This window comes from Chitinophaga sp. HK235, assembly GCF_018255755.1.
Lineage (GTDB): Bacteria > Bacteroidota > Bacteroidia > Chitinophagales > Chitinophagaceae > Chitinophaga.
In genome coordinates, this window is the sequence record NZ_CP073766.1 from 4,577,844 (window position 1) to 4,635,514 (window position 57,671).

Annotated in this window: 46 protein-coding genes and 1 pseudogene (1 of these 47 only partly in view); 9 read left to right on the forward strand and 38 right to left on the reverse strand. The window is 46.9% G+C overall.

Annotation, left to right across the window (positions count from 1 at the left end; translation table 11 throughout):
* Nucleotides 1-105 precede the first annotated feature (105 nt).
* The 3 genes from KD145_RS16745 to KD145_RS16755 all read right to left on the reverse strand — a co-directional run bounded on the left by KD145_RS16745 (nucleotide 106) and on the right by KD145_RS16755 (nucleotide 3,409).
* Nucleotides 106-861 (reverse strand): hypothetical protein, encoded by a 756-nt coding sequence (locus KD145_RS16745; RefSeq protein ID WP_212000055.1) that lies wholly within the window; start codon nucleotides 859-861, stop codon nucleotides 106-108.
* Between the two features lie 149 nt (nucleotides 862-1,010).
* Nucleotides 1,011-2,321: a M20/M25/M40 family metallo-hydrolase gene (locus tag KD145_RS16750; RefSeq protein ID WP_249219402.1), complete on the reverse strand. Its 1,311-nt coding sequence runs from the start codon at nucleotides 2,319-2,321 to the stop codon at nucleotides 1,011-1,013.
* A gap of 191 nt (nucleotides 2,322-2,512) precedes the next feature.
* Nucleotides 2,513-3,409 carry a hypothetical protein gene (locus tag KD145_RS16755; protein ID WP_212000057.1) on the reverse strand — a complete coding sequence of 299 codons (897 nt, stop codon included), beginning with the start codon at nucleotides 3,407-3,409 and terminating at the stop codon, nucleotides 2,513-2,515.
* Between the two features lie 97 nt (nucleotides 3,410-3,506).
* On the opposite strand from KD145_RS16755, the gene ruvB reads away from it, so the two are divergent.
* On the forward strand, nucleotides 3,507-4,535 hold the full coding sequence (ruvB, locus tag KD145_RS16760) for a Holliday junction branch migration DNA helicase RuvB (RefSeq protein WP_212000058.1): 1,029 nt from the start codon (nucleotides 3,507-3,509) through the stop codon (nucleotides 4,533-4,535).
* A gap of 174 nt (nucleotides 4,536-4,709) precedes the next feature.
* Here the strand turns inward: ruvB and KD145_RS16765 are convergent, their stop codons facing one another.
* The 3 genes from KD145_RS16765 to KD145_RS16775 form a co-directional block, all read right to left on the reverse strand.
* Nucleotides 4,710-5,411, reverse strand: coding sequence for a response regulator transcription factor (locus KD145_RS16765; RefSeq protein ID WP_212000059.1), 702 nt, complete (start codon nucleotides 5,409-5,411; stop codon nucleotides 4,710-4,712).
* 124 nt (nucleotides 5,412-5,535) lie between these two features.
* Nucleotides 5,536-6,327, reverse strand: coding sequence for a DUF3108 domain-containing protein (locus KD145_RS16770; protein ID WP_212000062.1), 792 nt, complete (start codon nucleotides 6,325-6,327; stop codon nucleotides 5,536-5,538).
* A 9-nt stretch (nucleotides 6,328-6,336) separates the two neighbouring features.
* Entirely contained in the window at nucleotides 6,337-7,239 is a 903-nt protein-coding gene (locus KD145_RS16775; protein WP_374223482.1) for a hypothetical protein, read from the reverse strand.
* A 118-nt stretch (nucleotides 7,240-7,357) separates the two neighbouring features.
* Here KD145_RS16775 and ruvC point away from each other — a divergent pair, with 118 nt between their 5' ends.
* Entirely contained in the window at nucleotides 7,358-7,918 is a 561-nt protein-coding gene (gene ruvC, locus KD145_RS16780; RefSeq protein ID WP_212000064.1) for a crossover junction endodeoxyribonuclease RuvC, read from the forward strand.
* A gap of 177 nt (nucleotides 7,919-8,095) precedes the next feature.
* Nucleotides 8,096-8,794, forward strand: coding sequence for a response regulator transcription factor (locus KD145_RS16785; RefSeq protein WP_113616568.1), 699 nt, complete (start codon nucleotides 8,096-8,098; stop codon nucleotides 8,792-8,794).
* A gap of 1 nt (nucleotide 8,795) precedes the next feature.
* On the opposite strand, the gene KD145_RS16790 is transcribed toward KD145_RS16785, so the two are convergent.
* The 4 genes from KD145_RS16790 to rsmA form a co-directional block, all read right to left on the reverse strand.
* The gene (locus KD145_RS16790; protein WP_212000065.1) at nucleotides 8,796-9,185 is read right to left on the reverse strand and encodes an HIT family protein; all 390 of its coding nucleotides are present in this window, start codon (nucleotides 9,183-9,185) and stop codon (nucleotides 8,796-8,798) included.
* A 74-nt stretch (nucleotides 9,186-9,259) separates the two neighbouring features.
* Nucleotides 9,260-9,733: a transcription elongation factor GreA gene (gene greA, locus KD145_RS16795; protein WP_212000066.1), complete on the reverse strand. Its 474-nt coding sequence runs from the start codon at nucleotides 9,731-9,733 to the stop codon at nucleotides 9,260-9,262.
* Between the two features lie 183 nt (nucleotides 9,734-9,916).
* Nucleotides 9,917-10,846 (reverse strand): NAD(P)-dependent oxidoreductase, encoded by a 930-nt coding sequence (locus KD145_RS16800; RefSeq protein WP_212000067.1) that lies wholly within the window; start codon nucleotides 10,844-10,846, stop codon nucleotides 9,917-9,919.
* On the reverse strand, nucleotides 10,843-11,595 hold the full coding sequence (rsmA, locus tag KD145_RS16805; protein ID WP_212000070.1) for a 16S rRNA (adenine(1518)-N(6)/adenine(1519)-N(6))-dimethyltransferase RsmA: 753 nt from the start codon (nucleotides 11,593-11,595) through the stop codon (nucleotides 10,843-10,845). Before rsmA ends, KD145_RS16800 begins: the two co-directional genes overlap by 4 nt.
* Between rsmA and pdxA the strand changes: the two genes are divergently transcribed.
* Nucleotides 11,594-12,736 (forward strand): 4-hydroxythreonine-4-phosphate dehydrogenase PdxA, encoded by a 1,143-nt coding sequence (pdxA, locus tag KD145_RS16810; protein WP_249219403.1) that lies wholly within the window; start codon nucleotides 11,594-11,596, stop codon nucleotides 12,734-12,736. The genes rsmA and pdxA overlap by 2 nt on opposite strands.
* Nucleotides 12,737-12,741: 5 nt before the next feature.
* Here the strand turns inward: pdxA and KD145_RS16815 are convergent, their stop codons facing one another.
* From KD145_RS16815 to KD145_RS16875, 13 genes are all read right to left on the reverse strand, one after another.
* Nucleotides 12,742-13,044: a transcriptional regulator gene (locus KD145_RS16815; protein ID WP_212000078.1), complete on the reverse strand. Its 303-nt coding sequence runs from the start codon at nucleotides 13,042-13,044 to the stop codon at nucleotides 12,742-12,744.
* 127 nt (nucleotides 13,045-13,171) lie between these two features.
* Nucleotides 13,172-13,819 (reverse strand): hypothetical protein, encoded by a 648-nt coding sequence (locus tag KD145_RS16820; RefSeq protein ID WP_212000080.1) that lies wholly within the window; start codon nucleotides 13,817-13,819, stop codon nucleotides 13,172-13,174.
* A gap of 12 nt (nucleotides 13,820-13,831) precedes the next feature.
* Nucleotides 13,832-15,988 (reverse strand): TonB-dependent receptor, encoded by a 2,157-nt coding sequence (locus KD145_RS16825; protein ID WP_212000082.1) that lies wholly within the window; start codon nucleotides 15,986-15,988, stop codon nucleotides 13,832-13,834.
* Between the two features lie 103 nt (nucleotides 15,989-16,091).
* Nucleotides 16,092-17,789, reverse strand: a complete 1,698-nt coding sequence (locus KD145_RS16830; RefSeq protein WP_212000084.1) for a lipopolysaccharide assembly protein LapB — start codon at nucleotides 17,787-17,789, stop codon at nucleotides 16,092-16,094.
* 11 nt (nucleotides 17,790-17,800) lie between these two features.
* A complete protein-coding gene (locus KD145_RS16835) occupies nucleotides 17,801-18,802 on the reverse strand; it encodes a type IX secretion system membrane protein PorP/SprF (RefSeq protein ID WP_212000085.1) in 1,002 nt (333 codons plus the stop codon).
* Nucleotides 18,803-18,921: 119 nt separating this feature from the next.
* Entirely contained in the window at nucleotides 18,922-19,164 is a 243-nt protein-coding gene (locus KD145_RS16840) for a hypothetical protein (protein WP_212000086.1), read from the reverse strand.
* Nucleotides 19,165-19,533: 369 nt separating this feature from the next.
* Complete coding sequence (gene atpA / locus KD145_RS16845; RefSeq protein WP_212000088.1) at nucleotides 19,534-21,111, reverse strand: F0F1 ATP synthase subunit alpha; 1,578 nt, start codon at nucleotides 21,109-21,111, stop codon at nucleotides 19,534-19,536.
* A gap of 82 nt (nucleotides 21,112-21,193) precedes the next feature.
* Nucleotides 21,194-21,754 (reverse strand): ATP synthase F1 subunit delta, encoded by a 561-nt coding sequence (atpH, locus tag KD145_RS16850; protein ID WP_212000090.1) that lies wholly within the window; start codon nucleotides 21,752-21,754, stop codon nucleotides 21,194-21,196.
* A gap of 60 nt (nucleotides 21,755-21,814) precedes the next feature.
* On the reverse strand, nucleotides 21,815-22,309 hold the full coding sequence (atpF, locus tag KD145_RS16855; protein ID WP_212000092.1) for a F0F1 ATP synthase subunit B: 495 nt from the start codon (nucleotides 22,307-22,309) through the stop codon (nucleotides 21,815-21,817).
* 145 nt (nucleotides 22,310-22,454) lie between these two features.
* A complete protein-coding gene (gene atpE / locus KD145_RS16860) occupies nucleotides 22,455-22,712 on the reverse strand; it encodes an ATP synthase F0 subunit C (protein ID WP_113616543.1) in 258 nt (85 codons plus the stop codon).
* A 37-nt stretch (nucleotides 22,713-22,749) separates the two neighbouring features.
* Complete coding sequence (gene atpB / locus KD145_RS16865; RefSeq protein ID WP_249219405.1) at nucleotides 22,750-23,871, reverse strand: F0F1 ATP synthase subunit A; 1,122 nt, start codon at nucleotides 23,869-23,871, stop codon at nucleotides 22,750-22,752.
* A gap of 265 nt (nucleotides 23,872-24,136) precedes the next feature.
* A complete protein-coding gene (locus KD145_RS16870) occupies nucleotides 24,137-25,897 on the reverse strand; it encodes an ABC transporter ATP-binding protein (RefSeq protein ID WP_212000096.1) in 1,761 nt (586 codons plus the stop codon).
* A 156-nt stretch (nucleotides 25,898-26,053) separates the two neighbouring features.
* Nucleotides 26,054-28,258, reverse strand: coding sequence for a hypothetical protein (locus KD145_RS16875; protein ID WP_212000098.1), 2,205 nt, complete (start codon nucleotides 28,256-28,258; stop codon nucleotides 26,054-26,056).
* 266 nt (nucleotides 28,259-28,524) lie between these two features.
* Here KD145_RS16875 and KD145_RS16880 point away from each other — a divergent pair, with 266 nt between their 5' ends.
* Together KD145_RS16880 and KD145_RS16885 are read left to right on the forward strand one after the other, a co-directional pair.
* Complete coding sequence (locus KD145_RS16880; protein ID WP_212000100.1) at nucleotides 28,525-29,208, forward strand: response regulator transcription factor; 684 nt, start codon at nucleotides 28,525-28,527, stop codon at nucleotides 29,206-29,208.
* 182 nt (nucleotides 29,209-29,390) lie between these two features.
* Nucleotides 29,391-30,449 carry a cell wall metabolism sensor histidine kinase WalK gene (locus KD145_RS16885; RefSeq protein ID WP_170148833.1) on the forward strand — a complete coding sequence of 353 codons (1,059 nt, stop codon included), beginning with the start codon at nucleotides 29,391-29,393 and terminating at the stop codon, nucleotides 30,447-30,449.
* A gap of 2 nt (nucleotides 30,450-30,451) precedes the next feature.
* On the opposite strand, the gene KD145_RS16890 is transcribed toward KD145_RS16885, so the two are convergent.
* Nucleotides 30,452-31,774 (reverse strand): porin, encoded by a 1,323-nt coding sequence (locus KD145_RS16890; RefSeq protein WP_212000102.1) that lies wholly within the window; start codon nucleotides 31,772-31,774, stop codon nucleotides 30,452-30,454.
* Between the two features lie 136 nt (nucleotides 31,775-31,910).
* On the opposite strand from KD145_RS16890, the gene KD145_RS16895 reads away from it, so the two are divergent.
* Nucleotides 31,911-32,825 carry a helix-turn-helix transcriptional regulator gene (locus tag KD145_RS16895; protein ID WP_212000104.1) on the forward strand — a complete coding sequence of 305 codons (915 nt, stop codon included), beginning with the start codon at nucleotides 31,911-31,913 and terminating at the stop codon, nucleotides 32,823-32,825.
* Nucleotides 32,826-32,909: 84 nt separating this feature from the next.
* On the opposite strand, the gene KD145_RS16900 is transcribed toward KD145_RS16895, so the two are convergent.
* The 13 genes and pseudogenes from KD145_RS16900 to KD145_RS32595 form a co-directional block, all read right to left on the reverse strand.
* Nucleotides 32,910-34,382 (reverse strand): MBOAT family protein, encoded by a 1,473-nt coding sequence (locus KD145_RS16900; protein WP_212000106.1) that lies wholly within the window; start codon nucleotides 34,380-34,382, stop codon nucleotides 32,910-32,912.
* Nucleotides 34,369-35,640, reverse strand: a complete 1,272-nt coding sequence (locus tag KD145_RS16905; protein ID WP_212000108.1) for a GDSL-type esterase/lipase family protein — start codon at nucleotides 35,638-35,640, stop codon at nucleotides 34,369-34,371. Before KD145_RS16905 ends, KD145_RS16900 begins: the two co-directional genes overlap by 14 nt.
* Nucleotides 35,624-36,511 (reverse strand): GDSL-type esterase/lipase family protein, encoded by an 888-nt coding sequence (locus tag KD145_RS32585; RefSeq protein WP_374223535.1) that lies wholly within the window; start codon nucleotides 36,509-36,511, stop codon nucleotides 35,624-35,626. Before KD145_RS32585 ends, KD145_RS16905 begins: the two co-directional genes overlap by 17 nt.
* 538 nt (nucleotides 36,512-37,049) lie before the next feature.
* On the reverse strand, nucleotides 37,050-37,628 hold the full coding sequence (locus KD145_RS16915) for a glucosaminidase domain-containing protein (protein WP_212000112.1): 579 nt from the start codon (nucleotides 37,626-37,628) through the stop codon (nucleotides 37,050-37,052).
* A 269-nt stretch (nucleotides 37,629-37,897) separates the two neighbouring features.
* The gene (gene aspS, locus KD145_RS16920) at nucleotides 37,898-39,646 is read right to left on the reverse strand and encodes an aspartate--tRNA ligase (RefSeq protein ID WP_212000114.1); all 1,749 of its coding nucleotides are present in this window, start codon (nucleotides 39,644-39,646) and stop codon (nucleotides 37,898-37,900) included.
* 210 nt (nucleotides 39,647-39,856) lie between these two features.
* The gene (locus KD145_RS16925) at nucleotides 39,857-40,891 is read right to left on the reverse strand and encodes an FAD-binding oxidoreductase (RefSeq protein ID WP_212000115.1); all 1,035 of its coding nucleotides are present in this window, start codon (nucleotides 40,889-40,891) and stop codon (nucleotides 39,857-39,859) included.
* Nucleotides 40,892-40,984: 93 nt separating this feature from the next.
* Complete coding sequence (locus KD145_RS16930; protein WP_212000116.1) at nucleotides 40,985-47,038, reverse strand: alpha-2-macroglobulin; 6,054 nt, start codon at nucleotides 47,036-47,038, stop codon at nucleotides 40,985-40,987.
* A gap of 145 nt (nucleotides 47,039-47,183) precedes the next feature.
* Nucleotides 47,184-48,071 (reverse strand): succinate--CoA ligase subunit alpha, encoded by an 888-nt coding sequence (sucD, locus tag KD145_RS16935; protein ID WP_212000117.1) that lies wholly within the window; start codon nucleotides 48,069-48,071, stop codon nucleotides 47,184-47,186.
* Between the two features lie 123 nt (nucleotides 48,072-48,194).
* Entirely contained in the window at nucleotides 48,195-49,019 is an 825-nt protein-coding gene (locus KD145_RS16940; RefSeq protein WP_212000118.1) for an ABC transporter ATP-binding protein, read from the reverse strand.
* Nucleotides 49,020-49,021: 2 nt separating this feature from the next.
* Nucleotides 49,022-49,765 carry an ABC transporter permease gene (locus KD145_RS16945; protein ID WP_212000119.1) on the reverse strand — a complete coding sequence of 248 codons (744 nt, stop codon included), beginning with the start codon at nucleotides 49,763-49,765 and terminating at the stop codon, nucleotides 49,022-49,024.
* A gap of 62 nt (nucleotides 49,766-49,827) precedes the next feature.
* Complete coding sequence (locus tag KD145_RS16950) at nucleotides 49,828-50,859, reverse strand: hypothetical protein (protein WP_212000120.1); 1,032 nt, start codon at nucleotides 50,857-50,859, stop codon at nucleotides 49,828-49,830.
* A gap of 124 nt (nucleotides 50,860-50,983) precedes the next feature.
* Nucleotides 50,984-52,075: a phosphate acyltransferase gene (locus KD145_RS32590; protein WP_374223536.1), complete on the reverse strand. Its 1,092-nt coding sequence runs from the start codon at nucleotides 52,073-52,075 to the stop codon at nucleotides 50,984-50,986.
* Nucleotides 52,073-53,299, reverse strand: a pseudogene (locus KD145_RS32595) (malic enzyme-like NAD(P)-binding protein); the annotation flags it as partial. The pseudogene KD145_RS32595 and the gene KD145_RS32590, both read right to left, overlap by 3 nt.
* 145 nt (nucleotides 53,300-53,444) lie before the next feature.
* Between KD145_RS32595 and KD145_RS16960 the strand changes: the two are divergent.
* Nucleotides 53,445-53,885 (forward strand): DUF4293 domain-containing protein, encoded by a 441-nt coding sequence (locus KD145_RS16960; protein ID WP_212000123.1) that lies wholly within the window; start codon nucleotides 53,445-53,447, stop codon nucleotides 53,883-53,885.
* Nucleotides 53,886-53,974: 89 nt separating this feature from the next.
* On the opposite strand, the gene uvrA is transcribed toward KD145_RS16960, so the two are convergent.
* The gene (gene uvrA, locus KD145_RS16965) at nucleotides 53,975-56,791 is read right to left on the reverse strand and encodes an excinuclease ABC subunit UvrA (RefSeq protein ID WP_212000124.1); all 2,817 of its coding nucleotides are present in this window, start codon (nucleotides 56,789-56,791) and stop codon (nucleotides 53,975-53,977) included.
* 317 nt (nucleotides 56,792-57,108) lie between these two features.
* Between uvrA and KD145_RS16970 the strand changes: the two genes are divergently transcribed.
* A protein-coding gene (locus tag KD145_RS16970) for an RNA polymerase sigma factor (RefSeq protein WP_374223483.1) crosses the window boundary here: on the forward strand, nucleotides 57,109-57,671 show its 5' portion. 19 nt of this gene lie beyond the right edge of the window; the window shows 563 of its 582 coding nt (coding positions 1-563); its start codon is at nucleotides 57,109-57,111; the stop codon falls past the right edge of the window.

Consider the following 57,671-nt stretch of genomic DNA (forward strand, 5'->3'; position numbering starts at 1 on the left):
CAGCGAAGTTATTTTTTCCGCATCATCTTCGTAGCATCACTTATTCATCATGCAGTTTCCTGAAAGCATCCTGTCTTCACATCAATCATTAATCACGAAAATAAATTAGTCGTGCGTATGCTCTACGCTCATGCTGTTCTCGAATGAGTTCACCACTTTGTTATGCAGATTGTTGTTAAAATCTACGTTGATTTTAAGCTTTCCGCTGGTGAAGGAGCCAGTAAAGTCTCCAATCTGAAGTTTAGTAAGAATCAGGTCCATAGAGATTTTGATCTGACCTTTCCAGTCGATGTTTTTGTCGGTAACGACTACATCTTTTGCATCAGCCTTTAACTCGATGATGCCGGAGAGCAGGATTTCCATCGGGATCTTTTTATCGCCCCAGGTAAGGAATCCGATCAATCTTACTGCCGGATCCTTTTTATCACCTTCTACTCTGGCATACACTTTCACCTTTTGATAAGTGCCCAAAGGAATTCTGAGACCACCCAGCAAAGCTGGTGCCTGCTTCAGATCTATTTGCCTGTCTGTTTTTAATTTAAACTCCACTTCATCTTTACCACTTTTGGCGTCGAAGCGGATTTCACGCAGTCGGGCAGTCGCAGTATCCCAGGTGATGTCAAATCCTCCGGAAGACTTGGCCATGGCGGCATCTCCGGTGATAGCAGATAAACGGCCGGCGGCATCCGGTGTCAACGTGTAAGTTGGGTTAACCGCAGCGATTTCATAATTGATAGATGTTGAATCCTTCACTTCAGCCTTGGGCGACTGATCAGGACCCGCCATCTCTTTAGAGCATGACGCGAGCATCATTGTTGCAATGCTTACAGCACCGCAGAGTTTTACAATTCCGGTTTTCATATTGATATGGTTTTTAAATGACTACTTGGGGAATATAGTAGCATAAAAGTAATGAAGAAATCCGAAAAAAGTATAGATATACAATTATTTTAAAAAGAAAATCCGGTTGAGAATTATCTCAACCGGATGAATATATGATATGCTTTTTTTTATTTAGTAAGTGGAGCAATTCGTGTAGGCGTTGACGTTCCATTCACAATAGTTCCGGAACTTACAGCAATCGCCTGAATGATATCGGTGATGTTTTTTATATCCAGTGTAGACACTTCATCTTTCACGGTATGATAAAACTGGTCTTTATCAATTTGTGTGGTGGAGATGGTATGCGCTGGTACACCCAGTTTGGCCAGGTTGGCGTTATCGGAACGATAAAACAGATTCTGTTCCGGATAGGGATCCGGATAAAAATGGAATGCAGAGCCTTCCAGATTACGTTGCAGAATGGTACCGAAGTCTGATTTTTCGAAGCCGGTGATAAAGGCACTGTTCTTTCCAAATTTGGATTCCTTACCGATCATTTCTATGTTAAACATAGCAACTACTTTTTCAGGATCCATTTTTTTAGAGAAGTAACCGGAACCATAGCCGCCGATTTCTTCTGCAGTGAAAGCCACAAAGATCAGTGTACGGGCAGGATGTTTTTTCTTGAAATAATTGGCCAGCATAATAACAGCGGTAGTACCGGAAGCATCATCATCTGCACCGTTGGCGATGCTATCGCCGGCTACAGCTGGCAGTATGCCCAGGTGATCATAATGCCCGGAATAAATTACATATTCCTCAGGCTTGGTAGCACCTTTGATGATGCCTGCTACGTTATTGAATTCACGGGCTTTGATGCTGCGTACCTGTTCTACAGACCAGCTGGCCTGCGCTCCTACCGGTTCCTTTTCCAGTACCATTACCATATGTTTGGCAGTATGGTTAGTGTCTGCCGGCACATCTTTCAGGCTGTTATACAAACGGCCTGCGAAAGAAGCTTCCAGGCCGCCCAGGTAACCAGTCAGTGAAGGGTCGAGCCATACCAGCACATTTTTCTGCAGGGCCTTACGTTGGTCCAGCACGGCTCCCAGTTCTTCTGCGTTGGTTACATGTACTTCCATACAGGTGGCGGTATCCTTGCTCAGCTGCACATTCAGCGAACTACCAACTGCAATAACAGGCCAATTCTTCACGGCTCCGTTGATTGTCAGCGTAGTGCTGCTGGTACTGATACCATACTTGGTAAAATGTTGCAGGAAAGATGTTTCTCCAGGCAAAGGCTGCAGGCCGGCCTTTTTAAATTCTTCGCTGATAAACGCTGCAGCCCTGTCTGCTGCTGGAGTTCCGGACATACGTCCTTCCATGTTATCCGCGGCAAGGGTGTTAATAATGCGGGCTACTTCCTTTTGTTGTATCTGTTGACCATGAGCGGCAGTCATCATACAGCCGGCAGCCAGTGATAAAATCAGTTTTTTCATGAGCAGTTATAATCGTTTTTTCTGTTGTTCTACATTTTGACCGGTGGTTGCTTTTGCGGGGCTGATGTAGCATAGGCAGCCGTAAAGTTTGTAAGATTACATCAAATTTTTTCAGATTACAATGCTAACATTTTTCTGTCAGGAGATATTAACACCTTTGTAGGATACCAGATTTTTTAACACCTTATCTTTTATTTTTTCGGCGGAACCGGCCGGGACTCCTGTTTCCAGGGCCCTTTATACACCTGCGCATCGAACCGGACCATGTCTGTAACAGGCACCGGCGTGTCAGCAGGCAATAATTCGATCCGGGTGATATTGGTAGCATGCATACGATACTTAATACGATCCTCTCTTAACTGCAGTGTATCCAGGAGTTTATCCACAGTTCCCTTGTCGCGCAGCAGTGTGTACACACCCGATATCTTTAAGGATGTTGAATCCGTGGGTACACCTGGAATGAAGCTGGAAATAGTGACCATCTCCGGAGTTACTTTTTCCACCCTGCAGGAATCGTACCCCTGGCGCCATTGGTAGCCTACCTCCATTTTAGGTGGCATATGGCGGAACAATTTTTCCACGTCCATCGTCAGATGCATCGGTATACGCCATTGCAGATCAGCCACTACCTGGGGTGGCAGGTTCCATCGTTGTCGTGCATCTTCGAGGATGGCCGCAAGGCTCTGTGTGGCCTCAAGGCCCTGTGTGACTGCAGTGGAATCATTATTCCTGACAGTGAGTATAACAGGATGATACAATAATGCTATTTGTGCGGCCGTTTCCGTACTCCATGCATGCCAGGTAGTGGAGTCACTGCTGATGAAATGATATCTCATTTTGCCGCTCGTGACGCTGTCATTGATATACAACAAGGTGCAGGCAATGGTAGCATCGTGTTTACTGGTGTGCAGTACCGTCAGCTGATAGACCTTTTCGCACACATTTTGTGCCGGAAGAATAGATCTGGTAATACGATATAGCAGCCGGTCATTTTTCCGGAATTGAGCCTGCGAAGATACCGGCAGGCAACAGTTCAATAAAATGCCTATACAGGCAATGATAACCACAAGAGGGGTTCGTTGGCACATTGGGGGACAGTTTTTGAATGGTTGACAAGGGAAGAAGTTAACTTTATTAAGTTACGTAAATCCCGCTGAATTTAATTTGGTATTTTTGACAGGTATTATGTCTAATGAGCCTTTAAGACCAGAAGAAAACAGACTCAGTGCAGCTGAGAAAGAGTTTGAGAACAGCATTCGTCCCCGGGAGATCATTGATTTTTCGGGCCAGGATCAGATCATCGAAAATCTGAAGATATTCATCAAAGCCGCCAAAATGCGCGGGGAAGCACTGGACCACGTGTTGTTCCATGGCCCACCGGGACTGGGAAAGACTACCCTGTCGCGTATTGTGGCCAATGAACTGGGCGTGAATATCCGCGAAACCTCCGGGCCGGTGATTGAGAAACCAGGCGACCTGGCAGGCCTGCTGACCAACCTGGAAGAAAAAGACGTACTGTTTATCGATGAAATACACCGGTTAAGTACCGTCGTGGAAGAATACCTGTATTCTGCCATGGAAGACTACCGTATCGATATCATGATAGACTCCGGGCCCAGTGCCCGTTCCATTCAGATCAATCTGCAGCCGTTTACACTCATCGGCGCTACCACGCGTTCCGGGCTGCTGACGGCACCACTGCTTTCCCGCTTTGGTATCAAATCGAGGATGGAATACTACAATGCTACTACCTTACAGAAGATCATCTGGCGTGCTGCCGGCCTCCTGGGCAGTAAAATCACGTCGGATGCTGCCGGAGAAATTGCGCGGCGTTCCCGCGGCACTCCCCGTATTGCCAACGGCCTGCTGCGTCGCGTACGTGACTTCGCCATGGTAATCGGCAACGGCGTCATCGATCTGGAAATAGCCCAGCTTAGCCTTAAAGCACTCAACGTAGACGAATACGGCCTCGACGAAATGGATAACCGCATCCTGCAGGTGATCATCGAAAACTTTAAAGGCGGCCCTGTAGGCATCACTACCATTGCCACCGCAGTAGGAGAAGAAGCCGGTACCCTCGAAGAAGTATACGAACCGTTTCTAATACAGGAAGGTTTTATCAAACGTACACCCCGTGGCCGTGAAGTCACAGAAAAAGCCTACCTGCACCTGGGTAAAACACCATTCCGGGGAGGCAGTCAGCTACTCTTCTAACTGTGATGTATGTGATAAATACTGATGCTCCTGATGGAGTGAAGATAAAAGCAAAGAACCCATTGATTTTTACATCAATGGGTTCTTTGCTTTTATCAATAAGATGTATAATTCATTTTCGCTCATCTCTCCGCTCCATCAGAAACATCAGCGGTATCACATGCATCACAGTTGTTATTCCTTCACCACCAGACGGAAACCATTACCGTGTATATTCACAATCTCGATATTGGAATCCTCTTTCAGGTATTTACGGAGTTTGGCGATATAAACATCCATGCTGCGTCCGTTGAAGTAGGTATCGCTACCCCATATTTTTTTAAGGGCGAGCTCTCTGGGCAGCAGATCGTTTTTATGTTCACAGAGCATATGCAACAGCTCGTTCTCTTTGGGAGAGAGGGTATGTGTTTCGCCGTTGTGGGCCAGGGTACGCAGACGGGAGTTGAAAGAATAGAAGCCGATCTGGAATTCGTGCTGTTCCTCTTCCTTGCTGTTGAGCTCCTGGTTACGTTTCAGGATTGCCTTGATTTTGAGCAGCAACAGCTCACTATCAAAAGGTTTGGAGATATAATCATCAGCACCCAGTTTATAACCCTGGATAATGTCTTCCTTCATGGTTTTGGCGGAGAGGAAAAACAGGGGGATATCGGGGTCTACGTCCCGGATTTCTTCCGCCAGTTTAAAGCCGTCCATATTGGGCATCATAATATCCAGCAGGCAGATATCGAATTTTTCGCGGCGGAAAGCGGCCAGGGCCAGAATGCCATCACGACATAATTCCACATCATAGTCATTGAGTTCCAGGTAGTTTTTAAGTACCATGCCCAGGTTGGTATCATCTTCCGCCAGTAATATCTTCGGTTTACGTTCTTCCATAATCATAAAGGGTTGATTATAACAAATATAAAGTTTTTCTACGGCACGTAAGGTCGGCAAAATTTGAACCGTACTGAACAAAAGAATTGTTAAATCTACTCATTTTCAGCCCGGTAAACATATTTTACCGTTGTCTTAACAGAGAAGTGAAGGGATGCCGGAGATTACTGTAGTTGACCATGTCTACGATGATATTTCCCACAGAAATAGGGCTTTCCACCCGCAGTGGTACTTTATTGGCATCGTCGCTGACCCATACCGTCATTTTCTCTCCGCCTTCGAAGATGGTGCCTTTGATCAGGAGTGGCTTGAATTTGATGGCTCTGAACTTACCGAAGCGGGTATTTACTTCTTCCTTGCCCAGATAGCGGATGTATATGTTATACACCTGGTCATCGAGGAACATGGCGAAGGGTATTTTATCGCCTTCCTGGGCTTTACTGAAGTCGATATTGCGGGCGTAGTAGATGGCACTGATCACGTCCTGTACACAGGGTGGTACAGTAAAGGTACCGTTGGTACTGACAGCCTGGTGGGCAGCCTGATTGAATACTACGTTGTTATAAATTTTATATCCGCCTTCGTTGACATTACGCAGGAATTTCAGGGGCTGCATGGTGGCTGTATCGAGGAAGGTTTCATATTTATCACGCACCTTGAAGATCCAGTCGTAGGCACGAAAGGTGCGGCCATCACCGGTGATGTGGTAAACATCGCGGTTGGCGAAACGTTCGAGGTTGACAGTGAATACTGCCTCACCGGCACCAACGTACATTTTACCCAGGTTGTACATCACTTTGAAGGTGATACTTTCTCCGGCGTTAAAACTGTTATTGCGGATAGAACAGAAGTCATTTTGCGCGTGAGCGGGGGTTATACAGGCGATAGATAACAAGATGAGCAGAAGGTACCTCATTGCTGGAAGCTATTTGTCCTTAAAAATTTTTATACCTAAAAGCAGCACACTTCCCATCACTGCCGGCAAACACAGGTTGATCAACCAGATGCCACCCGTGGCTGCTATGATAACGGCTGTATTGGTACTGAGCAGTCCTAGGAAATAGATACTTACTTTTCCGCGGATGCCTAATTCTGCGATAGCGATGGTAGGCACCATGGCCATTACCAGATAAATAACGCTATTGAGAAAAAAGGCCTGCCACCACAAAAACTCCAGCCCCAGGGCGTCCAACAAAATCAAATACTGTGCCGAGAAGACTAGATATCGTACGGCTGAAAGTAGCAACAGGTAACGTAAATCAGCGGCGGAATAACGAACGATGATCTGAACAAAAACCTTTGCCTTTCGCAGAAACCGGACTTTTTCAAATACAGCCAGAATAATTTGTAACCGAAAATATAACAATATCGTCAGCACACAAATTACTACGAGGATACCAAACACGATTTTCTCCCAGAAGTTGGGAGGGAAATAGCCGTTTTCCTTTACCACACTGAAGTTGTTCAGATAATAAAGCATCCCTATTAACCCAAAAATAACAGTCACTATGAGCTGGCTGAAGCTACCCACGATGGTGGCAGCAATGGCTTTCAGTTTATTGCCATTTTTGAGATACAGAATGCGTCCACCGTACTCGCCTATACGATTAGGGGTATTGATAGACAGGGAAACACCGGACAGAATGGCACTGAAGGCTCTGCGGAAAGAAATGGGTTCCAGTGGTTTGACCAGTTTCTGCCACTTTTTCGCTTCCAGTCCCCAGTTAAAAAACATCAGTAGCAGTACCAGCGTTAATCCTATCCATCCCTTTTCCTGTATGGTTTTGCTCATTTGCGTCAACGACTGCTCCAGGTTTTCACGGTGCATCAGCTGATGATAGATCGAGTAAGCCAGCCAGGTAAAAAGCCCTGCTCCTAATAAGTAATTGAGAATTATTTTGGTACTTTTGTTCAGATATCAAGATTTTTGCAAAAATATACTGTGGTTGGCAAACAAGGCAAAAATAATTCTCGGCATTGACCCCGGTACCCTGGTGATGGGATATGGACTGATTAGAGTGGAAGGTAAAAAAGCCAGTCTGATAGATATGAACGTTCTGAAATTATCCCGGTTGAAAGACCACTATGAACGCTTACAACTGATTCACGCCCGCGTTAATGAACTAATCCAGGAATACAAACCGACCTGCTTTGCGATCGAAGCACCCTTTTTCGGGAAAAACGTACAGAGTATGCTCAAGCTGGGCAGAGCGCAGGGAGTGGCTATTGCCACCGCCATGCAGGCTGGCCTGACGGTAGCAGAATATTCGCCCAAAAAGGTAAAACAATCCGTTACCGGCAATGGTAATTCCGATAAGGAACAAGTATGGCTGATGCTGCAGCGTATTCTCAGTATCAAAGAACGGCCTGACTACCTGGATGCTACTGATGCCCTGGCCGTAGCGGTTTGTCACTTCTATCAGGAAAGCAGTCCGCTCGCAGCCGTGAGTAAATCCAAAGGATGGGAACAGTTTTTACAAAAACACCCTGAAAGGATTTCACGGTAACGAAAAGCTTATTTCATAAATTCGTAAAATGTAGTTACTTTGTTTGAAAATGTTCATCCTGAATAATGGCTAACCCGGTGATAACCGGAAAATTAGCATCACTATGAAAAATGACCATCATTTGTTAAGCATGAATAGTGCAACAAGCTTTTTTATATTAATCAGCATCAGGCAGATATGAAAGCAAGAATCCTATTGGTGGAAGATGATGAATATATTGGTGCAGTTACAAAGAAGCGGTTGGAAGAAGCGGGCTACGATGTTGTGCACAGTATAGACGGCCAGGCCGCGTGGGAACAGTTTCAGTTACGCACTTTCGATATTTGTTTGCTGGATGTGGTAATGCCTAAAAAAGACGGCCTCACACTGGCGCAACAGATCCGCACTGTCAATGACCATATTCCCATCCTGTTCCTGACTTCCAAAAATGAAAAGGAAGACCGGATCGCCGGACTACGCACCGGTGCAGATGACTATATCAGTAAACCATTCAGCATGCAGGAACTGATCCTGCGTATCGAAGTGTTCCTGAAAAGAACCAGAAGCCAGATTGCCAAAAGAAGTACCACCTTTGCCATCGGGAAACTGATGTTTGACTATGAAGATCTTCGCCTCTACAACGAGTCAGGAGAAATATCCATTTCCCTTACCCAGAAAGAAGCCGAATTACTCAGATACCTGTGCGAAAACCCTAATAAAACACTCAAAAGAGAAGATATTCTTTCGCATGTATGGGGTAAAGACGACTACTTCCTGGGCCGGAGCATGGACGTTTTTGTGACCAAACTCAGAAAACATTTTAAGTCTGATCCGCATGTTAAACTGGAAACACTCCACGGTGTAGGTTTCCGATTCAATATCCCTGTGAAGTCATAAACTACAGCTGCGCCACTATCTGTTCCTGGATCACTTTAAACTCCTCCTCTGACAGTTTCAGCTTGCCGCGCGAAAAATTCATGTCATCTACAGAATTGATCGGAATAAGGTGCATATGTGCATGAGGCACTTCAAGGCCTACCACGCTCACACCCACCCGGTTACAGGGCACCACCCGCTCTATTGCCTTCGCAATAGGTTTGGCAAATAACAACCACTCCCTCATCAAATCATCAGATACGTCAAAAAACTTGTCCGTTTCCACTTTGGGGATCACCAGCGTATGTCCCTTCATCAAAGGGAAAATATCCAGAAAAGCATAAAAGTGCTCATTCTCTGCAATCTTGTAGCTGGGTATCTCTCCCCGGATAATTTTTGTGAAGATCGTCATATGTAAAGGTTTAAATAAAAAAGGGGTAGCATCACTGCAACCCCTACAAATATCGTTAAAACCAGCATAAAAGATTATGCGGTGATACTGTCTATTTTAAACTTGATCACACCATTGGGTGCCTGTACACTTGCCACTTCACCTACCTGTTTGCCCAACAATCCTTTTCCGATAGGAGAAGTAACAGAAATCTTACCTGCCTTCAGGTCGGCCTCGGTTTCAGAAACCAGCTGGTAAGTAACCGTTTTCTTGTTGGCCATGTTTGTTATTGTCACTTTACATAATATAGATACTTTGGATGTATCGATCGCATCTGCACTCACAATACGGGAAGTGGCAATAGCCGATTCCAGCGTTGCTATTTTGGCTTCGTGTAAACCTTGCGCTTCTTTGGCGGCATCATATTCGGCATTTTCCTTCAAGTCCCCCTTCTCACGCGCCTCCGAAATGGCACGTGCTATTTCAGCACGACCCTTGGTTTTGAGGATATTAAGCTCACTCATCATTTGATCCAGGGTTTCTTTCGTAACGTAGTTTATGCCAGACATAACCTTCTTGTTTTTTTATGGTTATAAGAAAAAAAAATCAACGCCTCCATTTGCACAGAAGCGTTGTTTACTGGTTATTGCAAATATAATAAATTTTGGATAAAGAAAAACATAGCACCTTTCCGAATTAAAACAATTGAAAATCAATGATTTAATTCGGAATCGCAAATCCAGGGATGGGATTTACAGGATATTTAGTTTTTCCAGCACGATACGTGCCATCTTAATGCTTGCCTCATGGGAATAACCTGCTATATGCGGCGTTACCACTACATTTTTAGCCTTCAACAGCCAGGCCAGCTGTTCCTTCTCCTCCGGAGAATAACTGCCCAGCTTTTCATTTTCCAGTACGTCCAGGCAGGCCCCGCCAATAATGCCCTGCTCCAGGGCTGCAATCAGGTCAGGCGTATTCACCAGCTTACCCCTGGCCGTGTTCATAAACCAAACCGGTTTATCGAAAGACCGGAAAAAATCTGCATTGGCAATATGCCGGGTTTCTTCCGTCAACGGCAGATGCAAACTCACCACATCGGCGTTGTGAAAAATATCAGCCATGGTGGCTTCTTTCACATCAGTAGTACCAAAACCTTTCTGGTACTTGTCGTAAGCCAGGATATTCACATCAAAACCTTTCAGTTTACGGGCAAAGGCACTACCGGTATTACCGTAGCCGATAATACCTACTGTACGACCATTGAGCTCATAACCCCGGTTACCATCGCGTTCCCAGATACCTTCCCGCAGTTCCAGGCTACTCTTCAGCAGGTTGTTGAGTAGGCAGAGCAACATTCCCACGGCCTGTTCACCTACCGCATCACGGTTGCCTTCCGGACTGCTGACACAACGAATACCCTTGCTTTCGGCATAGGATACGTCAATCAGCTCCATACCAGAACCCAGGCGGCCTATCCATTCCAGCTGCCGTGCATGGTCTAAAATATGCTTATCCACCTTGATACGGGTGGTCACGATCAGCCCTATACAATCTTTAATAGCACTGTACACTTCGTCATAGGAAATGGAAGGCTCATATACAACCTCAAAGCCCTTGTTCTGCAACTGGTCTGTTAAGTATGGGTGTACTCTGGCGGTAATTAATACTTTTCTGCTCATATCATCTTATGGGATAATGCTGCAAAATCAGCAACAGTCAACTCTTCGGCCCGCTTAGTGAAAATGGGGTCCTGCAAAGTTTCCTTATCGAATAATGGTTTCAGCGGATTACGAAGCTGCTTGCGGCGTTGGTTGAAAGCTGTTTTCACCAGCACCTTGAACTTCCGTTCAGAGGCGATGTCTGCCGGCTGCTCCAGCCGGGTAAGCCGGATCACGGCCGATTTCACCTTGGGAGGCGGGTTGAAGCAGTTTTCATGCACCTCGAACAGATATTCTACCTTGTAAAAAGCCTGTATCAGCACACTCAGGATACCATATTCCTTGCTGCCATGCGCCGAAGCGATACGGGCGGCCACTTCCTTCTGGAACATCCCTACCGCCACATCCACATGATCCCGCCATTCGAGCAGCTTAAACATGATCTGCGTAGAGATGTTGTAAGGGAAATTGCCGATCAGACGAAACTGCCCTTCAAAAGGCAGCGCGGCATCCAGAATGCTTTCATTCACCAGCTTGCCACGGATGGCAGGAAAGGTTTTCTCAAGATATTCCACCTTCTCCCTGTCCAGCTCCACTGCCTTAAAATGAATATCGGGCAGCTGCAACAGGTACTTGGTAATTGCCCCGCCACCAGGGCCCACTTCCAGCACTTGCTGGCCTTCAACTACAGGTAAGGACTCCACAATTTGCCTGCACATGTTCTCATCTGTGAGGAAATGCTGTCCCAGCGATTTTTTTAATGTATACATGCGTAGGAGCAAAGATAACCCGTTTATGCCAAAAGTGCTGGAAACTGGCTATATTTGCCTTTCATTGGAGGCAATCAGTATGAGCAATTCACAGATCAACAAACCGGTTATCGGCATCACTATTGGTGATATCAACAGCATTGGCGCAGAAATCATCATCAAAACATTTCTGGATAACAGAATGATGGAATTCTGCACTCCGGTCATTTTCGCATCTAACAAAACCATCAACTTCTACCGGAAGCTGATGAATGAAAATAGCTTCAACTATCAGTCTATCAAGGATTTCACCCGTCTGAACCATAAACAGGTGAATGTGTACAACTGCTGGGAAGAAGAGGTGCAGATCACCCCCGGTATACTGAACGAAGCCGGAGGCAAATATGCCGCCCGCGCCCTCGAAGTAGCCATCCAATGCCTGAAAGACGGTCATATACAAGGTCTGGTGACTGCCCCCATCCATAAAAACAATATACAAAGCGAGCAATTTAACTATACCGGTCATACTCCCTACCTCAAAGCTGCCTTCAATGCTAAAGATGTACTGATGTTTATGACCGCGGATAACATGCGCGTTGGCCTCCTCACCGAGCATGTACCCCTGGCGGACGTATCCAAATATGTGACCAAAGAAAACATCCTGGCCAAGTTACAACTGATGAAAGAAAGCCTGGTAAAGGATTTCGGAATAGATAAACCTCGTATTGCCATCCTGGGGCTCAACCCTCATGCGGGTGATGAAGGACTGATTGGGAAAGAAGAAATAGAACAGATCATTCCGGCCATCCGCCACGCTAAAGGCAATGGTACCCTCTGCTTTGGTCCTTACAGTGCGGATGCTTTTTTTGCCCGGGAAATGTATCTCAAATTTGACGGCGTACTGGCCATGTATCACGATCAGGGCCTGATACCCTTTAAATCCCTCGCCAGCGGAGAAGGTATCAACTATACTGCCGGCCTGGGTATTGTACGTACTTCGCCCGACCACGGTACCGCCTTCGATATCGCGGGTAAAAACGTGGCAGATCCCAGCTCCTTCAGACAGGCCATCTTTACCTGCCTCGACATACTGGAACAACGGGAACGTTATGCAGAGAACACCAGAAATCCGTTAAAGAAAACGGAACTGGCCTCCGAATAAAACGGTCAGCCTCCCGACTTGTTAATCTTCAGATAAGACTGTATAGAACTGACATAGTTCTCAAACGCCTTTCTGCCGGCGGCCGTTATCTTACAAACGGTCTGCGGATAATTATCCTTGAACTGCTTGATCACTTCTATATAGGAAGCATCCCGCAATTTATTGATCTGTACACTCAGATTACCGGCTGTTGCATTCGTTTTCTCTTTCAGCAAAGTAAACTCCGCTTCCTTTTCACTCAACAAAACGTTCATAATTGCCAGTCGCAACTGTGAGTGTAACACCGGGTCCAGATCCTTAAAATCCATGATCTCAGAATATTAGTTAGCATTCAATTAGTTCGCAACACAAAGGAGCAAAGATAACAAAGTGCCCGTAGTGAAAGGTCCTGGACCCTTCACTACTTTGCGTGCTTTGCTCCTTTGTGTAAAAATCTTATTGGGCTTTGCTCAGCAGCTCTTTTGCATAAGGCTCACCCCAATGAGGAGCGATGGCGCTGTCTGATTTGAAAGCAGCATATTTCTGCATGGCTGTCTCCAACATGGTTTTAGCCTTGGTTTTACTGCCACCGAACTGCTCAGGAGTAAACAGCAGTGATTGCCCCAGCAGCAGGTATACTCTCGGATTTTCAGGATTATAGGTTTTGGCCAGCTCAATCTGTTGTCCGGCTTCCATACCATATTTCATCCCTCTGGAGGCAGGGTCTACCATCAGCCGTGCAGAAGCTACCAGTGAACGAACACAGGCTATTTCGGAGTTTTTGGAACTCAGCGCCTCAGCCTTGTCCAGGTTGACAGAAGCTTTGTCGGCCAGCTCATCTGTTTTGGTCTTATCCTGGCTTACAAAACACATCATTACCTGACAGTAGGCAGCGTAATAGTAAGGCAACCATTGTGTTTTTTCTACTTCAGCGATACGCTCAAAGGTATTGGCTTTGGCCAGCAGTGCCTCCGAATCAAAGGTGCGGCTGCTATCGAGATCGCCGGTCTGTTTTAACATGGCATCCTGGTATTGGGCAGATTGCGCGACAGCGGCCGTTGCCAGCCCACTGATCAGAAAAAGGGAAAGAAATAAGCGTTTCATATGTGTTTGGAATTAAAAGTTATTAATGACATCCTGTCTTCTGTCCGTTCCGATGCTCATGAACATGCCAATATAAACAAACCGCGGCACGTTGGGCGTGATTTCTCCGCGACGCAGCCCATCACTGGAATAACGGTAGCCGAATACCTGTTTATTGGCCGGCGCATTGCTGACAGATAATACAAAAACGGTAAACGCCTTGCGGATAGTGGTAAGGTAACTGACGCTCACCCCCAATGCATGATAATCAATGGTTTTCTCGGACATAAACTTGTCTGCCGGCAGGTTGGGATTAAAGTAAGGCCGGCCAGTGGCGAAAGTATAGGTAAATCCAAGGTTCGTGGCCAGTTTCGGAAAGAAGTGCTTGTATACCAGACTGGCCGTATGTGTGGCCGCAAAATCAGGCTGTACCTCTTTGGGGAAGTTCAGGTAATTCCTTTTTGTATCGAGATAGGAATAAGATATCCAATAATCCACGTTCTTAAACGTTTTCCGGTCACGCCAGAAAATTTCCACGCCCTGCGCATAGCCATTACCGTTATTATTGTAATCCGGTACTGTTTTTACCAGGTCAGTGTATTTTTTATAAAAGAGCTCTGTACGGAAGGTATAATCAGAGGCCACCCGCTGGAAACTGGCAATATAATGCGTGGCTTTCATATAGCCGAGCCCGTGGTTGAAGCGGATATACTGAGGCTCTGGCTTCTGATAATAATCACCATAGGCAACAGAAAACTGGCTGAAGGTATTCACCTTGTAAGCAAGCGACAAGCGGGGAGCAATGTTCATCCTCGCCAGTACAGAAGAGTATTCTGCCCGCCCGCCAACACGGCCAACAAAAGAGGGCGTGAAGTAAATATCTGCCTCCGTAAAACCTGCGATATAATTGTCGGCATAATTATACGGCATCTGGTTAAAGGAAAATTTCTCTGTAGCATATTGATATTCACCACCCAGCCGCAACGCGGAAAACCGTCCCAAATTGCGAGTAAACATCATACGTGACTGGCTGAGCGTGGACTGTATCCTTATAGCTGTTGGCAACGGTGCTTTGATCAGTGTATCTGTATTGATATTGTCTGAATTGGTACTGAAAGAGGCGCCGATATACAGTCGCCAGTCACGACCCAGGCTTTCCCGATAGGTCATATTCGTATAGATATTGCCGTTACGAACCTTATAAGATTCTGTATCACCGGGGTATTCAATACTGGGAGAACTAAAACCCAGCTTACCCCAGTTGCCGTAACCATAAAACTTCAGCAAACCGGTAGAAGAGGTTTTCCGTCTGAAATTCACCGAAGTACCAATGAACTCCGGTCCCAGATTGGGTGTCTGTCTGGGCTTTACTACATTATAATAGGGAGATAGATTGGTATAGTCCCCTTCCAGGCCCCAGGATGTTTTTTTGTCTTTGGAAAGATTTTCCATTCCTCCACTGAAGCCGATAACGGAAACGCCTATACTCGCGGAAGAACGTTGCGGCAGATCTGTGGATTCCAGCGCCAACGCAGAAGACAGCGCCTGGCCATACTGGGCGGAATAACCACCACTGCTGAAAGTGGTCCCTTTAAAGAGAAACGGCGAGAAACGCCCACGTCCCGGGACATCCGGCGTAGTGGAGGAAAAAGGATTCCGTACCAGCATTCCATCAATCAATGTCTGGGTTTCGTATCCTGTACCTCCTCTTACAAAAAGCCCTTCGCGGTCGTTGGTCTGTTGCGCTCCCGGCAATGTTTTGATTGCATTGACAATATCAGCACCGGCACCAGCCGTGGTAACAATATCCAGGGGTTTCAGCACTGTGCCCTTTTTATCATCACTGGCTTCAAAACTGCCAGCCGAAATAGTTACCAGCCGCAGGGCATTCACCTCATTCCTCAATATAACAGATAACTGCCCGGCATTGTCGGTACTGATTTTTATTTCCAGCAGCTGATAACCCGTCAATACCGCTGTCAATACCTGATCTCCACTGGCATCAGTAGTAAAGGAAAAACTGCCGTCAGCCTTGCTGGTAGCGCCGTCGTAAGTGCCTTTGATGGATATATTTACACCCGGTAACGGATGCTTTTTACTGTCTGTCACTTTACCGCTGATCTTATGTTGCGCCAGCAATGCCAACGGTAAAAAAATAAATAGGGATAGATAGAGGTTGACCTTCAACATACTTTTTGGAGTTAGGCAGGCCCGAAGGTAAACTAGTTTATACTATAAACAAAATAAGAAAAGAAAAAGTTTATATAATAATGATTATCAATATTATATAAATTTATCTCCGATGTCTCTTGCTCCTGGGTGTAGGATGCCCCTTTTTATGTTTGGGAACATGTTTGGAAGGATGTTTACGCACTTTTTTCTTGATAACAGGTTTGCCGCTGGTTTCCGGACAGATCGTTTTATACACCGGCTCTGATCCGGTCATATTATGGGTATCAAAAGCCAGGCTTTCTACATGGTCAGGGTAGTGTACCCGGATAATATATTCTGCATTGGGTTCCAGCTTAGCTGTTATCTTTTCAGATGGAGCGGCAATCATATAACACCAGCCCATATCACGGGTTTTATTATACAGATATACACAGGTGTTGGTATAGGTGCAGATATCTACGGTAAGGGGTATACGTAATAGCGGAACAGGTAGTGGTTGTAGTTCAGGCAGGGCTGGCGGCAGGCTAAAGCTATAGATATCATCGCCTCCCATACCTCCTGGCCTGTTGGAGGAAATAAAGCCCTCATGCAAAGTTTGCGGCACATAACAAAAGTCATCACCGCTGGAATTAAATGGTAGCATCAGGTTGACAGGCACCGTCCAATCGCTTCTGTTACCGGTGGTAGCAAATACATCATAGCCACCAAGGCCAGGCAGGCCTTTACTGGCATAATACAGCATTTCATGAGAGCCCGCTACCGGAAACGCTTCATCATCTGTTGTATTGATTACGCGTCCGCAGTTCCGGGGCTGGCCCCAGGTGTTGTCGTCCTGTTTTTCGCAATACCATATATCCGTTCCGCCGGTGCCACCAGGCATATCGGAGGTGAAGTACAGGATATTGCCGGACTCGTTCAATGCAGCATGCCCCAGCGAGTAGTCGTTGCTGTTATAAGGGAAAGCCACAGGAGGCTGCCACCGGTTGTTTTTACGGACAAAGACGAGCAGTCTGAGCTGACGGGTACCATACACCGGTTTTTCCTTTTTATCGTATGCCACTTTCCTGGCCGGATCTGTCACGGTAACATAGGCGGTGTCACCAGCTGGTGCAAAACATACAGGTCCTACATGGAAGGGATAGTTGTTGATAAAAGCGGAAAAGTCTTTTACATAACCAATACCGCTCCGGGTATCTTCCGCTTCATACAGTTTTCCATAACCGGCATTGTTACGCCCATAACGGCGCCGGGTTCCTTTGATATACCAGATATTCTTGCGGACACTGTCAGACACAAATACAACACGATTCCCATACCAGGAGCTTCCCCAGTCATTTTTCCCGGTATTAATGCCGGTTTCATTTTTTAATGGAATGGGTGCTGGACTGGCTGCCCATTTTATGGCAGAATCGCATCCTGCGATACGGGACGCGACCCGCTGCTGGTCAGGGTATTGCTGATATTGCCTTTTAGCGTCTTCATATTGTCCCAGACATTTGAGCATATCTGCATAATGCAGGCGGGCTTCGGCATCGTTGGGGTTTTCCTGCAACAATTGCCCATACCAATAGGTAGCTTTATCGTACTGGTTGAACAGTCGGTAAGAGTCTGCCAGTTTTTCCTTGATCTCATGTGCATGTCTGCGTCCTTCGCGGGTGCGTAGCAGTCTTTCATAGAGGCCTGCTGCCTGTGCATATTCTTCTCTTCTGAAATGTACATCTGCCGTTTTACTGATGGCTGGCTGTTCCTGGGCTGCAGCTATGTGTGATAAGCACAGCAGTACACCTGCTTTTAAACAATTGATCAATGATTTTCTCATGCCTGCATATTTTAAAAGTACCGGGGACTCATAGTACGGGATTGATATTTTTTACTGTTGAAGAGGAAGCCTACTGAGATTTCGTGTGACCCTTGCTGATAGCTGGCCATTTTGTTGATGGTGATATCGTATGAATAACCAATACGGAGCTGTGGTGTGGCGTAAAACTCCACCAGTGCACTGGCGGCGTCCAGTTGTTCCAGATCGTTGGCCAGTGCAGGTTTGCTCCATAACTTCACCCCTGTGCGATAGGAGCCACCAATCCATAGCCTGTCGGCTATCAGTAAAAATGCGTTGATATCCAGATTTGTAGGGCCTTTAAAATCTTCCTTCACCAGCAATGATGGTTTCAGTTTGAGGTTTTCTGAAAGATTCAGCAGATAACCGGCCGTCAGATACAGATGCTGGGTCTTACGCAAAGTGCTGTAATTGTATCCACCCCAGTAGTAATTGATATTGGAGGTATACAGGGAAAACAGGTCCATGACAGAAGCACCGATATAAAACTTAGGCGTATAGTAATACACGCCAAAACGGGCGTCAGGAACTATTCTAGAGGTTTTACCCTGTGGGATAGCCTGGTCCAGGTCGTCCACAAACTTCAGTGCGGTACCATCTACGCTGTACTGGGTGATGCCTCCGCCCAGGCCAATGCACAGACGCCGGGTATCATCAGGATCGAGCGGGATGCGGTAGGAGTAAAAACCGTATGCCGACAGGTTTTCCTGAGGCCCCAGTTTATCAAACATCACCTGTGCGCCTACTCCTACTCTTTCGTCTTTGGCGTTTGTAAGGCCATCAATGGAGACACCTGCCGTTTGTGGTGCTCCCGGGAAATTAACCCACTGGTGGCGGTAAATGGCATTCAGGTACCAGTCCTGCTTGTATCCGGCGTATGCCGGGTTTACACTCAGGCCATTAAATATATACTGGCTGAACTGAACATTTTGTTGTCCGGCAGCTGTCAGTAGCCCTAAGCAGCCTAATACAAATAATAGGAGTCGCTTTGTCATATATGTGGACCATTTTATATGATTACCTGCATCATTTTATCCAGCCTTTATATGCCTTTTCCTGTCTGTTCCTGATTGTACTAACGGTGAAGTATAAACAACAAAAAGGAAACCGGTGTTCACAAAGTTGTAAATCCGGCTGTTTGGCCCTGCAGCCATCCTTTTTCTATGGTACCGGAAATAAGCAGGGCAGCACCACTCCTGGTGGTGTTGCTGATGGGGTTTCCCTCAAAATCTTCTATGCTGGTAAATTGTGTGTCGGATGTTAGTAACAGGCAGGTATATACGGGGAGCGGGGCATCTGCCCTCCTACATAACCATTTTTTTACCGCGTATACAAACAATCGTAAACATACATCCATAGACAAACTGTTTAAGATATGGTATCTCAGGCCGGGACACAAACAGTCATAGCTTCACATGCAAACCAGGGAGAAAAAAAGAATGTAAAAAGTTGTCTAAAGGGGTGGTGAGGTCATGAACGGGGCAAAAACATCAAAGTGAATTTTGGTTTATGACGTTCTCATTGTCAATCAAATATAACGTCGTCATCCCAATAAATAAAAAAAAATTATGATCAGACAATGACTAAAAGCCTGAAAACAAGTAATATGTAAATATTATTGTATTCTATGTTTTTCACAACCGAAGTGTTTATACATGAATAAATAAAGAAGCCTCTGCCAAGAACAGGCAGAGGCTTCTATTATAAAAAATAGCTAATTACGATCTTAAACGAACCTTGGTTTCAGTTCATTAGCCAGGGTCAGCATCTTTTTGATACCTTCTTCAGGCAGTTTACCGCTTTTGAATTCGGCCAGTACTTCTGGTAAGCGAACCTGCATTTCGTTCAGGAAAGCTTCTTCGAAAGCGCGAACCTGTTTAACCGGAACATCACGCAGCAGACCTTTGGTACCGAGGTAGATGATTGCGACTTGTTTTTCTACAGGCAGCGGGCTGAACTGTGCTTGTTTCAGGATTTCCACGTTACGGGCACCTTTGTCGATAACTGCTTTGGTAGCAGCGTCCAGGTCACCACCGAATTTGGAGAAGGCCTCCATTTCGCGGTATTGAGCCTGGTCGAGTTTCAGGGTACCGGATACTGATTTCATGGATTTGATCTGAGCGTTACCACCCACGCGGCTTACGGAGATACCTACGTTGATCGCAGGACGTACACCGGCGTTGAACAGGTTACCTTCCAGGAAGATCTGACCATCGGTGATGGAGATTACGTTGGTTGGGATGTATGCAGATACGTCAGATGCCTGTGTTTCGATGATCGGCAATGCAGTGAGGGAACCACCACCTTTTACCAGGTGTTTGATAGACTCAGGCAGGTCGTTCATTTGTTTTGCGATATCATCGTTGTTGATGATTTTCGCAGCACGTTCGAGCAGACGGCTATGCAGGTAGAATACGTCACCAGGATAAGCTTCACGACCAGGAGGACGTTTCAGCAGCAGGGATACCTCACGGTAAGCAACGGCCTGTTTGGACAGGTCATCGTATACGATCAGGGCTGGACGGCCGCTGTCACGGAAGAACTCACCGATAGCAGCACCGGCAAATGGAGCGTAGAACTGCAGCGGAGCTGGTTCAGATGCAGAAGCAGCAACGATTACAGTGTAAGCCATTGCACCAGCTTCCTGTAAAGTTTTCATTACACCTGCAACGGTAGATGCTTTCTGACCTACAGCCACGTATATGCAAAATACAGGTTTACCTGCTTCATAAAATTCTTTCTGGTTGATGATGGTATCGATACAGATAGCAGTTTTACCTGTCTGACGGTCACCGATTACCAGCTCACGCTGACCACGGCCGATAGGAATCATCGCGTCGATCGCTTTGATACCAGTCTGCAGCGGTTCTTTTACTGGTTCGCGGTACAGTACACCTGGTGCTTTACGCTCCAGTGGCATTTCATACAGCTGACCAGTGATAGGGCCTTTACCATCGATTGGTTCGCCCAGTGTATTTACCACGCGTCCTACCATGCCTTCGCCCACGTTGATGGAAGCGATTTTACCGGTACGACGTACTTTATCTCCTTCTTTAATGTCCTGAGATCCACCCATCAAAACCACACCTACGTTATCTTCTTCCAGGTTCAATGCAATTGCTTTTACACCATTGCTGAATTCAACCAGTTCACCATAACGCACATTACCCAAACCGTAGATGCGGGCGATACCATCACCCACCGACAATACTGTGCCTACCTCTTCGAGATCGGCAGAAGCATTGAAGTTGCTTAACTGCTGGCGTAATATCGCCGAAATTTCATCAGGTTTAATATCAACCATAATTATGATTTTAAAAAAAGTCGTTAGAAAAATTTATATAACGACAACAGCTTTGCGTGTACGCAGCGGCTGCTGTTTTTAATTAACGTATTGCGGATACGTAAATATTCTTGCTGAATTGTTTTTTGATATCGTGCAGATCACGGGCAACGGAAGCATCAAACAGATTGTCGTTGGCTTCGAGCACAAAACCACCGATCAACTCTTCATTTACAGCTGTTTCCAGTTGTACCTGCTGAGGGATCTCGCTGGCCACTTTCTGACGGATTGTTTCCAGGGTAGCGTTGTCCAGTGCTACTGCTGTAGTGATTTTTACAATACTGATGTTTTTGATAACATTGTACTGACGGGTGAATTCTACCGCCATTTCGGGCAGGCAGCTTTCACGTGTTTTATTGATCAGCAGGTTGATGAAAGCCAGGGTGGTAGCATTTACTCTACCTTCCAGGATGGCCGCCATGATCTTCTGCTTTTTATCAGCCTTGATAATCGGGCTTTTGAGCAAACTCACCACATCGCGGTTGGATTTCACCAGTTGCTGCAGGAACAGCATGTCGTTATGCACCGCTTCCAGCTGGCCCTTTTCCTGAACCAGGTCTATCAATGATTTTGCATACCTAGATGCTAAACGGGGATTCTGCATATAGCTTATAGCTTTTAGCCGTCAGCCTCCGGCAGATACCGGAGGCCAACAGTTAATATCTTAATTCAGTTTAATTTCTCCAGCCAGTTGTTTCACGTAAGATTCCTGAGCTGTTTTATCAGCCAGTTCTCTTCTCAACACTTTCTCAGCCACTTCAATCACGAGCGAACCTACCTGGTTTTTCACGTCGGTCAGAGCTGCCAGTTTTTGATTTTCAATCGCTGTATAAGCTTCGCTGATGATCTTTTTGGCTTCAGCCTGCGCCTGTGCTTTCGCCTCGCTGATGATAACATCTTTCGCGTCTTTCGCCTCTTTCAGGATTTTGCTTCTTTCAGCTTTCGCTTCAGCCAGTACATGCTCATGCTCAGCTTTCATCTGCGCCATCTCTTCCTTCACTCTTTCAGCGGAAGCAATGGAATCTGCGATAGAGCCTTCCCTTTCTTTCAAAACTGCCAGGATCGGAGTCCATGCAAATTTTTTCAGGATCAGGAATACGATGATGAAAATGACGAATGAGATAAGAAACAAGCCCAACGCGGGTATCAACAGATCCATGTTATATGAATTTTATTTATTTTGATTTGATATTTATCGGTTTCAGGAAGTGATGGAAATCAACCCATCTCTCAATAATCCAATGGCCAAATGAAAGATTACTGCATCCATTGCCCTGTGCGCCGGATGCAGTAAAAAGTTTGGCTTACAGAACTACCGCCAGCAGACCAGCGATTACACCGAAGAGGGCAACACCCTCAACCAGCGCAGCAGCCAGGATCATGTTCGCACGGATGTCGTTAGCAGCTTCTGGTTGACGAGCGATAGACTCCAGAGCGCTTTTACCAATGTTGCCCACACCGATACCAGCAGCGATAGCAGCGATACCAGCGCCTACAGCGCCACCAGCTTTAGCTAAACCAGATACTGCAGCAGCCTGCAATAAAACAGTCAAAAGTGCCATAATGAATATGTATTTGTATTTAAGAAATTACGATTGATTAGTGATGATCATCATGTCCACCTTCCATTGCCTGGCCAATAAACACGGCTGTCAGGTTGGCAAAGATAAAGGCCTGGATAAAGGCAACCAGCAACTCCAGCATCATCATTACGATGTTGAACGCAATAGTTATTGGCAGGAAGCCATAACCAGCCACCTTGCTTAAAGATCCAAAGATGAACACCAGGGAAATAATACTCAGGATGATGATGTGACCTGCCAGAATGTTGGCAAACAACCTGATTGCCAGTGATACCGGCTTGGTAACCACACCAATCAGCTCTACCGGAGCCAGGATGACCTTCACGCCCATAGGCACAGGAGGATTAAAGATATGTCCCCAGAAATGTTTGTTGGTAGAGAACATAGTAGCTATAAAGCTGATGATAGCCAGCGCAGCAGTCACAGCGATGTTACCGGTTACGTTGGCAGAACCAGGTAACAGACCCAACAGGTTGTTAATCAGAATAAAGAAGAAAATAGTCAGTATAAACGGAGTATACTTCTCTGCTTTACCAGGAATGTTTGGTTTTACCACCTCATCACGCATGAAGATGATCACCGGCTCAATCAGGCTCTGGAAGCCTTTAGGCGCTTTTTTGGCACCACGAACACGGTACGCCTTCGCTACGTTCAGCATCAGAATGATCAGCAGCACAGCCGCAATAATCATAGAGGTGATGTTTTTGGTGATGGAGAGATCGTAGATCTCCTCGCCGGTCGGCATATCGTTCGCATCTACTGCGATTACCTTGCCATCTGCATATTTAGCCGGATCCAGTCCTTTCTCATGCACGTAGTGCGCGTTTACCAGACGGTAACCGTCATGCGCTTCATGACCATGATGAAACTGGGAAGAAGAAAATACAGAAAGTCCACGTGTAGGATTATAAATAATCACAGGCAGCGGAATGGTCGCATGCGTTTCGCCTATGCTGAACAGATGCCAGTCATGTGCGTCCTTAACGTGTCCGAGAATTACTTCCTTAGCATCAAATTTTTTTGGTTCTTCAGCTACTGCATCCTGATGAGTTGCTGGCTCGGTACCGCCCTCATTATGTGCCGCATAGGAAAAATTACCAAAACTGTGAAGGCCTAAAACCATCACAAGTGCTACCATTCTATGTTTGAACTTACTGAAAGAAATCACCGTTTTCTGAAATTTTGCGCAAAGATAAACGTTTTTATCTCAAAAATTCAGCGACTATGCAAAAAACTATGGAGATATTGTATATGTATTGATAATCAGGAGTTTATATCCCTAATAAAACATTGCTGCTACCCAGGAAAAGCACCTAAAAAATGATACTTCTCTCAGCAATCTGCCATATATATTTTTTTATCATTTGTAGCACTGAAACATTACTGCAGTCTCCCCTGCTCCACTATACTTTGTTGGCATTAAACTGCATACTGTGCAGCTTGAAATAAAACCCTTCCAGCTTCAACAGCTCTTCATGGGTCCCCATCTCCTTGATCTCTCCCTTGTCCAGCACGATGATCTTATCCGCCTTACTGATGGTAGACAGCCTGTGCGCAATAATCACAGCCGTCCGGTCGGCAATCAGCTTGTCGATGGCATTTTGTATCATCATCTCTGACTCGGTGTCAACAGAAGAGGTCGCTTCATCCAGTATCAGAATCGCCGGATTGTACAACAACGCCCGCACAAAGGAAATCAGCTGTCGCTGCCCCAACGATAAGGTACTTCCCCTCTCCATCACCTGATAATCATAGCCTCCGGGCAACTGCATGATAAAATCATGTATCCCGATCAGCTTTGAAGCCTCTTCCACCTGCTCCCGCGTAATGGCACCGTTGTGCAGTGTAATGTTATCATAGATGGAACCGGAGAACAGGAACACATCCTGTAATACCACCCCGATCTTGCTGCGCAGCGCCTCCAGGGAATAGTCCGGTAATGCTATATCATCAATCTTAATACTACCCTTCTGGATTTCGTACAGCCTGTTCAGGATGCTGATAATAGTCGTCTTACCAGATCCGGTGTGCCCTACAATAGCCACCGTATCACCTGGTTTGGCCTGGAAAGTAATATCCTTCAGCACATAGCGGTCTTCTACATAAGCAAAAGAAACATGATCAAATGTAATGGCGCCCTGCATCTTGTCTGCCGGCTGATGGCCCTTGTCGGGGATATAGTCCTGGTTGTCCAGCACCTTAAATACGCGCTCGCTGGCCACCATGCCCATCTGCAGGGTGTTAAACTTATCTGCCAGCATCCGCAGCGGACGGAACAACATATTCAGGTACATGATAAAAGCAATCATCACACCCTGGGTCACTTCATAGTTCAGTACCTTGTTGGATCCCCACCATACCATCAGCCCCAGGGAAATAGCCAGGATAATTTCCACCACCGGAAAAAACACAGAGTAAGCGAAAATGGCGTCAATATTGGCTTTCCGATGTTCTTTGTTGATATGCTTAAAACGGGCAAACTCCCGCTTCTCTGATGTAAAAGCCTGTACTACCACCATACCGGTGAGGTGTTCCTGTACAAAGGCATTCAGCGCAGACACCGCATTCCTGACACGGTAAAAAGACTTGTTGACACTCTCCTTAAACACATAAGTCGCGAAAATCAATATTGGAAAAGGAGAAAGGCTGACCAGCGTCAAACGCCAGTCTGCCAAAAACATCACCACCAGGATGGCCACAATCGTCAGCAGGTCAGATACGATGGAAATAATACCTTCCGAAAACACATCATTGATGGCTTCGATATCGTTCACTGTACGAGTGGTGAGCGTACCGATCGGTGTTTTATCAAAAAATGCCAGGTTGAGGCGGATAATCTTTTTGTAGACGGTCACCCGCAGGTCTTTTACCACAGACTGTCCCAGCCAGTTGGTGAGATAAGAGAAATAAAACCTTACGACACTTTCGAGCAACAGTAAAACCATCTGTATGATGGTAACGGTGACGAGCATACGAGTCAGCTGACTGGCAATGTATTTATCTACGGTAACCTGGATCAGATAGGGTCTTAACGGGGAGATAACCGCAAAAATCACCGTCATCACCATGGACAGATATAAAGCCCGTTTATAAGGCGCCGCGAACGTGAAGATGCGTCGTAACAAACTAAAATCAAATACTTTCTTTACGGCCAGATTTTCCAAGGGATCGATGTTTAAAACTATACAACAAACCTAGTACAAAAATGCGAAAAGCTTCCTGCGATTACACGAGAGGTTTTAGCGGCAGGGCCTGCAGTACATAAAAGAAGCCCGCCAGGCAAGAGCAGGCGGGCTTCGTTATCTTTAACACAACAGGAATTACTTTTTCCCGCTGTCTTTCATAATCTGTCTGTATGCCTTGATGAAGATGGCACCCAGGTTTTTGTGCGGTGGCACATAGTCACTGAACAGCTCTTTATTACGGGCATCCGGTGCAAACTTCTTCGCCAGCTGAGCCCACATCACTACCCAGTCTACATTTTTACCAGAGCGAACTACGTCTTCCAGGCTGTGGATGATCGGTTCGTTTACAAAGCGGGTACCTACCTGTTTGGAGGAGATGATATGCGCCTCCGGTGATTTCTCCAGTACTACGGCCAGGTTATGATAACCACCACAGGAACCCAGCACTACTATCTTAGCAGAGCTTTGCAGGTTCTCCAGCGTAGTGTTGATATGATAGCTGTGTCCGCGGTGAATGAAGATGGTAGGATGAATATCGTTTTCGTCCAGGTATTCAGACAGTCGCTGGATGGCTTCCTTATCACCAGGTTCATCTATCGGCAGATTGGCGTAGATGGTGGTGGGCTTACCTTTCAGCGAAGTGATGGTTGCATAATACTTGTTCTTCACCACTTTCCAGTCGGATGACGGGAAGTTGGTCATGAAGCTGGCGAAAGACTCCTGTCCGTCTTTATCTCCATAGAAAAATACCTGCTGGAATACACGGCCACTATCGCTTTGCAGCGCGTTGTGATCTACGTAATTGATCGGAGGCAGTGAAAATTCAGCAGCGATATCGGTAGCTTTGGTAGAATCGTTTTCGCCTTTGGCAGATTCTGTTTCGAACAGGCTGCTGAGCAGCTGATAGATCACGGTACCTCTTCTGTCGCTATGTTTTTTTACATAAGCCAGGTTTTTCTTTACTTCTGCTCTCAGGAAGCTGAGCAGTTTTTCATCCCGGATACTACCGAAGGAGTTAGCCACGTCCACAGCATCTTCCAGGTCTTCTGTTTTTTCCAGGTTCTGCACATATTTCTGCATCAAGTAGTTGGCGTTTTCGGGCGCCATGGATTTCAGGAAGTTGTCCAGGGTATTGAAACCCGCTGCCATCGCGATAAATTTCTTGAAACGGTCGAAGTTGACCATCATCAGTAAACTGTCGCCGCGTGGCGGTTTCATACGTACCATCATCTGGTCGTACAAACCCGCATTGTTGTGATTGGTATAACTGGAAGTAAACAGCTCTTCCTGACCGTTGATGATCAGATAATACAGCTCTTCAGGAGTAAATTCCTTCACGATGCGGAAGCGCACATTGGCAGGTTCTTCGTGCAGGTCGTTCACCTCGCGGATATACAGCAGTGACTTGGCCTGCATATTTTCCATCATGGCCTTCATACCGTAGGTAGACAGTCCTTCATTTTTGCGTTTCTGCAGCGCGATGGTGGACTTCACCATTTGTTTGTAATACTGGTAATCGTTTGATACAATTTTCTCCAGTTTCTCCATCGTGATGTTACCTGCCATCAGCTCATCGATGAAAGGCAGGATTTTGGTGCTCTGGGAAGATTGACCGATACGGACGATCTGTTGTACGATCGGGTCCGGATTTCTTTTGATGACATTGGCCATTGGCGTATAGGAAGTAGCATAGGTTAATACCTGATTGGGGTATTTACGTGCTACGGCCGCCACGATGGAGTCAACGCCCGGGTAGTGCAGGTAGTCCTGCAGCTTGGGCATCACGGTGTCCAGATTGTTGAAGGCATATTTGGTGAATACTTCGCCTTTGGCTTCGGTATAGCCTGGGTTGTCGTGAAATATTTCGATAATACGCTCAGATCCTTCGAAAGAAAGATTTTTGATATAGGGAGCGATGCTTTTACCATTGATGTCGGCATGCATCATATCACGGTAGGCAGTAACGATAGCCGGAGCTTCTTCCGGTTCAATACGGCCTCTGGCTCTTTTAACGTTAAAGTCTCTCAGCACCGAATAGAGACCGGTGAGATATTTTACTTTCAGACGATGGTCAAGCGCTCCGTCGGCTTCTATAGATGATTGCATATCATCTACCTGCTTCATGAGGGCATTAGTCACTTGCAGATTAATCGTCTGATCCTCAGACACTTTTACAAAATCATCTGCTTTACCATCAAATTTTGCGGCAGCTGCCTGTTCCTTGTCAATGTTGTCATGTATCCCTTGTCTCGTTATAGGTATCTGTGAATGAACACTTTGTGCGTGTACCCAACTGCTTTGAGAAGCTGCGAGTAAAAGGATGAATAGAAATTTTCTCATTGTAGATGTACTTTTCACTCCGACCAAATAGCAAATTTACAACCAATTTATCATAGCTGAGAAGGATCAGCTGCTATTGTATCAGAATCAGAAATATACGGATAGAAAAATAAATGGATATCATATACTGCTAAAATTCTATGTAACTTGCTGGCATTCAACGGAAAAAAGAGTGGTATTGAATTAACAATTTCATAATGTTAATTTTCCATTAATCACGGAACCGGCTGTTTAATTTTGTGCCGTCTTTTTAAAGCAAATTTTTTATGGTAGACCAAGCGGTTGCAGGTAAAATACTGGTAGTAGATGATGAGTTGGACATCCTGGAGATTATCAGCTACAATCTCAAATCGGCAGGTTACGACACCGTAACAGCCAAAGACGGCAGCGAGGCTATACAGAAAGCAAAAATATTCCGGCCCGATCTGATCATGCTGGATATCATGATGCCCAACAAAAATGGTATCGACACCTGTCGGGAACTCAGGAAGATTCCTGATTTTAAAGATACCATGGTGCTGTTCCTGACAGCGCTCAACGATGAAAAATCTGAAATTGACGGTTTGAATATGGGCGCCGATGACTATATCGCCAAACCCATCAAACCCAAATTACTGGTAAGTCGTATCAACGCCCTTTTCCGCCGCCTGCATAAAGCAGAAGAAACACAGGTACAGCTGGGCGATCTGATCATAGACCGGGAAAAATTCACCGTTACCTACAAAGGTCAGGAAATCATACTTGCCAAAAAGGAATTTGAGTTGTTACAGCTGCTCGCCTCCAAACCAGGCCGTGTATTCCTGCGCAATGAGATCCTGAACCAGGTATGGGGTACAGAAGTGATCGTTGGTGACCGAACCATCGATGTGCATATTCGTAAAATACGGCAGAAAATAGGGATCGACCTGATCACCACCGTAAAGGGAGTAGGTTATAAATTTGAAATGTAAGCGGATAACGCTCGCTCCTGAAAAAATAAAATTCCTCTGACGGAAACCCGGCATTTCCTCCACCAGAACTATTGTTAACCGTGAGCGACCCATGCCCGGCGCTAATGGCGAATGGCTTTTTTATGGCAAGAAAGAAATTTAAAGTAATTTCCCATTATTATACTAATTACTCACTTTGGAGTATGTTTAAAGCAAAAAACCTGTCCCCGCAAAAACTGGCGGGATTTACAGCCCTGGTGCTATCAGCCATAATAGCACTCGGCAGCTACCTGGTGGATGGTAACTGGAAAATAGTATTGGGAGCCTTCCTACTCACTTTCCTGGTATCTTACTACCTCTATCTGTATACGCTGCAGAACTTCATCTACAGAAAGATAAAACTCATCTATAAGTTTATCTATCAAACCAAAGCGTCCAAAAGGGAAGAGTTTTTCCATAAAAATATCCTTCCCCTGAAGACCATTGAAGAGGTAAGCGAAGATGTGGAGAAGTGGGCCAGCCAGAAAAAGGAAGAACTGGAAAACCTGCGTCGTAATGAAGCTTTCCGGAAAGAGTTCCTGCTCAACCTGTCACATGAGCTTAAAACGCCCATCTTCGCAGTACAGGGCTATATCCACACCCTGCTGGATGGTGCCCTTGAAGATCCGGCAGTGAATAAACTGTTCCTGAAAAACGCCACCAAAAATATCGACCGCCTTTGCCGCCTGATAGACGACCTCGATGAAATCTCCAAGCTGGAAAGCGGCGAGATGACGATCAACAGCGAGACTTTCGTTATCCAGGACCTGTTAAAAGACGTGTTCGACACCCTCTCCCTGAAAGCCAATACCAAAGGCATTAAATTCAGTATCAAAAAAGGTTGCGAAGCACCTGTCCCTGTGCTGGCCGACAAGGAAAAAATCCGTCAGGTACTTATTAACCTGGTAGACAACTCCATCAAATACGGCAAACCCGACGGCCATACTGTGGCCAGCATCTACAACATGGATGACAAAAGGGTGCTGGTGGAAATCTCCGACGATGGTATCGGCATGGCGGAAGAACACCTCCCCCGCGTATTTGAACGTTTTTACCGGACAGACCGGGCACGCAGCCGCGATATCGGCGGAACAGGCCTGGGGCTGGCCATCGTAAAACATATCGTGGAAGCACACGACCAGTCCATCACCGTACGCAGTAAACCGGAGATAGGCAGCACATTCGGCTTTACTATGGAAGCCGGCAAAGAATCCATGTTGTAATATCAGAAACGGAACTGCATCCGGCAGGTCAGCACATTATCCTTCACATCAGAGGTAAAGCCTGCCAGGCTTGTATTTTCATTCTCCACCCAGTCGTAGTACACCATAAACTTCAGGTGCTCGTTGGGGTAGTATACATAGCCCATACCCAGGGTATTGTAGCGGATATCTGCTGCAGTGAGATTGGTGCCGGGGGCGCCGATCTCTTTTCCTTTTACATCCTTATTGGGGTCGTACCAGTCGTATTTAACTACCAGCTGATGCCGGTCACTGGCCAGATTTTGTATAAAATACAGATAAGCACCATCAAAGCGCCGGATATACAGCGGCAGTCGGTTACCCTGCGCATCTGTAGGGATCACACCAGGTGTTTCTGTTGTATTCGCCGTAGCTGTCTGAGATCCGCGGATATATTCTGCCCTGAACTGGGTATACCCTCTCCCGGGCCCGTTGGGTATCCTCAGCTGTACATCAGCACCGTAGTAATGACGGGGCGCAATCCTGCCCACATTATGCCCGCTGGAATCCAGTACAAAAGCCTTTTGTCCGTTTACAGTACCCATGCGGTAAATGGAGGGGGTAAACTGTTCCATACCTCCGTACAATACAGATACACCGGCAGACAGTACCCATTTGTTGCCTTTAAAACGATAAGGCTTCATGGCTATACGCCCGATAAAATCCTTATGACTGTCGAAATCGGTAGGCCCGGTAAGTCCCTGCCCGTTGAACAGGCCCGCATCTATTTTGAGATAACGCAGGGGATGGTTTTTCCGGCGGGGTTCAAAAGACACCATCGCCCCGAGGTCCCGCTCCGTTTTCATCAGTATCTGTGACATGCGGCCACGCTCCGGCGTTTCACGGTCGGCAGAGGAAAGATTTACCTCATAACCAAAAGGCCGGGCAAACATACCACCTGCCAGCGAAAACATATTAAAGCGGGATTCAAACACACGGCCGTAGAAGTCCCGGATAAACACACCCCGCTCCGTTCCATCAAACTGAAAGGCAAACTGCACTACCGGCATATCATGGTGATCGTAACGCTCATAATCCACGCGTATACGTCCACGACGCAGCGAAAAACGATTGTTGACAGCCGGAGGAAAATCACCACCGGCATAACTGCTGATACCTTTCGCCTCCGCCAGCTGGAACTGAGGCTGAATATAACCACTGAAACGCAGCGCGTCATATTTCTGGTACATGGCGATCATCCCTTTCCCCAACTCAGTGGTGGTATCAATCATATCCATCAGGAATTGTGCCCTGGCAACAGAAAAAGTGCCTGATAGAAGGGCTGTCAGGAGAAGAGCTCTGAACATTCGCATCAGTTCATAAAAATTTGCGCAAAAGTAGGATTTTCAGGGAGATGTTGTTCAGTTAATCCCTCGTTAATCCGACATTGTCCAGGTCAATAAACCAGGTGAATGGCTTAAATTGATAGGATTATTACCTCTTATGAAAACGTCAACTCTGGAACACTGGGAATGGAAAGCACAGCAAGCCATTGCCTATGCCCGAAATCACCCTTTCATGGATATCAGCCTGCAGAAAGTTGCAGATATGCTGTCAGTCTCAAAAGATAATTTCTCACACAAGTTTGCCAAACTAATGGGAGAACCTTATCTCCATTTTGTAAAACGCAGCAGACTGGAAGCCGGCATAGGATACCTGCGACACAGCAATTTCAGTATCAGCGAAATCAGTGAAAGGTGCGGCTATACCAACGAATCATTTTCCAAAGCTATCCGCGGCTGGTTCAACGCCAGCCCGACTACTATCAGGGAGGTGGATTATCTGCCGGCAGAACTGCATACGCTGGAACAAACCAGAATTGTTACAGACTCCCACCAGGACTACGAGGAATACTTTAACATGGAACGCACAGTAGATGAAAAACTGCCCGCCTTCACCCTTTATTACAACATACTCCCCGGTATCAGTGACCCCGTTAGGGGAATGGTGGTATACATGGATAAATACACAGAACAACTCCGGACCCTGATAGCTGCCGTTAAAATGGACACTCCAAGGATCATCACCGGCACACTGGATGTTGTTCCCGTTACCACCTACGACCGCATGATGATGTACGTAGGACTGCTGCTCCCCAACATCGCGTCCAACGATCAGGCACATTACCGGATTATGGTAGAGTACCACGAACGCTTTAAGCTGGTGGACATGCAAATACCTGAGGGACATTATAAAAAGCTGGAAGTGCCCCTCAGCTTTTCTGAAGCAGGACTTCCCATGTACAAATTCATTAACAGCAACTGCAGGGAAGGGAATTTTAAAATGCGGACCAATAACTTCTTTATCTCGCTACCAGAACCACACCGCTCCGAAATCTTTATTCCCTGGCAGAAATAGTACGTACGATGCACTTACTGACATAAAACAAAAAAGACGCAAAGGATCTCCTTGCGTCTTTTTGTTTATCATCTTTTATCAGGATCAGAACTGAAAATAGATCGGGATCATAGGCTGGGTACTTTTCACCTGTACCAGCAACCAGATGAAGATCACCATCACGGCAATACTGCCAGCCAGCGGCAGCCGGCCCAGTACATTTGCCATCCGCATCTCCGTTTTGGCAGGCAGGAAATGCAGCACAAAACCCAGTATCATTACCCAGAATACAGCGGCATAACCATCATACAGCTGCAGGAAGATACCCGGCTGGAAGTCGTATACTATCTGATGAATGAGCGCCCATGCATCGTGGAAAGTAGCTGCTTTAAAGAAGATCCAGCAGAAACATACAAAATGGAATGTCAGCAGGATACCGCCAACTTTCTGCCAACCGGCGATAGTGGTCTTACGCTTTTTCTGACTGTCTATCCTCACTTTATCTATCGCCAGTGCCGCACCATGTAAGCCACCCCAGAAAATAAAGTTCCAGCTGGCACCATGCCAGAAACCACCGATCAGCATGGTCAGTGCCAGATTGATATACTGCCGTACCTTGCCTTTACGGTTACCGCCCAACGGGATATACAAGTAATCGCGCAACCAGCTGGACAAAGAGATATGCCAGCGGCGCCAGAATTCCGTAATAGAAGCACTCTGGTAAGGAGAATCAAAGTTAGGTGGAATCTTGAAGCCGGTCCAGCGGGCAATACCGATGGCCATATCAGAGTAACCGGAAAAGTCGCAATAGATCACTAACGCATACCCATAAACGCCCAACAGGCACTCCAGGCCGGTATGTTTGCTGGGGTCATCAAAAATATACTGTACAAAGTTCTGATAGATAAAGTCGGAGATAACAATCTTTTTAAACAAGCCCCCAACGATGAGCGCCATTCCCCTGCCGATATCTTCGCCATTGAGCCGGTAAGGCTGATAGATCTGCGGAATAAAGTCCGCCGCCCTTACGATAGGGCCCATCATCAGTTTGGGGAAGAAAGACAGGAAAAACAGGTAATCCATGAAACGGTTCACCGGTTTTATCTCACCCCGGTACACATCGATGGTATAACTGAGGTTTTCAAAAGTATAAAAAGAGATACCAATCGGCAGCAACAGGTGCAGCGGACTGATATGTCCGTTGGTCATATCGTTGACAATACCGATAAAAAAGTCGGTGTATTTAAAATAGAACAACAGCCCGATATTCAGGAGAATACTGAATATCAGCAACGATTTTTTGACACGGAGGCTTGTGGTAAAGTATATCCAGCGCGACAGATTAAAGTCAACAATGGCCGAAAGCACCACCAGACCAACATAAAAGCCGCAGGCCTTATAAAAGAAATAAAGTGAAAAAACAGTGTACACCCATACCCTGCCTGCCTGGCTACGGCTGACAGCCAGATAGCACAACAGGAAGAGGGCGAAGAAATAAAAGAAGAAGGCACTGTTGAACAGTACCGGATCTGATGGGTTGTACAACAGCAGGGAATACAGCTTACTAATGTCGATCATCCGTGTTGACTTGGTTTTTCTTTTTTACCTGTAAATATTGATTGTAGGATTGTTTCAGAGCCTCATACAGAAGCTGTCCCTGTAACTGATATCCTCTTGGATTAAAATGAATATGGTCTGGTGCCCATCCTCCTGCAAAGCGGTCTTTCTCGTCTTTGTTTACAGCGTTGAAATTCCAGCAGGCCACCCCATGTTGCCGGGCATATCCTACAATCTGTTGTGTTGCCATGGATATATACGGATTGGGATAATAGGCGGTAGAATGGATGGTGCGGTATTTTTTCTTGCCTATTTTTTTCCGGGTGGTTTTTCTCACGGCCCGCATACAGTCTGGCGGGGTGGTGAGCAGGATACAGGCAGTAGGCAGTTGTTGACGTATCAGTTGTACTGTTTTGTCGATTTCATTTCTGAACAGCAGGGGGTCAAACTTACCATAGGCTTCGTTGGTGCCCAGGGAGATGATGACCAGCCGGGGCTGGAGTACCGACATTTGCGCCAGCAGTACGTTGCTCAGGTCGTTGTAATGCTGGTACATCGCACCGTTGATGCCTACACTGTGATATAAAACACCGTTATGTCCATTCTGGAATACGGCACCGTAAAAGCGGAAAGGAAGGTTGCCCGTATTTTCCCAGCGCACCTGGAAGGACTGGGAAGACTGAGGGAAGTTAAGTGTAGCCATTTTGATGGTCGGAGAACCGGGGAATGGCATACCCGTTACCGTTATCTCAGCTTCAGGACATACGAGGTTATTACTGTCGGTATTGGCATCATAGAGCAACTGCACTTTGCGGAAGTTGTTGTCCATGGCAGCATCCTGTTTGCCGGTAAAGGACAGGGCCGGGGTGGCCTGTGTTTGTATGGTGATGGCGCCGGGTCCCAATACGGGTGGTTTGTAGCGGTCTATTACCCTTTCCATGGTCCAGCGGGATGGGCTGTTCCAGCGATAGTCTTCGGGACCGTTGGTACCGGCCAGGTTGTACGGGAAAACAAAACCCCTGCCGGCATAGCCGAACTGCTGTTGCAGCAGGGCTGCTGTAGCCAGGGAGAAATAGCCTGCCTGTACATGGGAATCGCCCAGGTGAAGTATGGACACCACATTACTGTCTGCTTTGGACAGCTGGTCGAATGCACGAAACAAGGCAGTATCCTGCTGGATCATGCCTGCATTTTGCGCATAGGTTGAAAAGGTGGTGAGCAACAGTGCCAGCACTGTCAGCATACTTCTTCCGAGGTTATTCTCAGTGCCTGTAATCATTCATAATAGCTTTATACAGCAGCGCCCCCACTTTGGACGCACCCTGTCTGTTAAGGTGTGTATAGTCTTTATTGGCCAGTACGGTATCGCCTTCCACCCATTTCACCATAGACCCCTGGCCGCCCATGGCAGCGTAGAGGTTCCAGTAGGCAGTACCATATTCTGAAGCGAGGTCGTGTTGTACTTTCAGCAGCGCTTCCACGCCGGGGGCGGTGATATATCTGTCACCTTTTTTATAGGATTTGTCAGCGGTGCCTACTATCAGGAAAGAAGTGCCAGGCAGGTCTCTGCGCAGGGAGTCCACTACTTTTTTCATGGGGCGCTCGTACCAGCTGTAATCCGTCAGTTCGGGGCGGAAGAGCACGTTGGCACCATAATGCAGCACGATGAGGTCGTAAGGACGCTCCTGTTGCATGCGGCGGACCATATCGGCAGACAGGTGACCGAGCTCTACGCCGCTGATACCACGGAAAGAGAAATTGTCTACATACACGCCATTTTCGGTTTCAAAGCAAACGCCGTAAAAAGGTACGGTAGGGCCACCACCGTACTTAATAGTCAGGGAGGGGGCGCCGGTATCCTGACGCAGGTCCAGCCTGTTAACCGGCGCATTGCCGGAAAGCGTGTAGGCTCTATCGTTAATATTGATCGTACCGGTTTCAGACGGGCCGTAGAGTACAGATATTTCGTCAAACTTATCCAGGCGTGGCTTTTTGACAGGTGTGTATTTTATCCAGCTGTCGCTGCCAGGATAGAAGGTATGTCCGGAAAGGCCCAGTGAAATATTGGCAGGGGGTGAATTTTTATAGTGATAATCTTTCCAGTTGCCGGAAAAAGTGTGGGTGATGGTAGTCCGGTAGCTGGCCACCACAGAAGTGATGGGAACAAAGCCTACGCCAGCGCCGCCGAAGTAGGTCTGGAGGCTATCACGCAGATCGGAGGTGATGAGATCGCCTTCGATCATGGAGTCGCCGAAGTAGGCGATGCGGACTTTTTTGCGTTTACCAGCTTTGAGTTCTTTGAGGGCCGTCAGGAAGCGGCCTATACCGGCGTTGTCAATACTACCCTCGCCGTGGGTTGGGTAATTGAGGATGCCTTTATACGCCATAAAGTCGTATGCCGCATCCGGATTGACGATGGTGCCGGCAGGGGTATTACCAGGAGTAGCAGTGGCAGCCGTATCAGAATGAGAAAGCTTACTGCTGTTTTTACCAGCAGTAAGCTCTTTTTTCTCCGGGTTGGACGATCGTAGCTCTGACAACATGTCCAGGCGCCGGAATTGAAAATCTTTAAATGATAAACTAACGTTGAGCTGGGACAATATCACCAGACACACCAATGATCCTACAATAATGTAAAAAGGATAGGCAGACTTATTTTCGCCAGACATATTCTAAAGTCAATTAGCATCACCGGTCGTCGGTAGCTGGCGGCATGCCTACGGTCAACCAGGTTGCTCCCCGTGCCACGCTATCCATTCCTTCGTCCAGTTTATATAGTTTATAACGGTTAATAATGTTCGTTACTTTTCTGATCCATTCATGACCAGCGGAAGAATAACCGCTATGGTTCATATGTTTCAGCCAAACCGCGAATTCGGGGTTACCTTTCAGCTGGCTAAACCATTTTTTCCTGGCGAGCACTTCAACGAAGTGTTCATAAGAAGCTACCGCAGAAGCATATTGCTTATACCTGGATTTTGTACCAGGGGCAGTCTTTGAAAGATTGTTTTTACCTACAATACCAAAGTGGTTATTCAGCAGTTTGGCATTTCTACTGGTACCTACACCGGATTCAAGCATGGCTACCCCAAGGATAACACTCGCTGGAACGCCGGTTTCCTGCATCAGCTCTACAGATACCGGTTTGTATTTTTTCAGATAGTTACTCGTGGACTGTTGAGCATATCCAACATTACTGAGCATCAGCAATAAAAGCACCGCACTTAAGCATATAGACCGTTTGAGGAATGTTGTAAATTTTCCCATAGGTGTACTGTTTGTTACAGGTGATAGATTGTTGTTTGTTTTCAGCATCATTTTCCCCTCACATATCAACGATGATCACACCGCAATATTACTTTAAAAAATTAGATAATACGTTCTTTCTCCTTCTAGCCTTATCTTCGTCGTTAATTTCTTGTTAAAAAAATTGTTTTCTATATTAGCACCAATCCCCTTTGATGCGGCGAAAGAGCCATATCAAAGGGGATTTCTCGCTTAAAGTTCCCTGTTATTGCAAAGACTATGCCGGTAATCTATTTTACCAGACTGATCCTTAATTCATCGAGTTGGGCCTGATCCAGCTCACCGGGAGCATCCAGCATGACATCACGGCCGTGGTTGTTTTTCGGGAAGGCGATGAAGTCACGGATACCATCACTTCCACCCAACAGCGAGCACAAGCGATCAAATCCGAAGGCGATACCACCATGTGGCGGTGCACCATATTCAAAAGCTCCCAGCAGGAAGCCGAATTTGCGTTCTGCCTCTTCTTTGGACATACCCAGCGCAGCAAACATTTTCTGCTGTAAATCACGCTGATAGATACGGATGGAACCGCCTCCGATCTCTGTACCGTTCAGTACGATGTCATACGCATTAGCCTTGATTTTGGCATACTGTGACATATCGTCCATTAACGAGATCTGCTCCGGCTTCGGAGAAGTGAACGGATGGTGACGGGCTACCCAGCGATTTTCCTCTTCTGCATACTCAAACAGCGGGAAGTCTATCACCCACAACGGTTTATACTCATTTTTATTGCGGAGGCCCAGGCGCTCGCCCATTTCCAGACGGAGCTCGCTCATCGCCTTACGGGTACGCTCTTCTTTGCCAGCCAGCACCAGGATGAGATCTCCCGGCTTAGCCTGACATTTTTGCGCCCACAGCTGCAGCTGCTGCTCATCAAAAAACTTATCTACCGAGCTCTTCAGGGTGCCGTCTGTATTGTATTTCACATAGATGAGTCCGGTCATACCGATCTGCGGACGTTTCACCCATTCTGTCAGTTCGTCTAATTGTTTGCGGGTATATTCTGAGCAGCCTGTAGCAGCGATCGCTACCACCAGCTCTGCCTCATCAAATACTTTGAACCCTTTTTGTTTTACGGTATCATTCAGGTTCACCAGCTTCATGTCAAAACGGATGTCTGGTTTGTCATTTCCGTAAAACTCCATCGCATCATCCCAGGTCATCCGTGGGAAAGCGCCTTCAAACTCAATTCCTTTGATTTCTTTGAAGATATATTTCAGCATATCCTCAAATGTGTTGAGCACGTCTTCCTGCTCCACAAAACTCATCTCACAATCGATCTGGGTAAATTCCGGCTGACGGTCTGCACGCAGGTCCTCATCACGGAAACACTTTACGATCTGGTAATAACGGTCATAACCGCTCACCATCAGCAGTTGTTTAAAGGTTTGCGGTGATTGTGGCAAACCATAGAACTGGTTAGGGTTCATACGGCTGGGCACCACAAAATCGCGGGCACCTTCCGGTGTGGAGTTGATCAGGAAAGGAGTTTCAACATCCAGGAAGTTACGGGTATGCAGGAAGTTACGGGCAGCACGACCTACACTATAGCGCAGTTCGAGATTCTGCCTTACCGCATTACGGCGGAGATCGAGGAAGCGGTATTTCATACGCAGCTCATCACCTCCGTCTGTATCGTCCACAATAGTGAAAGGCGGTGTTTTAGCCGCATTCAGGATTTTATAGTCACGCACCGTGATCTCAATATCACCGGTGGGGATGTTTTTATTTTTGTTCGTACGCTCGGTGACAATACCGGTCACCTGTATCACAAATTCACGGCCCAGCGGCTGCTCATCCAGTTTGGTATTCAGACTTTCGTGAAATAACAGCTGAGTGATACCATAACGGTCCCGCAGATCAAAAAAATTGATGCTGCCAAATTTTCTGACTGTTTGTATCCATCCTGCCAGCGTCACCTCCTGGCCTACCTGCTCCATTCTTAACTCCCCGCAAGTGTGCGTCCTATACATGCGTAAATAATTGATTTTAATAGTTTTATGATTGAAACCCCCGAATGTACCGCCAGCTGTTTACGACCACTGTTCAGTTGTTCTGCCATACCCACAAGGGGGGCAAAGATACCCTTTTTTGTCCATCCTTGAGCTTCCTATGATTTCATCATCAGATTCACAAGGGTCTGAAAGATACAATCTGATAACAAGATTTTATCCCTGTTGATGTTAAAAATATCTGTTCACATTTACTTCCGGCATCAGCTGGGCATTTCCCTGTAACACTGCTGTAAAATGCGCAGCCATAAAGGGTGCCAGCGAACAACCTTTGGTACCCAGACCATTGAAGATGCCTACTGAAGGCATTTCAGGATGTAATCCTATCATTGGCCGGCGATCATTACCCGAAGGCCGCACCGCCGCCAGCTGCGCTTCTACCGTATAAGGCACCTTTAACAGCTGCTGCAGGCTTTTCTCCAGTATCTCCCTTTGTTTATCCGTGGGTAAATCATCAACATAATCCCAAACAAAAGAAGAACCGGCCCAAAATAACTCCGGTCCCTGCGGTACCAGTGTAATACTCTTTTTGATGATATCGTCCGTATGTAGCCCTGGAATCCTCACCAGCAGCACCTCTCCCTTGTTAGGCAAAAAAGTGAGGGCATGAAACCAGGGATTGTTTGTTGTAGCTACCCCATCACAAAAAATGATCTTCTGCGCAATAATATCTTCATAAATCACCCTATCCGCGTTTACATCCAGCGCAGCTACATCTACATGCGCTTCCCGCAAAGCCCCCTGTGCCTGCAAAAACTTACGCCAGGCAGGCAGCAGCTCCCGCAGATTGACCGTAGCTCCCTGCACAACAGCCGCGCCATAAGGCTGGTCCAATACCTCTTCGTACTCCAGCTGTTCCGGCAGTGCAGTGTACTTACCATCAGCAGCCTTTTTCATAAAGGCATCCCGCATCTGTTGTGATGGAAACACATTCCACAAACGCCGCTCTGTCAACACCGGCACCTGCAGCAGTTCCGACATTTGATGATAGGTATCCTTTGCAAACGGATAAATGGTGTCATACATCCATGCCGGCTCAAACCGGCGACCGGACACAGGGTTAATAATACCCGCCGCCACCCGCGACGCACTGTTTTCTTTTGCATCATCGATCACCAGTACCTTCTTCCCCGCCTGCCACAAAGCCCAGCTCAGCATAGTACCTGCAATCCCCTGCCCTACAATGATATAATCTACGTTTACCATATGGTTTATCTGAGCGGTAAAAATAACCCATAAAGTTAAAAGCCCGCCTGGATGAATACCAGACGGGCTTTTAAAACTTTATATCCGTTTCTCTTATTCTACCACCTTCACGGTAATGCCTTCGCTGTGTGCGCTGAATTCAGGCGCATACATGCACTGGGCCGTGCTGATACCATTGGAGAATTTACCTTCATGTGTTACAAAAAGGGTGTATTCAAACACATAGGTACCTTTGGGCAGATAACTAAAGAAGAAGTCGGTTGAAGCATCTTTGGTGCTTTCATAATAACTCAGACCATTCTGCCATTTAGCGCTGCTGATCACGTTCTGTGGCTCAAAGCAGGCCGCACGCATGTCTTTCAGGTGGATGTATTCCATAGTCCTGTCGGCACGCAGCACGATCCTTACCTTTACTTTATCTCCTACTTTCAGCTCGTTGCCTTCTCCTATTTTGGTCAGCACCGGGCCTTTGTCGGTAGTCACTTCCTTGAACAGTTCTTTTTCCAGCACCAACGGAGTTTTGGCAGCAGTGATCTTATCGAGATCCTCGAAATACTGCCAGTACACAGCGCCCCAGGAAGGTTGTCCCTGGCTGTTTTTCACGGTAACGCTGATATTACCCATTGCTGGTTTAACAGCTTTGCCATCAATACGTTCCTTGAAATAACCGGTGCCCGCTTCTGTTTTATGCTCAGTACTGCTGATGGTTTCGCTGCCCAGCTGGATGTTTACTTCCGGGCTGGTGGTCAGCCAGTTGCTGCCCTGAAGCAGCATAGCGTAACAGGCATCAGCAGTCGCTTTGGTGGTGCTCCAGTTGTTGGTCTGTTTGTTTTTCAGCAACCATGTTTTCATATCGGCAACGGCAGCAATGTCCTGGCCTGCTACCTGGAATGCCTCTATCAGCAAAGCCTGTGTTTCGATAGGGGCCTGATGCCAGCCATAACCGGCTACTACATCTTTCCAGTACATACCCATCTCCTGGTTGTTGATCGCATTTTCTTTCAGCGATTTGAGGATAGCGGCAGCAGTGGCTTTATCACCTTTTTTGAATTGTGACAGTGCAATCATGCCCTGTGCATAACGGCCCATTTTGGTCCAGTATTGTTGCTGTTGCGCAGTGAAATAGTCGAATGACTTGCGCATAGCTGCCGGAACAGGACGGTCGAAGAAGCTGCGTGCATACAGGTATTGCACCTGCAGCTCGCTGATATTTTGTTTTTTCAGGTCATGTTTTAAGTTGACCAGTTGGTAATAGTCCTTGTCCAGCTGCCTATCCAGGTAGTCCATGGCTTTATCGGCAATGCTGGCTGCTACCGGATCTTTAACGCTGGTGAGCTGTTGCAGATGACCAAGGCCGGCTACGATATATTGGGTAATATAACGGTCAGCCCACATACCGTTAAACCAGGCGAAAGAGCCATCCGGCAACTGTTTACCTGCCAGCTGGTCCAGCGCAGATTTTCTTTCACGCTGCATCCGATTCAGATCAAACAGCAGCGCGATGTTTTTCTTCTGCTGTGCTTCATTTTTGGCTTCCAATACCCACGGTGTCTGTTGCAGCAATATTGATTTCAGTTCCTCATTTTTCTGGAGGTTGCTCATCAGCGCTGCAGTATCGGTCGTTTTCCATTTTTCGAAAATGGTTTTGATACCCGGAACCGTGTTGGTGATGTGAGATGCCAGTGCATTAGCATAATAGCGGTTGAACACCTGTTCGGAACAGTCGTAAGGATATTCCATCAGGTAAGGCAGCGCCTGCACTGCATACCAGGCCGGGTTGCTGGTGTATTCCACAGTAACGGCTTCCTGACGCAGTGTTGTGGAGGCATCTGAATGCAGCAGTTTATCGAAGGTAAAAGTATGTTTACCATCACCTCTTACCGGCAGTGGCAGGGATTCTGTTACCAGCATGGAGTTGGTCAGTACGGGCAGCGCATTTTCTTCTCCATCGCTGAAGTTGCCTGCCTCTGCGGTAACACGGTACAGCAGCGCGCTGGTGAAGTTGTTGGGTACCTGCAGCTGGAAAGCCACTACGGTGCTCTGTCCTGCTTTGGCAGTAAAGTGCTGTACTGGGAAAATGTTCTGGAACCAGCCATCTACGGGCTGCATAGTGGCGGCATCCAGCAGTTCCAGGTGAGCCTGACCAATCAGCAGAGAGTCAGTGAGGTTGCTCACTTTGGCAGTGAAGTCAATCTTATCACCGGCTCTTACAAAACGAGGCGCATTAGGCTGTACCATCAGCTGCTTCTGCGTTACAATGCTGGCTCTGATATTACCGAAGGCCAGGTCTTTGGTATGGGCCAGACCCTGGAAGTTCCATTTGGTAAGGGCTTCCGGCATAGTAAATTCGAAAGAGATGTTACCATCTTTGTCTGTACGCAGTTCCGGCAGGAAGAAAGCGGTTTCCTGGAAGTTTTTGCGGATAGTGATATTGCCGGTGTTCTCTGTCGTTTCTTTAGCTGGTTCCTGATAAGGAGCCGCTGCTTTATCTTCTAAAAGACCGGCGGCGATACCGTTTGGATCTCCTGCTACAGTCACTTCTTTCTTTGCGAGAGCAGCCGGAGCCGGAGCCATGGCCATCATGGCTTCAGGACGGGCGCCACCAGCAGCGCGGCTACCGTAAATGGCTGAACCTTTACGTCTGATACCTCCCATCCAATCATTCATCATCCAATCAAACAAATTGAGCGCATCATAACTTCTTTCCACACCTGGTATTCCCTGTTCATTGGTATTGAAATAATACTGTGAATTCACCATCCGGAAGTTATCGTAACCCTGGAAGATGCTGCCGGAGCTGATGTTGGGATAGATAGCAGGAGCCGTCCATTGATTCGGCACAAAAGCATCCAGCGATGCATCATACATAGCGGCCAGCAATTCAGCAGCTACCTTTTCTCCTTTGTAACCTGAGATTTCCACACTCCACTTTTCTTTCTCTCCCGGCTGCAGTTTATCGCGATGAGTCGCCAGTTTAACGTTCAGGGTTTTATTGTCCCAGGGAACAAATATCTGGTGATGATCACTGAATACACGGTTGTCTTTTACAAACAGGTAGTGCAGCATGATACCACCTCTGTCTTCTTCAGTGACATTATATTCATACTTTTTCAAACCTTCCAGTGTCAAGGCAGATAATTGTCTTGACTGATTCACACGTTCCATGATTTGCAACACATGCAGATCTTTGGCAGAAGATCCGAGTATGATACCGGCTTTTTTACCCGGTTCTGTCATTACTGCCGCATCATAGCTCCACAGGTAATCAGGAGCTGCCAGTTCTTTGGCTGCAGGGTCCAGCAGCTCAAAGACAGCTTTCTGTACTACCGGCTGGCCGTTCTTATCCGTAGCGCTTACCACCAGCTCATAAAAGCCAGGGGTTAGTTTTTTGTCGATAGAAACAACACCGGAATCGGTGCTGGTGAGCTGTTGCTCAGATACGGCTGCCTTACGTGGCCATTTGTCTTTGTTATTATCTTCATTATAAATATCCAGCGGGAAGGCTTTTACATAGTCCTCTTTCGTCATCACAAACTGGTCGGCCTGTTCCCAGTAGCGGGGACGCAGCAGGCGTTTATTGGACTCCAGCGGCTGTAAAGCTACTTTGATGGATGCCGGTTCAAAAGCACCGTTCAGATTTCTGGTAAAGATGTGTACTTTCTTCAGTTCAGCAGCTTCCAGACGGGTTGGTACTTCCACGCTTATTTCCATTGACTGGTAACCCGCATGGATAGACTGATCTGCGCTGCGTGTTTCACCGTTGAGGTCCGTCACATCGGCATGTACTACATAAGTGAAGATAGGTTTGTTGTCCGGAGACACTGTTCTGTCGGGCACTGCAGGGAAGCTCACTTTGAAACGCCCCTGCTCATCCGTAGTGGTTTCGCCATGCGCAATCTCACGGGAGCTACCGGATGGAACATACCCCTTAAACAGCCATGGATAAGGGAAACGCACTCTCCTTTCCACGCGGTATTTTACAATGGCGCCATTAATATTGTTACCGGCATAGGCCAATGCTTTAGCGTTGGCAGTAACGGTCTCCCCTAAACGATAACTCGTTTTTACAGTATCAAACGTCACATAAAACTTGGGGCGTTTGTATTCTTCTACCTGAAAAGGAAGATTCCCGAAATTTTTCTGGTCTCTCAGTGAAAACCAACCATTCATGCGGCCTTCGGGGATGGTGAATTTACCGGAGAAAGAACCGAATTCATTGGAAGTAACCACTACAGAATCCAGTTTTTCCCCATTAGCATCATACATCACTACCGTGTTTTTCAGACCGGCTATTATGGTGCTGGTGTTTTTACCTTTCTCATTTTCGAGCGCAATACCTTTGAAATAAATGGTTTGTCCGGGCCGGTAAATACTTCTGTCTGAAAAGAAGTAAATGTGCGGCTTGGATTCTGGAATCCGGTCATAGGTATTACGGTACATGTATTTATAATCATCCAGGAACAGCAGGTCGTTTTTCAGTTCCCATTTCAGGCGTACAGACTGGCCATTGCGGCTATAGGGTAGTTCAGCGCTACCATCAGCGACAGTAACGGTAGACTTGTCCATGGTCCATACATCTTCATTGTTCACCCTTTTGTTGATCCAGGAAGACAGGTTCACACCAGCCAGTGGTTTGCCGGAAGTGCGGTCCAGTGCATAAAACCGGGTATTGTCTTCCAGGTAGCTGATGTTAGACACCCAGGTAAACTGCAGTGCCATGGGGTTTTCTTTCAGGTCGAAGCCAGGTTTTAAACTAGCGAGGATGATATATTGTCCCAGTGGGAGGGCGTCTACTTTTATCTCAGCGGAGTGGTCGCTGTAATCTTTAGGATCCGGCAGGGTCTGTTCCCATGCTTTCAGCGGTGTTCTGCCTGTCAGCAGTTTCCAGTAACCGCTTTCCGGGTCGCGGTAGTTATTCTGCGCCTTTTGGAGGGCAACCCGGAAGGCTTCGTCCACAGCGATGATGCGCAGGTATATTTTGTCGGTGTTTTTGTATTTAACGAGGGTCCGGAAAGGCAGCGATGGTACATTGACCAGTTCGGTAGACAGTTCCAGGTAATGCGACTTGATCTGTTCGAGATAGGTGGCGCATTGTATACCGCCCTGTGTTTTAGGGGCCAACCGGATTGCTTTTTCACAGATCTCTTTAGCCTTTTTGGTGTAGCCGCTGGTATCCGGTTTTCCGTGCTGCACTTTGCTCAGGTAGTCGGAAGCCATGAGTGCGTAGATGCCGGTTACTTCCTGTTCGCTGCTATAGGCAGTGACCATCAGCTCCAGGGCCTGAGTATATAATTGTGCTTTGTTGTCGGACACAGCAATCTGGTGCATGTACTGAATCCTTTCCTCATCAATATCGAGCAGGGCAGCCTTGTCATTTTCGTGCAGGCGTATCAGTTGCTGCAGCAGTACAACAGCCTGATATTGCAAGGATGCGCTGTCTGTGGTTACAAAGCGGTGTGCCGCAAAGGTGGCGGCAGGCGCAAAAGCGGCAGGGTCGTCGAGTTCGAACTGGTTGGCTGGCTTATTAAGGGCGCTTTCACCGGATTTGAAGTAGTCCAGGGCGCGGTGGGCCAGGAGGTCGAACAATACGGGGCGCAGCTGCCGGGTGCCGGTACCTTTTACCAGGATGGGGTCGAACTGGCCTATGGCCGTTTTTTCCAGCGTGGTTTTGTCGGCCAGAGAGGCCAGGTAGGCTGCGGTGATCTGGCTGTGGAGGTAATCGAGGCTCCAGGTGCTGATGTCCGGACCTGGATTTTCAGCAGCGATGGCGGTGCGATTATAATATTTGTACCGGTTGTTCTGGAGGTAATGGAACAACATTTCCGCTTTGATGCTTTGCAGGATGGCCTGCTGAGCACCACTGGCCACAGCAATACGCTGGTTGAGTTTGTCCAGGTTTTGCTGGGTGCTGCTGTCGCTGACCTGATCGTTGTATTTCAACTGAAAAATGAGCGCTTTGATCTGTTGTGCCGGTAGCTTGTCTTTCACAGCCTGTGCATAAATCCGGTCCACTTCTTCGAGGGCCGATTTAGGCAGTCCCTTTTCTTCGAGGGCCGTCACTTTTTTCCAGTAGTTGTCATAGTTGGTCTGGGCCATCATACTGTTGCTTATGAATAAAACAATGAATAGTGAAAAGAATAAACGCATATGAATCGTTTTAGAGTAATTACTCCTTTTTGTACAGAGGATGCAGGTATTATACGGGTTTCCATAAAGGGGCCAAAAAAAGGTGAAAAGTGATGGGAGACCCGCTTCACTTTTCACCTTTTCAAAATTTATAAGGGTAGGACAATTAAGCCAGTGCAGCAGTTTTGCTCAGCACTTCAGCCATTGTTTTACCGATGTTGGCAGGGCTTTCCACTACGTGAACGCCACATTCTGCCATGATTTTCATTTTAGCAGCGGCAGTATCCTCTGCACCACCGATGATAGCACCGGCGTGGCCCATACGACGGCCCGGAGGCGCTGTCTGGCCAGCGATGAAACCTACTACCGGTTTAGTACCAAATTCTTTGATCCAGCGGGCAGCTTCAGCTTCCATGCTACCACCGATTTCACCGATCATGATGATACCTTCAGTTTCAGGATCGTTCATCAGGAGTTCTACGGCGTCTTTGGTAGGTGTACCGATGATTGGGTCACCACCGATACCGATAGCGGTAGAAACGCCCAGACCAGCTTTAACTACCTGATCAGCAGCTTCGTAAGTCAGGGTACCGGATTTGGAAACGATACCGATTTTACCTTTTTTGAAGATGAAACCAGGCATGATACCTACTTTCGCTTCTTCGGCAGTGATAACGCCAGGGCAGTTAGGGCCGATGAGGCGGGTAGAGGAGCCTTGCAGGAAGTTTTTCGCCTTGATCATGTCCTGAACAGGGATACCTTCTGTGATACATACTACCAGGGCAATACCAGCTTCGGTAGCTTCCATGATTGCGTCTGCAGCGAATGCCGGCGGTACAAAAATGATGGAAACATTTGCACCTGTAGCTTTTACTGCGTCTGCTACGGTATTAAATACCGGACGCTCCAGATGGGTAGTACCACCTTTACCGGGAGTAACACCGCCCACTACCTGTGTACCGTATTCAATCATCTGTGTAGCATGGAAAGTACCTTCAGTACCGGTAAATCCCTGCACAATCACTTTACTATCCTTATTAACTAAAACACTCATCGCGCTTGTTTTATTGGTTTATTATTTTATATGTTTATTCTATAGGTGCGGCAAAAATAAGCCGATTTCCATAATTCTGCAATTTAGTGCCTTTAAGATAAAGCTACCAAAATGCAGTGGAAATTACTTTTTTTCGTCCCTTTTCAGCTGAGCTTGCAGCTGCTCTTTCCATGAATTGTCCTTGAACATGTCCAGCTGGCGCATTTCTTTGGCTTCCCGGAGGAACTCGGATGCGAAGATGAAGTCGTTTAATTTCTGGTCTTTACTGAAGACAATGTCTTTATTACTGCCCTCCCACTGCTTCTGGCCCTGGTACATATATACAATATGGTCGCCACTTTCCATTACAGTGTTCATATCGTGGGTATTGATCACGGTGGTGATATTATATTCTACCGTGAGCTCCTTAATAAGCTTGTCTATCAGCAGGGAAGTCTGGGGATCGAGACCGGAATTGGGCTCGTCACAGAACAGGTATTTAGGGTTGAGTACGATGGCACGGGCAATACCGACCCTTTTTTTCATCCCACCGCTGATTTCGGCAGGGAATTTTTTGGCAGCATCCTTTAACTGAACCCTTTCCAGACACTCTGCCACTCTCTTTTTCTTATCTCTGAACGTGCCATCACCAAACATTTCCAGGGGGAACATCACATTTTGCTCTACTGTCATACTGTCAAACAGGGCTGATCCCTGGAACAGCATGCCTATCTTCTGGCGGACGATCTTTTTTGCGTGGTGGTCCATGGCGGTAAAGTCCTGCTTGTCATACAGAATTTTGCCGGAGTCAACTTCCATCAGGCCCACAATACATTTCATCATCACGGTTTTACCACTGCCGCTGGAACCAATGATCAGGTTAACCTTACCAGACTCCATTACAGCTGAAACGCCTTTCAGTATCTCCTTATCTCCAAAGCTTTTGGTTATATCTCTCAGTTCAATCATGATTACAGTAATATAGCCGTTAATGCGTAGTCCATAAATAATATCAGCACGCAGCTCACCACCACAGCGGTAGTACTGGCCTTACCGATTTCCAGAGCGCCACCCTGTACATTATAGCCGTAGTAGGCCGACACGCTGGCAATGATAAATCCGAAGGTATATGATTTGGCCATAGCGAAAAATACGTTATAGGCCCTAAACTCCTGCCGCAGTCCCATCATAAACTGGTCTGCAGAAAGCACACCGGAAAGCACACCTGCTTCTTTACCGCCCCAGATTCCCAGAAAACCGGCAATGGCCACCAGCACAGGTATCATCAGGGTAGCCGCCAGAATTTTTGGCAGGATCAGGTAACCTTTGGTATTGATACCCATGATCTCCAGGGCATCGATCTGTTCGGAGATGCGCATATTACCCAGCTCTGAAGCTATTTTGGAACCAATTACCCCGGCCAGTACAATACTGGTGAGCGTAGGCGCAAACTCCAGAATGATGGTGTCCCTCACTACCTGGGCAATCGTGCTTCTTGGAATAATAGGGCTTACCAGCTGATAAGCTGTTTGCAGGGTGGTCACCCCTCCCATGAAGAGGGAAATAATGAATACTATCCCAAACGACCCTACGCCAATATCTACACACTGCTGCATAAACTGTTTCCAGTACAATTTCATGTTTTCCGGCCGGGAAAACATGCCTTTCAGCATCAGCAAAAAGTTTCCAAAATGATAGAAGAATCTGAACTCCATAACTGGTCAAAGATATGAATGATTTTGCCAATCATATCCGAAATTAAGATTTTATAGTGCGGTTAACGTAAACTATTTACCAGCAAACGCTTCAAACTACGTTCGATGATTTCTCCCATAGTTTTGCAACGGGAAAAAGCGGCATCATGATAATATTCTGCCAGCTCATCGCCCAACTGCTGTACTTTTTCAGGGAAAGACACTTTGTCTGTCATAATCACATCGCGCAGATCTTTGATGCGGTGGCGCTGCACCTTGAGGCGGCGCGCCATCAGTGCCCGCTCTTCCTGTTGATACTGTTTCACTACCTCCGCATTCAGATGTTTCATCGCCAGCTCCACAAATACCCTGTTCTCTTTAAAGAACTGCGGCATATACAGGGTACGTTTCCCTTCATAAAACTGCTGGTCAAAATCGATGGCCCGGATACGGAACTGTACATCGTCGAAATCAGGGGTAATGTCAATGATGAAGTTATACGACCGCATATCTCCCAGCAACCGCACAAAACAACGTTCATTGAATTTCACAAACTCTTTGGCGATACGTTTGGGATTGAAATCCATCCTGTTGAGATAATGCAGGATAAACTGATCACCAGGCACTCCGGCAATATGTTCTTCCACCAGGGTATTACCATCAATCAGGAAGTTCATCCAGTAAGGTGAAAGGATATGCTCCAGTTCCAGACCATAGATACGGGATGCATCTGCCACCTTGATATAGAAATAGTCGTATACTTCGTTGTAGTTGTTGACGATCTTGATACGGAACGGGTGGGAATTACCGAAAGTGCAGTAGTCGATCCGTTCAATATGCAGGTGTTCTTCTGCGGTCTGGTCACCACCGGCTTTCAGGATGGAATAGATGCGCTTCAGGCCGGCATGGATAGGTCCCATCATACTTTGGGCGTAAAAGACTGTTTCCCAAAGGGTATCCTTGCCGTCTTTGTCATATACCGAAATGGAATGATCATAATAGCGCAGTTCCTGGTAACTCAAAGGCAGCTTTACCTCCCGCTCATACAGCTTCAGATAGTTGCGGAAAGACTCATTGATCGGGAAAAATATCTTCTTTTTCGAGATACTTTGCATAATAACAAAATTAAACAAAAAACCCTGCGGGCGCTTCAAACTGCGGTATCCGCGCAAAACAAAGGCGCAAAAAACAGGAAGTTCCCGTTCTTTGCGCCTTTCCGCTTTGCATCTTTTATGGAGACTATTTTTTCTTCTTCTTATCTTTTTCCCTGCTCTCCACTATTTTCCGGCATTTCTCCTGGGCATCCACCACGGCGATGTTCACCATGTTGACAATCTGTCTTACGGTGCTACCCAGCTGCAGAATATGCACAGGTTTTTTCATACCCAGCAGTACGGGTCCGATAGCATCGAAGCCGGCTACTTCCTGCAGGAGGTTATAAGCCACGTTACCGGCAGTGAGGTTCGGGAAGATGAGGGTGTTCACTTCCTCGTTCATCAATTCGGTAAACGGATAGTTGTCTTTCAGGATTTCCTTGTTGAAGGCCATAGCTGCCTGGATTTCACCATCTACCACCAGTGAAGGTTCGCGTTGTTTCACGATTTCGCGGGCTTTAGCTACCAGCTGCGCTTCCGGCGTCTGGCTGGAACCGAAGTTGGAATAAGACAGCATAGCGATGCGTGGGGTGATATTGAAGTGTTTCACTTCTTTGGCCACCATCAGCGTAATATCTGCCAGTTCTTCGGCGGTAGGGTTGAAGTTAACTGTTGTATCAGCCAGGAACAGCGGTCCGCGTTTGGTTTGGATGATGTACATGCCAGCCACACGTTTTACGCCGTCCTCCATACCGATTACCTGCAGGGCAGGACGGATGGTATCCGGATATTTACGGGTAAGGCCGGAGATCAGTGCATCCGCTTCACCTGTTTCCACCATCATGCAACCGAAGTAGTTGCGCTCACGCATGATCTTACGGGCTTCATAATGGTTAAACCCTTTGCGTTTGCGTTTTTCGAAGAAGAGGTCACCAAACTGATGTCTTTTCTCCTGCATTTCATCGCTCTTAGGGTCGATGATCACTACATCATCGATTTCAATGGAATTCTCTTCCATGATTGCGCGGATCTTGTTTTCGTTACCCAGCAGGATCGGGAAGGCGATACCTTCGTCGTTCACTACCTGTGCAGCTTTCAGGATCTTCACGTTGTCGGCTTCCGCAAACACCACTTTACGCGGGTCACGGCGGGCTTTGGTACCAATTACCCTGAACAGCTGGTTATCGAGTCCCAGGCGGTTGTTCAGTTCCTGTTTGTAGGCATCCCAATCCGTAATCGGGTGGTGGGCGACCCCGCTTTCCATGGCAGCTTTTGCTACAGCAGGTGCTACAGTGCTCAGCAGGCGCGGATCAAGCGGCTTAGGGATGATATATTTAGGACCGAAAACGATATTTCTTTCGTTGTAAGCCAGGTTTACGATATCTGGTACCGGCGATTTGGCCAGCTCGGCCAATGCCCTTACAGCGGCCAGTTTCATGGCTTCGTTGATCTGGGTGGCTCTTACGTCAAGGGCACCGCGGAAGATGTAAGGGAAGCCCAGCACGTTGTTTACCTGGTTAGGGTAATCGGAACGGCCGGTAGCCATGATGATATCAGGTCTGGAAGCGATGGCGGTGTCGTAGGCGATTTCCGGATCAGGGTTGGCCATAGCAAACACGATCGGGTTTTTAGCCATACTTTTCACCATTTCCGGTGTTACCACGTTACCTACAGAAAGACCGAGGAATACGTCGGCACCTTTCATGGCTTCAGCCAGTGTTGTTATTTTGGATGTGGTGGCAAACTGCATGTGCCTGTCTGTAAGGTCTGTACGGGATTTATTCAATACGCCGTCCTTATCAAACATGATGAAGTTTTCGGGTTTGGCCCCCAGGGCTACGTAGAGTTTTACGCAGGCCATGGCAGCGGCACCAGCACCATTCACCACTATTTTTACTTTATCAACTTTTTTCTTTACAAGGTCCAGTGCGTTCAGCAGGGCGGCCGCAGAGATAATGGCCGTACCATGCTGGTCATCGTGCATCACTGGTATCTTCAGCTCCTTACGCAGCCTGTCTTCAATTTCAAAGCACTCAGGGCTTTTGATATCTTCCAGGTTGATACCGCCAAAAGTCGGTTCCAGGGCTTTTACAGCAGCAACAAAACTATCCGGATCTTTGGTATTCAATTCAATATCGAACACATCAATATCCGCAAATATCTTGAACAATACTGCTTTCCCTTCCATCACCGGTTTACCGGCTTCAGGACCAATATCTCCCAAACCTAAAACAGCGGTACCATTGCTGATAACGCCTACCAGGTTGCCTTTAGCAGTATATTTATAAACATTTTCTACGTCTTTGTGAATCTCTTTACAAGGTTCCGCAACGCCCGGAGAGTAGGCCAGGGAAAGGTCCCATTGCGTTTTGGTATCTTTTGTAGGTATTACTTCAATTTTGCCCGGCCTTCCCTTTGCATGATAGTCCAACGCATCCTGCTTGTTCAGTTTTCTTGCCATATAAATAAAAAGATTGTTATTGGGCGTGCAATATACGAAGTATTACACTAAGCAGCCTACCAAAATAGTCAAGTCCCTATCAGATATTGCGCATTTCAACCGTTAAATTTACTTACTTTTACGCCGTTAAACATTCACAAATATCATGATACAACGCATTCAGAGTCTTTATCTGTTGTTGGCAGCCGGAGCAGGTGCCGCCTCATTATCCTTTGATCTGTGGAAAGCCAAGCTGAGCAATGGCACACAAACTGCTGTCAATGCCTCCAGCAACTACCTGTTATTTGTGCTGTACGTGATCATTATCCTGCTGGCCCTGGGGGGTATTTTCCTGTTCAAAAAACGTAAACTGCAATTCCGCCTCACCATCTTCAATATCCTGTTTGCATTTGCTGCACTGGGTTACCAGTATTATGTGGTACAACAAACAGCCAACAAGCTGGTAGCCGGTGGTGTAGCCATTTCCAGCGCTTCTTACCAGTTCGCTTCTTTTCTTCCGATACTGCTGATCGTATTGCTGTTCCTGGCCGCCAGAGGTATTTACAAAGATGAAAAACTCATCAAATCCCTCGACAGGCTGAGATAATACATTACCGACACCTGGCTGGGAGATCTCGATATCTACATCCATACGGTAAAAAGATAAAGGGCGCGGAATCCGCGCCCTTTATCTTTTTAAATAAACTTCCCGGTATAACTTTCCTTCACTTTTTTCAATCCTTCCGGAACGCCGGTATACAGCAGATTTCCGCCACCAGCACCGCCTTCAGGCCCCAGGTCGATCACCCAGTCGGCACTGCGGATCACATCGAGATTATGCTCGATCACCAGCACCGTATGCCCCTGATCAATCAGTGCATTGAAAGAGTTAAGCAGCTTTTTGATATCATGAAAATGGAGGCCCGTAGTAGGTTCATCGAAGATAAACAGGATCTTGCCCTGTGCTTTACCCTTACCCAGGAAGGAAGCCAGTTTCACACGCTGTGCCTCACCGCCACTCAGGGTATCGCTGCTTTGTCCCAGTTTGATATACCCTAAACCAACATCGCTCAACGGCTTGATTTTATTGCAAACATCTTTTTCATCCTTAAAAAACTCCAATGCCTCATCTACACTGAGTTCCAGTATTTCGTAGATATTCTTGTTTTTATAGGTCACTTCCAGCACTTCGTCCTTGAACTTTTTACCGCCGCAGCTTTCGCACAACAGGTGTACATCCGCGAGGAACTGCATTTCCACTACTACTTCACCTTCACCCTTACAAGCATCACAGCGGCCTCCGTCTACGTTGAATGAAAAATGTTTGGGCTGGAACCCGCGCATCTTGCTCAGTGGCTGTTTGGAAAACAGGTCTCTGATTTCATCGTATGCTTTGATGTAGGTCACCGGATTGGAGCGGGATGATTTTCCGATTGGGTTCTGGTCCACCATTTCAATCTGGGTGATATCATCTACAGCGCCTTTCATGACTTTGTGATACCCTACCCTTTCGGCAAACTCTCCTTTCAGCTTCATGAGGGCAGGATAGAGGATTTGTTTTACCAGAGTGGTTTTCCCGGAACCACTCACACCTGTTACAACCGTGAACACTTCCAGTGGGAAGTCTACCGTAATATCTTTCAGATTATGCTGACGGCAGCCTTCCAGCGTGATGGCTTTTTTCCATTTACGCAGTTTTTGTGGCGGATCTATACGGAGAGTACCGCCGAGATATTTGCCGGTAAGGCTTTGGGGGTCGGTCAGTATCTCCTGATAGGTGCCGGCGAAAATCACTTCACCGCCCAGATGGCTGGCCAGCGGCCCCATATCGATGATGTAGTCGGCTTCTTCCATGATCTGCTCATCGTGCTCCACGATCACTACGGTATTACCGAGGTCGCGCAGCTCCTTCAGTACATTGATCAACCGGTGTGTATCGCGGGCATGCAGTCCTATGCTGGGCTCATCAAGGATGTACATGGAGTTGGTGAGGTTACTGCCCAGAGTGCGGGTCAGCTGAATACGCTGACTTTCGCCACCACTGAGGGTATTGGCCACCCTGTTGAGTGTCAGGTATCCTAACCCTACGTCCAGTAATGTTTTCAGGCGATGATTGATTTCAAACAGGATACGTTTGGCTACCTGCTGATCATATTCATTCAGTTCGAGATTGTCGAACCATGTTTTCAGGTCTGCCACAGGCATGTCTACCAGCTGGGCGATGTTGTCTCCGCCCACCTTGATGTAGAGTGCTTCCTTACGCAGACGGCCGCCGCCACAGTCTGGGCATATGGTACGTCCGCGATAGCGTGCCTGCAGTACACGGTATTGTACTTTGTAGAGGTTCTGCTCTACCATTTTGAAGAACTCATTGAGTCCGTAGAAATGCTCATTACCGGTCCACAGCAGCTGTACCTGTTCGTTGGTAAGGTCTGCTATCGGTTTGTGTATGGGGAAGTTAAATTTGCGGGCCACTTTAACCAGGGCCTCTTTGTACTCGCCCATTTTTTCTCCTCTCCACGGCGCGATCGCTCCTTCAAATACACTCAGGCGTTTATCCGGCATCACGAGATCGGCATCGATACCCAATACCTGACCAAAGCCTTCACAGGTGGGGCAGGCACCGTAAGGGTTATTGAAAGAGAACAGGTTAGGCACCGGCTCTTCAAACTGGATACCGTCCAGTTCAAAACGATTCGCAAAGTGGGTGATGTTGTTGCCGTCCACTTCCACGTAGCAGTCACCTTCGCTCTCGTAAAAAGCCGTCTGTACGCTATCGGCTATACGATGTTTATCATCTTCCTCAAAATCCTTGGTTACCAGCCTGTCTATCAGTACCCATGCATCTGCCGGCACAGCAGGTTTTTTCTGTTCTATCAACTCTTCGATGCGCAGCAGTCCGTTTCCTTCCGCAGCAGGAGAATACAGGCGGGAAAAACCTTTCTGCATGAGGATGTTGAGCTCTTCTTTCACATCACGCTTGGCATGACGGCGAAAAGGTGCCAGCAGCAATACTTTGCTGCCATGCTTCAGTGTGGTGATAAAGTCCACCACATCGCTTACCTCATGTTTTTTCACCAGCTGACCAGACACAGGGGAATAGGTTTTCCCGATGCGGCCAAACAGCAGCCGGAGGTAATCGTAGATCTCCGTCATAGAGCCTACGGTAGAACGGGGCGTGCGGGTGATTACCTTCTGCTCGATAGCGATGGCTGGACAGATGCCTTTAATGTAGTCAACATCCGGTTTGTTCATACGCATAAGGAACTGACGTGCGTAGGCACTGAGGCTCTCCGCATAACGACGCTGTCCTTCAGCATACAGTGTGTCCATTGTGAGGGAAGATTTTCCCGAACCCGAGACACCAGTCACCACTACCATTTTATTGCGGGGAATGGAGACGCTCACATTCTTAAGATTGTGGACCCTCGCGCCTTTTATGAAGATATTGTCCTGAGGGTTAACCTGCTGAGGATCAATGATGGTTTCTTTTTTCTTAGTTTTTGTTGCCATGACAGAACAAATTTAAGGGAAAAGATGTTAGTTGAATAGTAATTAGCCCCGCAAATCATTAATAGAAAATTAACCGGAAAAGAAAACCCCAAATAGGCTAAAAGCTAATATGCGTGCGCTAAAAAGCTATCTGGATTATTTGTTTTATTGAAGTATTCTTTTATATTTGCAAAGAACCTGTTCTATACCTTGGAATAAGTAACGAAATCTTTAACGCTTTAAACTGCTCACTATCGCATAAACTCTACTCAATTTAAACAACCAACAGGCTGTAAAGTCAGTATTTATTTACTAACCCGTTCTAGTTGTAGAAGTTTATGCAAATAATGTACAAATTGTGCGACGAGCAGTTGATTACCCTTTTTAAGAAAGGACACACTTCAGCATTGGAGGAATTGGTTCACCGTCATAAAGACAAGGTGTATACTTCCATCTTATTGCTTGTAAAGGATTCCTTTCTTGCGGAAGATATTTTCCAGGACACTTTCATCAAAATCATCGACACTATCAGGGCTGAACGTTATACGGAGAAAGGGAAGTTTTTACCTTGGGCCATGCGTATTGCGCACAACCTGTGTGTTGACCACTTTAGAAAAATAAAACGGACGCCGATGATCAAAACCGGCGACGATAAAGATATATTCGATGTACTGGGATTCAGCGATGCCTGTGTCGAAGATAAAATCATTACCCGCCAGAGCCACGACCGTGTCCGGATTATGCTGGACATGTTACCGGAAGAACAACGCGAAGTCATTATCCTCCGACATTACGCAGAACTCAGCTTTAAAGAAATTGCAGATCTCACGCAAGTGAGCATCAATACCGCCTTGGGTCGTATGCGGTATGGCCTGATCAATCTCCGGAAGATGATGACGGA

Excerpts from the sequence above, each read along its gene's own strand:
- KD145_RS16745 (WP_212000055.1), bottom strand. The coding sequence starts at position 861 with ATGAAAACCGGAATTGTAAAACTCTGCGGTGCTGTAAGCATTGCAACA.
- KD145_RS16750 (WP_249219402.1), bottom strand. The coding sequence starts at position 2,321 with ATGAAAAAACTGATTTTATCACTGGCTGCCGGCTGTATGATGACTGCC.
- KD145_RS16755 (WP_212000057.1), bottom strand. The coding sequence starts at position 3,409 with ATGTGCCAACGAACCCCTCTTGTGGTTATCATTGCCTGTATAGGCATT.
- ruvB (WP_212000058.1), top strand. The coding sequence starts at position 3,507 with ATGTCTAATGAGCCTTTAAGACCAGAAGAAAACAGACTCAGTGCAGCT.
- KD145_RS16765 (WP_212000059.1), bottom strand. The coding sequence starts at position 5,411 with ATGGAAGAACGTAAACCGAAGATATTACTGGCGGAAGATGATACCAAC.
- KD145_RS16770 (WP_212000062.1), bottom strand. The coding sequence starts at position 6,327 with ATGAGGTACCTTCTGCTCATCTTGTTATCTATCGCCTGTATAACCCCC.
- KD145_RS16775 (WP_374223482.1), bottom strand. The coding sequence starts at position 7,239 with ATGCACCGTGAAAACCTGGAGCAGTCGTTGACGCAAATGAGCAAAACC.
- KD145_RS16785 (WP_113616568.1), top strand. The coding sequence starts at position 8,096 with ATGAAAGCAAGAATCCTATTGGTGGAAGATGATGAATATATTGGTGCA.
- KD145_RS16790 (WP_212000065.1), bottom strand. The coding sequence starts at position 9,185 with ATGACGATCTTCACAAAAATTATCCGGGGAGAGATACCCAGCTACAAG.
- greA (WP_212000066.1), bottom strand. The coding sequence starts at position 9,733 with ATGTCTGGCATAAACTACGTTACGAAAGAAACCCTGGATCAAATGATG.
- KD145_RS16800 (WP_212000067.1), bottom strand. The coding sequence starts at position 10,846 with ATGAGCAGAAAAGTATTAATTACCGCCAGAGTACACCCATACTTAACA.
- pdxA (WP_249219403.1), top strand. The coding sequence starts at position 11,594 with ATGCGTAGGAGCAAAGATAACCCGTTTATGCCAAAAGTGCTGGAAACT.
- rsmA (WP_212000070.1), bottom strand. The coding sequence starts at position 11,595 with ATGTATACATTAAAAAAATCGCTGGGACAGCATTTCCTCACAGATGAG.
- KD145_RS16815 (WP_212000078.1), bottom strand. The coding sequence starts at position 13,044 with ATGGATTTTAAGGATCTGGACCCGGTGTTACACTCACAGTTGCGACTG.
- KD145_RS16820 (WP_212000080.1), bottom strand. The coding sequence starts at position 13,819 with ATGAAACGCTTATTTCTTTCCCTTTTTCTGATCAGTGGGCTGGCAACG.
- KD145_RS16825 (WP_212000082.1), bottom strand. The coding sequence starts at position 15,988 with ATGTTGAAGGTCAACCTCTATCTATCCCTATTTATTTTTTTACCGTTG.
- KD145_RS16830 (WP_212000084.1), bottom strand. The coding sequence starts at position 17,789 with ATGAGAAAATCATTGATCAATTGTTTAAAAGCAGGTGTACTGCTGTGC.
- KD145_RS16835 (WP_212000085.1), bottom strand. The coding sequence starts at position 18,802 with ATGACAAAGCGACTCCTATTATTTGTATTAGGCTGCTTAGGGCTACTG.
- KD145_RS16840 (WP_212000086.1), bottom strand. The coding sequence starts at position 19,164 with ATGGATGTATGTTTACGATTGTTTGTATACGCGGTAAAAAAATGGTTA.
- atpA (WP_212000088.1), bottom strand. The coding sequence starts at position 21,111 with ATGGTTGATATTAAACCTGATGAAATTTCGGCGATATTACGCCAGCAG.
- atpH (WP_212000090.1), bottom strand. The coding sequence starts at position 21,754 with ATGCAGAATCCCCGTTTAGCATCTAGGTATGCAAAATCATTGATAGAC.
- atpF (WP_212000092.1), bottom strand. The coding sequence starts at position 22,309 with ATGGATCTGTTGATACCCGCGTTGGGCTTGTTTCTTATCTCATTCGTC.
- atpE (WP_113616543.1), bottom strand. The coding sequence starts at position 22,712 with ATGGCACTTTTGACTGTTTTATTGCAGGCTGCTGCAGTATCTGGTTTA.
- atpB (WP_249219405.1), bottom strand. The coding sequence starts at position 23,871 with ATGGTAGCACTTGTGATGGTTTTAGGCCTTCACAGTTTTGGTAATTTT.
- KD145_RS16875 (WP_212000098.1), bottom strand. The coding sequence starts at position 28,258 with ATGAGAAAATTTCTATTCATCCTTTTACTCGCAGCTTCTCAAAGCAGT.
- KD145_RS16880 (WP_212000100.1), top strand. The coding sequence starts at position 28,525 with ATGGTAGACCAAGCGGTTGCAGGTAAAATACTGGTAGTAGATGATGAG.
- KD145_RS16885 (WP_170148833.1), top strand. The coding sequence starts at position 29,391 with ATGTTTAAAGCAAAAAACCTGTCCCCGCAAAAACTGGCGGGATTTACA.
- KD145_RS16890 (WP_212000102.1), bottom strand. The coding sequence starts at position 31,774 with ATGTTCAGAGCTCTTCTCCTGACAGCCCTTCTATCAGGCACTTTTTCT.
- KD145_RS16895 (WP_212000104.1), top strand. The coding sequence starts at position 31,911 with ATGAAAACGTCAACTCTGGAACACTGGGAATGGAAAGCACAGCAAGCC.
- KD145_RS16900 (WP_212000106.1), bottom strand. The coding sequence starts at position 34,382 with ATGATCGACATTAGTAAGCTGTATTCCCTGCTGTTGTACAACCCATCA.
- KD145_RS16905 (WP_212000108.1), bottom strand. The coding sequence starts at position 35,640 with ATGATTACAGGCACTGAGAATAACCTCGGAAGAAGTATGCTGACAGTG.
- KD145_RS16915 (WP_212000112.1), bottom strand. The coding sequence starts at position 37,628 with ATGGGAAAATTTACAACATTCCTCAAACGGTCTATATGCTTAAGTGCG.
- aspS (WP_212000114.1), bottom strand. The coding sequence starts at position 39,646 with ATGTATAGGACGCACACTTGCGGGGAGTTAAGAATGGAGCAGGTAGGC.
- KD145_RS16925 (WP_212000115.1), bottom strand. The coding sequence starts at position 40,891 with ATGGTAAACGTAGATTATATCATTGTAGGGCAGGGGATTGCAGGTACT.
- KD145_RS16930 (WP_212000116.1), bottom strand. The coding sequence starts at position 47,038 with ATGCGTTTATTCTTTTCACTATTCATTGTTTTATTCATAAGCAACAGT.
- sucD (WP_212000117.1), bottom strand. The coding sequence starts at position 48,071 with ATGAGTGTTTTAGTTAATAAGGATAGTAAAGTGATTGTGCAGGGATTT.
- KD145_RS16940 (WP_212000118.1), bottom strand. The coding sequence starts at position 49,019 with ATGATTGAACTGAGAGATATAACCAAAAGCTTTGGAGATAAGGAGATA.
- KD145_RS16945 (WP_212000119.1), bottom strand. The coding sequence starts at position 49,765 with ATGGAGTTCAGATTCTTCTATCATTTTGGAAACTTTTTGCTGATGCTG.
- KD145_RS16950 (WP_212000120.1), bottom strand. The coding sequence starts at position 50,859 with ATGCAAAGTATCTCGAAAAAGAAGATATTTTTCCCGATCAATGAGTCT.
- KD145_RS16960 (WP_212000123.1), top strand. The coding sequence starts at position 53,445 with ATGATACAACGCATTCAGAGTCTTTATCTGTTGTTGGCAGCCGGAGCA.
- uvrA (WP_212000124.1), bottom strand. The coding sequence starts at position 56,791 with ATGGCAACAAAAACTAAGAAAAAAGAAACCATCATTGATCCTCAGCAG.